The following is a 51,743-nucleotide window of genomic DNA, read 5'->3' as shown; positions in this document are numbered from 1 at the left end:
TCACGGCCCGACTAGAAATCCCGCACCGATCATGCCACCAAGGTCGATTACCAGCCCTCATGAATCACCGGGGCTAGTGCACCCCATTTGCATGGCCCCACCTGCTGCGCTACTCACCGACCTACGCGACACCGTCGTGCGCGGGAGCGGCACCCACGTTGCGGACGTGCCGGCTCGGCACGGTCTGCATCCGCTCGCCGGCGGCCTCCAAAACCACGTCTACGCCTGGGAAAGCCCCGCGGACGGGCCCATTTGCCTCAAACTCTACGTGAAGGGTAATCACCGTCGGCGAGTGGAACGGGAGTGGGCGGCCCTCACCTTGCTTGCAAAGCACGATGTCAGCGGCGTCCCCCGGCCGCTTTGGTCCGACAACGAGGACAGCATCCCCGCCATCGGCATGACGCTGCTGCCGGGGACATCGCTCCTGGAGAGCCCCGACCGCGAAGCTGCGCTGAGCGGCTTGGCGCACACCACCCAGCGCCTCCAGAGCGTGCCTTTGTCCGGCCTGCTCGCCGGCCTCGAGCGCATCGACTCCGGCGCGCACTACGTAAATCGCCTCACCAACAGCTGGCCAACACTCCTCGCCGGCCACGAGGGGGACCCGATGACCGCCGAAATGCGCGCCAGGCTGACCGCCTGGCACGACAGCGGCGACGCCGAGCTCCTCAACGACGACGGCACCGGTTCCGTGTTCTCCCGCGGCGACTCCAACCTCCTCAACTGGCTCCGCGACGGCGTCATCAGCGCCTGCGTCGACTTCGAATACAGCGGCTACGGCACGACCTTCTTCGACGCTGCCGATCTGATCGAGCACATCAGCGCCCGCGCGATCCCCGACACCAGTTGGATCGAACTCCTGCCCGAACTCGGCATCACCCCCGCCAACCGGCGCCACTTCCTCGCCGCCCAACGAACCTGCGCCCTGCGCTGGCTCGCCGTGCTGTGGAAGCAGCGGCACACCCGCGCCGACCAATTCGCCGCCCAGCACACCCGCGTGCAGCTCCTGCAGAGCCCTCACACCAGCTGGCGCGGCTGAACGCCCGCCCGGCCGAGCCCTCGGTCCTCCGCCGGCCAGGACGGCTGACGAGTGCCGTCCTACCTGATCAATCACAATGACGCCCATGCAAATCCAGGTTCTCGGTCCTGGGGATGATCGGGTCCTCCAGAAGGCGGTGTCGGCGTTTCGCGGGATCCAGGTGTCTGACCACGCCCCGTTCCTGACCAACCCGGCGACCATCGCTTTGGCCGCTATGGACGGCCCTGAGGTCATCGGATGGGCATGGGGAACCCGCCAGCGCCACGCCTGCGGCTACTCACAGGTGCAGCTCTACGAGATCGAGGTTTCGCCACAGCATCGCCGACGTGGCGTCGGGCGGGAACTCCTGGCTCGATTTCTCGACATCGTCAGATCCGAGGGACACCGCAGGATGTGGCTCTTCACAGACGAGGCGAACACAGCCGCTCAGGCGCTATATCAAGCCGCGGGCGGCGAGCCGTCCCTGCACGACGACGCCGCATTCTGGTGGCAACTCGGCAACGTCTCACCTCTGAGCCGAGTCGGCGGCTGAACGAACGGCACTTTCGTCCAATAGGTGTGGACGAAAGTGCCGTTCGTTCACCCCTTCCACGGCCCCACACCTGCTGGCGAGGACGGCTGCAGCGATCCACCTGACTGTCCACCCAGCCAACCCTCCATGAGGCCAAGCTCCCTCTGAATCGATACCGAACCGTGGGGAGAACCAGCAATGACCAGCATCAGCCGGATCGTCGGGCGCGAGATCGTCGACAGCCGCGGGAACCCCACCGTGGAGGTCGACGTCGAGTTGGCCGACGGGTCGATCGGGCGTGCGGCCGTGCCGTCGGGTGCCTCCACCGGGGCCCGCGAAGCCGTCGAGCTCCGCGACGGTGACCCGGAGCGGTTCCACGGCAAGGGCGTGCGGCGGGCGGTCGAGGCCGTCAATGGCGAGATCAGGGCTCTGGTGGTCGGGCTCGACGCCGAGGAACAGGTCGCTCTCGACGCAGCCCTGATCGAACTGGACGGTACAGCGGCGAAGTCGCGGCTGGGCGCCAATGCCGTTCTCGGCGTCTCCCTCGCCACCGCGAAGGCCGCGGCCGCCGCCCACCGGCTGCCGCTCTACCGGTACGTCGGCGGCGCCAACGCACGCCTGCTACCCGTCCCGATGATGAACATCATCAACGGCGGCGCGCACGCGGACAACCCGCTCGACTTCCAGGAGTTCATGATCGCGCCGATCAGTGCGACGAGCTTCGCCGAAGCGGTCCGGATGGGTTCGGAGGTGTTCCACACGCTGCGCCGCGACCTCATCAACGCTGGTCACAGCACTGGTGTCGGAGACGAGGGCGGCTTCGCCCCGAACCTGCGCTCGGCCGACGAAGCCCTCGAGTTCGTCATCGGAGCCATCGAACGCACGGGGTACAAGCCGGGCGAGGACATCACCCTCGTGATGGACCCGGCGACCTCCGAGTTCTACCGCGACGGCATCTACGACTACGCAGGAGAAGGGGTCCGGCGCACCGCAGCCGAGCACGTCGACTACCTCTCGACGCTCGTCGAGCGCTACCCCGTCGCCTCGATCGAGGACGCCATGGCCGAGGACGACTGGGACGGCTGGCGGCTGCTGATGACCACGTTGGGCGAGCGCTGCCAGCTCACCGGCGACGACGTCTTCTGCACGAACGAGACCCTGCTGCGCGAGGGCATCCGCGACGGCGTCGCCAACTCGATCCTCATCAAGGTCAACCAGATCGGCACCCTCACCGAGACCCTCGACACGGTGCAGACCGCCCACCAGGCCGGCTACACCGTGGTCATGTCGCACCGCTCCGGCGAGACCGAGGACACCACCATCGCCGACCTCGCCGTGGCCACCGGCTGCGGCCAGATCAAGACCGGCTCGCTCTCCCGATCCGACCGCACCGCCAAGTACAACCAGCTGATCCGCATCGAGGAGGAGCTCGGCGGCCAGGCTCGCTACGCCGGGCGGGCCGCGCTCGGCCTGCGCACGCTGGCCTGATCAGCCGCACGGCGCGCGAGCGGCACTTCCGGGCCGATTTGCCGGCTGAAAGTGCCGCTCGCGCACACCCGAGCAGCGAGGGCTGCCGGCCGTGAAGGAAGTTCGCCCGAGTTGCGGAGTACAGGCGAACGCTCCCTCGGCACGGAAGGCGGTCGATGAGACATCCCGACAGCACGTCGGACGCCGCGATCATCGCGGCGTCCATGAGCGAACCCGCGCGGTTCGCGGCGATCTTCGATCGGCACGCCCCGTCGATCCACGGCTACCTGACCGGTCGGCTCGGCCGGCAGGCGGCCGAGGACCTGGTCGGAGAAACGTTCCTCGTGGCCTTCGACCGACGGGCAAGGTTCGACGTGCGGGTACCCAGCGCCCGCCCGTGGCTGTACGGCATCGCGACCCGGCTGGTCGCCCAGCACCGCCGCGAGCACGCCCGCGACGTCCGCCTGCGACTGGTCACCAGCGGAGCCGACGGCCGAGTCCCACGACCAACGTGTCGTCGAGCGCGTCTGCGCGCAGGCCCGGACCGCCGCCTTGCAGCAAGCGCTGGAACAGCTCGCTGACGGCGACCGCGACGTCGTCCTGCTGGTAGCGGGTGAAGGACTGCCCTACGACGATGTCGCCCTCGCTCTGGACATCCCGACCGGGACCGTCGCGTCGCGGCTCAACCGCGCCCGCCGGATCCTCCGCGCGGCACTCGGATCCTCGTCTACGGAGGTGCTCAACAATGGATGACCTGCAGCTGGTCCACGACCATCGGGCCGCGGTGCCCCCGGCCTCGACCGACGAGCTCGCTCCGGCGCGGGCCCGCCTGCTCGCTGCGATCGACGCCGAGGGCCGTGCCACCGCACCGCAGCGCCGCCGCAGACCGGTCCTCGGGCTGGCCGCGGCCGCCGTCGTCGTCGCGGGCCTCGCCGGTGGCGCGATCTTCGCATCGACACCGATACCCACACCGATGCCGGGACCGGCACCACAGCCGCTCACCGCGGCCGCAGTCCTGCGCATCGCAGCCGCGCAGGTCGCGGATCAGCGGGTGGCGGAGCCGCGGCCGGACCAGTTCATCTACACGAAGGAGCTGTGGCGGGACGGACGCGTGCGCGAGTTCTGGGCGTCCGCCGACGGCACCCATGACGGACTGATGATCACTGCCGACGGCCCCTTCCCCAACCCTGGCTGCCGCGACGGCCTGCGCCGCTACCCGGCCACGCCGTCGGAACCGGCGTCGGCGGATCGGTGCACCCCGTTCCCGGCCTTCATCCCCGACCTCCCCACCGACCCCGACGCGATGCTCGCCTACCTGCACAAGAGCACCCACGGCGAGGGCGACGGACCGAACTCGATCGGCGTGGAGGCACACGATCTGGCCGCGGGTCTCATGCGGCCGGCGGCACGCGCAGCGCTCTACGAGGCGCTGGCCGAGAGCCCCGAGATCATGGTGCGCGAGGGCGTCACGGATGCGCTCGGTCGCCCAGCGATCGCGGTGGGCTGGAACGTTCCCACCTTCGGAACGCTGACGGAGTTCCTGCTCGACCCCATCACCTACGCCTACCTCGGCACGATCAACGGACCCGCCAACGGCGGCCAGGGACAGGACACCGACGCCGCAGTCGTCGTCCAGGCCGTCGTCGACGCAACCGGTCAACGGCCATGAGTCATTCGCGCACTCGCTCCGGCTGAGCACACCGATCAGCTGAGCAACCGCACACTCGGCGCTCCGGTGCCTGTCGCGACGCGCTCGCCGCAGTGTCGGCAGGGCGTCTCAGCAGGCCGGACCAGGTTCGACTGCAGGGTGTCCTCGCCCGACTCCTCGTTGAGCGAGCAGAAGTAGCCGATCTTCAACCGCACCCACGAGGGCCGGCTCAGCGGCGACGCCCGGCCTCCGCGCTCGGCATCGTGGAACGGCGCCCACCAGAAGTCCACGACCGTGCGCAGGCTGGTGCTCTGGTCCGTCTCCGTAGGGTCGAACGCGCTGATCTGCGCCGCGGTGTAGTGCTGGCCGTGCTGCTCGTCGGAGGTGCACACGGCCCGCTCGGCGCCACCTTCGAGCAGCGTCGTGCGCCTGGTCCGCTCGCAGACGAAGCAGTCCAACGCCAGCTCGATCGTCTGCTTCCAGAAGAGCAAATGACCCGGGCCTTTGACGAGGTGCGCTGTGATCTCGACGCTCCGCAGCACAGTTTCGATCCTGCCACGGACCAGCTGGACCTCGTCCTGCTGCTGCCCGGTCAGGCGCGTGCGGTGGGGCCGACGTCCGCGGTGCCCAGATCAACCGCATCCGCGGTCGCTGTGCCGGCCGTTCGTCCGGGTGCAGCCTGCTCGCTCCAGTACAGGTTCGTGTGGGCGATGACCAGGCCCGGCGGCGGTGCACCCCACTCGGAGTGATCACCGGTGGTGTGGGCGTCGCCGACGAGGGTGACGTCGTATCCGCGGGTGAGCCCACCGTGGATCGTCGAGCGGACGCACGCGTCGGCAAAGGACTTCTCGATCAGCGGCTCGCCGGGACCGGGCGCAAGCTCCGGGACGAACTTCCAACCGTCGGTGCCGCGGACGACGTGATCGTCGTTGTGCTGCACCCACCCGACCGGCACACCGGCCCCGCGCGCCCGTTCCACGAGCCGCTCCAGAGCGGCGATGACGGCGTCGCGCTCGTACGCACCGTCGAGGACGCCGATCTGGGGATCGATGAGCAGGACGGCCGAGCTGGACCGGTTGTCGAGAGTGCTCATCGCCCCATCGTGCCCGATCGCGCGCTGCGAACGGGTGCGGTCGTGTTGGCAGAGCCGGGGAACTCCGGCTGGCACACTGACCACGTGGTCGAGACCGGTGAGAACCGATACCTGGTTCGTCACGACTACGGCATGGGCGCGTTGTGGAGGGGCGAACGGACGGTCATGCTTTGCGTACCGACTCCTGGTCAATGAACCCTCCGATCGATCTGCGCGACCCGCACTACGTCCCGCTCGAGATCGGGGCCGATTAGTTCGAGGAGGCCTGGCGAGGGGCCGAACCGGACCCGGATTGGTTCCCACCAGCGCAAGGCACCGGCCTGCCGGATTCGGATTGGAGTCGCGCAGCCTCAGGGGTTCACCGCCAGTGGCATGTTGATCTCAGGCTGAATTGGCCGTTGGCGGTCGTTCCTCGTGCCTGTGATGATCGGCAGCGTTCATCAAGAGGATCCGAGGGACCTGGCCCCATGACGGTCCGGCAACCTGCGATGGCAAGGTGCCAAGGCCAGGAATGATGAGGAGCGACGCCTTGACCACCTGGTTCCGGGTACCCGTGCTGGACGGCTCGCTGGTGCGGTTGGAGCCGTTGTCACTCGACCATGCCGAGGACTTGACGGTTGCCGCCGAGGAGGACCGGGGCAACTACGGCTTCACCCTGGTCCCTCGCGCAGAAGGCGTGCGGGACTATCTGGCCGCGCAGTTCGAGCGCATCGAGCAGGGCGTGGTGCCGTTCGCGCAGATCCGCAAGCGTGATGGGCGCGCGGTGGGGTGCACGGCCTACTTGGACCCCCGGTACTGGCCCGGCCGCGAGCGTCTCGACCTGCGGGCGGTGGAGATCGGGTTCACCTGGCTGGCGGCGTCCGCACTGGGCTCGGGGATCAACACCGAGGCCAAGCTGCTGCTGCTCGATCATGCCTTCGACCACCTCCGGGTCGCGCGGGTGGACATGAAGACCGACGCCCGCAACCAGCGATCCCGGCGCGCCCTCGACGCCCTCGGGCTGACCTTCGAGGGGGTGTTGCGCAACTGGTCGATCTCCTGGGCCCCGGGCGAAGACGACCAGCTGCGGGACTCGGCCATGTACTCGGCGATCGCTTCCGAGTGGCCGGCCCTCCGGGGCCGGTTGGTCAGCAGGATCCAGGCGCAGACGCAGTCCTGACCCAGAAGGTCGGCCTGTGCAGCTCCTGCCCGATGAGGTCTAATTACGGGCATGACCGAATTCGGACGTGTGCGACCCCAGCCCAACCGAGCGGCGCTGATCGGCATAGCGGTCGGCCTGCTGCTCGCTCCGATCACCGTGCTGCCGGCCTCGGCCGGCGACGTCCAGCCCCTGCTCGCCTCCGGCCCCGGGACCGAGTGCTGCATCCAGGGGAACACGGTCGAGCCGCCCGGGAAGTAGGGTGCCCCAGGTGCTCGCCGGCCTGCACTCGATCGTTCTGGACTGCCGCCGCGCCGCGCCGCTGGCGCGCTTCTGGGCAACGGCACTGGGCTGGCTGGTCCGGGAATACGACAGCGCGGAGGTCGAACGGCTCGCCGGTCTGGGCCACACCCCCGACACCGATCCGGCGGTGGCCGTAGACGCGCCGGACGGCCGGCTCACGCTGTTCGTCGTCGAGGTGCCCGAACCGAAGTCGCTCAAGAACCGGATGCACCTCGACATCCGCGTCCGCGACGCCGCGCACTACCAGCAGCTCCTCGACCTGGGCGCGCGGCTCCACCAGGTCCTCCCCGAGTGGCACACCATGACCGACCCCGAGGGCAACGAGTTCTGCATCATGAACCCGCCATCATGAACCCGCCGGCCGTCACGTCCCAGTGGTGACCGAGAACGTCCGGATGGAGCTGGTGATCTCCGGTGCGAACTCGGCCCACTTGTCGGCCGGTGTCGCGGCGCGCGCGATCAACATCGTCGAGCCGTTCACGACCACGAGGCTCAGCTCGTGCGTCGGTGCCCCACCCGCGTCCGGGTCGTTGAAGACACTCCCGATCAGGTGCCCCGCAGTCCCGTCCGGAAGCGTCGTCGGCTGATCGACGTCCACCGTGGATCCTGGGATCTCGGCGACGCCCGCGCGCACCGCGCGCGCCGAGGTTTCCAGGCTGTCGTACGCCGTCACCACCCAGATCACGATCGACGCGGCGGGCTGCTCGCCCGGCGCTGCAGGGCTGCTGAAGGTCAGCAGACTGCTGGCGTCGGTCGTCCAGCCCGGTGGCGGCAGAATGGTGAACCGCTTGTTCACGTCGACGTAGGTGCCCGGTGCAAGGCTCCGTGTCGGCGGCGCTGTCGGTGACGGGGTCGGCGGGGCAACCGACACCGGTGCTGCGGCGACCGGCGACACCGGCGACGCCCGGCTGACGACGATGGTGACCGCGGCGATGAGCGCCGCCACCGCGACGATGGACACGGCTGCGACGAGCACGGACAGGCGCGGCCGCCGCGAGGCGGACGGCACCTCGGGTGCCCGTCCCCGTGGGTGCTGCACGACCGTCGGCTGCTCCTGAACCGGCACCCCTGGGAAGAACGCCTCGCGCGCAGCCTCGACGACCTCGCCGGCGCGCTGGTAGCGCTCCTCGGGCTTCGTGGCCATGCCGCGGGCGATCACGGCATCGATCGACGCCGGCAGCTGCGGGATGTGGTCGCTCGGCTTCGGACGCGCCGCGGTGAGGTGGGCGAACATCATCGCGGCGAACCCGTCGGCGGCGAACGGCTTTCGCGCGGTCAGCAACGTGTACAACAAGCCGGTCAACGAGTAGACGTCGATCCGGTTGTCACGCTTGTCCCCGTCGAACAGCTCGGGCGCCATGTAGTCCATCGAGCCCAGCGTGGTGCCGGTCATGGTGAGCCGGTGCCCGGTGGCCGGCGCGGCGATGCCGAAGTCCACGAGGTAGGCGAAGTCGTCGCGCTCCCCCGTGCTGCCCGCGCCGGTGCCACCGCCGACGAGCAGCACGTTGGAGGGCTTGACGTCGCGGTGTATCAACCCGTCGACATGTGCGGCGTCCAGCGCGCCGGCGACCTGGGCGACGATGTGCAGCGCCCGTGCCGGTGGCATCGGGCCGTGGCGATGGACAACCGTCTCCAGATCCGTTCCGTCGACGAGGCGCATGTCGATGTAGAGCCGGCCGTCGATCTCGCCGTAGTCGTGGATCGGGATCACGTGCGGTTCCCGCAATCGAGCGGCCAGCTCCGACTCCCGCCGGAACCGGTCCTGGAACCCGGCGTCCCCGGCGAGGTGCGGAGCCAGGAGCTTGAGCGCGACCGTGCGTCCCTTGCGCGTGTCGAACGCGCGGTACACCTCGCCCATCCCGCCCCTGCCGACCAGCGCGTCCAGCCGGTAGTGCCCGAACTCGGTCATCGGGCACCGACCGTCAGGGTGCCGAGCGTTGCACGGATCGTCGCTTCCTCGACGTGCCAGGTGTCGGCTGATCCGGTTCCGGTGGCCAGCACCCGCAGACCGTCGCGGACCACGACGACCTGGAGCATGTTGATCGGGAGCGTCGAGGTCGGGGTGCTCGCCGCCACCTGGTGGATCGAGCCCAACAGGTGCGCGGGGGTGCCGTCGGCCAGCGTCGTCGGTTCGTCGACCGTCAGCCTCGCCCCGAGGGCGCCGAGCATCGCCGCCCGAGCGGCCGCGATCTCGTCCGCCAGCTGGAGGCTCGTCGGTGCGGTGGTCACCGCGACGTCCGCGCTGTAGTAGTCGGTATCGCTGGCGATGGTGGGCGTGGGGCTGCTGTAGAACACGTCGTAGTCCGGCGACGGGGGTTCGGGGACCCATCCCGCCGGTGCAGTGATCGAGAACCGGCCTTTCGGGTCGATGTACGGGCCGGCTGCGAGCGCAACGGGCGGGGCGGCGGCGGACGTCGACGCAACCGGCGGTGCCGCAGCTCCCCCGGGGCTCGTCGCCGTAACGGCGACGCCGGTGCCGGCAGCCAGCACGATCACGGCAACGGCAACGGCGCCCGCGATCAACAGCTGGTTCGCGCCCCAGCGTTGTCGTGGTGGTGCGGAGGGCTCGGGCACCGAGGGCGCCGGGGGCTGCGCGACGATGACGGCCGTCGGGTCGTTCGGCCGGTCGAACAGGTGCGGCATCTGGACCGTCAACGAGGCGATCGTCAGTGCCCGCCGCGCACCGTCGGCAAGATCACCGGCCCGCTGGTAGCGCTCGTCCGGGTTCTTCGCCATCCCGCGCGCCAACACCTCGTCGAACGCAGGAGACACCGCGGCCACCCGCGACGGCGGCGGTGGCGTGACGTTCACGTGCGCATGCATCATCGCCGCCAACCCGTCGGCCTCGAACGGCCGACGACCGGTCAACAACTTGTACAACACACACGCCAACGAATACACGTCGACGCGCTTGTCCCGCCGATGCGCACCGTCGAACAACTCCGGCGCCATGTACGCCATCGTGCCCAACGCCGTACCCGTCACCGTCAATCGCGCACCCGACACCGGCGCCGCAATACCGAAATCCACCAAGTAGGCAAAATCATCATCGGTCAGCAACACGTTCGACGGCTTCACATCACGATGCACCAGACCATCCGCGTGCGCCGCATCCAACGCACTCGCCACCTGCGCCACGATCTGCACCGCGCGTTCCTCCGACACGGCGCCGGCGCCGGCCACCACCGTGTCCAGATCGACCCCGTCGACCAGGCGCATGTCGATGTACAGGCGGCCGTCGATGTCGCCGTAGTCGTGGATCGGAATGACGTGCGCTTCCCGCAACCGGGCCGCGACCTCCGACTCACGCCGGAATCGCGCCTGGAACTCCACATCCGACGCCACATGCGACGACAACCGCTTCACCGCGACGGTCCGCTGCTTCACCGTGTCGAACGCACGGAACACCTCACCCATCCCGCCGCGGCCCACCAAACCTTGTAGCAAGTAAGGCCCGAACTGCTCGTCCGACATGTCAGTCCCCTCGAAAGACCTGCATCGGCCGCCGAGCATGGCCGGAGGAGATTGCACGCATGCTTCACCGCGCTCTCGCGGAGCCGAGGACTGCTGCAGTCCCCGCGAGGACCGGAGTGGCGGTGACCGCTACGCGCCGGGACGCTCGTTCGACGCCACACGAACAGCGCGCAGGGCGCTCGTGCACAGGTTGGTGCCGCCGTGCACAAGTTCCACCCTGTGCACGGGGAGGCGAACCTGTGCACGAGCACCCCCGCGGCCCGACCCGGGCCGCGGGAGCCGGCCAGGGTGTGCGCAGATCACCGCAGGTCGGGCGAGCGGATCAGCAGTGTCGCCTGCACGTCGACATCGCCGACCGCTGCGTAGCCGTGCCGCACATCGGCCGGCCATTCGGCGAACCCTCCGGCGGGAACGTGCACCGGGTGGTCGAGCGGGCCGGCCACCAGCTCTCCGGCGAACACGACCACGCACTCGGTGACGCCCGGGTGGTGCGCGGGCGACGTCTGGCTCCGCCCGGCCGGCACGTGCAGCCGGAACAGTTCGTAGGTCACGCCGGGTTCGGTCCAGGCGCGCAGCGTCTCCACCAGTACCGCGGTGCCGCGCAGGAGTGGGCCCGGGGTCTGCAAAACAGACACTGGCCCGCCGGTCCCGACGACCGCGGTGATCGGCACCTGCAGCGCTGTCGAGATCCGCTGGAGCGTGTCCAGTGTCGGGTTGCGGGTGCCTGCCTCAATACCGGAGACCGTGGCCTTCCCGACGCCCGCGCGACGGGCCAGTTCCGACAGCGACAGCCCTCGCTCGCTGCGCAGCTGCCCGACGCGGGCACCGACGTCCGTCGGATCGGCGAGCGCCGTGAACGCGGTGGACGGCTGCTCCGGCATCCGGTTATCGTCCCATCGTTCCGCAAACGGAACGAGGAGGTCGGATGGAACGCGTCCTGCAGCCGGTGCTCGCCGGCATCGTCAGCCCGATCGTGGGCTTCGCCGGATCCTTCCCGGTGGTGCTCACCGGACTGACCTCCGTCGGCGCCGACCCGGGCCAGGCCGCGTCCGGACTGCTGGCGGTGAGCGTCGCGAGCGGGCTGATCACGGTGGTGCTCGCGCTGCGCTGGCGGATACCGGTGAGCATCGCGTGGTCCACGCCGGGCGCGGCTCTGCTCGTGGCCGCCGGCCCGCAGCCTGGCGGGTTCGCCGCAGCCGTGGGCGCGTTCCTGCTGTGCGGCGTGCTGATCGTCGTGGCCGGGCTGGTCACACCGCTGGGCAGGCTCGTCGGGGCCATCCCCGGCAACCTCGCCGGCGCGATGCTCGCCGGCGTGTTGCTGCCCCTGTGCCTGGCGCCGGTGCAGGCCCTCGCGCAGATCCCGCTGCTGGCTGCGCCGGTCATCGCCGTCTGGGCGCTGGTGGCGCGGTTCGCACGTCCCTGGGCGGTGCCATCGGCGCTCGTCGTCGCGCTGGCCGGGATCCTCTGGACGGGCGGCCTACCGGCCGGCGCAGGTGTGGCGCCGGCGTTCGTGTGGACCACCCCCGCGTTCGACCCGGCCACGCTCGTCGGCATCGGACTGCCCCTGTTCGTGGTCACGATGGTCTCGCAGAACGTCACGGGCATGGCTGTCCTCTCCCAATACGGGTTCCGGCCACCGTGGCGCCCCGTGCTGCTCGCGACCGGGGTCGGCACGATCGCCGCCGCCCCGGTCGGCGGACACGCGGTCAACCTCGCCGCGATCAGCGCCGCGCTGGTCGCCGGATCCGATGCCGGGCCGGCGGAGCGCCGGTGGATCGCCTCGACCGTCTCCGGTGCGGGCCTGGCGGCGCTCGGGCTGACCGCCGGCATCGTCACCGCGGTGTTCGCCGCCTCACCACCGGTGCTGGTGCAAGCGGTGGCAGGGCTCGCCCTCCTGGGCGCGCTGGCCTCGTCGATCGCCGCCGCCATCACCGAACCGGACGGGCGCGAAGCCGCCGCCGTGACCTTCGTGGTGACGGCGGCGGGGGTGAGCTTCCTCGGGCTGGGGGCGGCGTTCTGGGGGCTGCTGGCCGGAGGCGCGATGACCCTGCTGCACCGCCGCCGGGCTCGGCCGGCCGGCCCGCGCCGGATCAGCGGCGGACCGATCTCCGGGTCGCTCCCGCGAACCGCCCGGTAGAACGTCATCGGCCCTGATCATCAGCAGGAGGTGTTGTCGAGGTTCACGATCTCTGCTGCGACGGCGGCGAAGGCACGGATGGCGGCGTTCTCGAAGTCGGTGGCCCAGACCAGCGCGCTCTCGGCGGGCGGCTCGCCGTGGAGCGGCACGCCGGTGACCTCGGGGTGGTGGTAGTAGCTCAGGAACGACGCCGTGGTCGGGTGGACGAGTTGGTCACGGGCGATGCGGTGCAGGATGTCGCTGGTCGAGCTGATCTGCGCGCCTCGACGGATCGGCCTCCCGGACGGGGTCGTCGGCGGGAAGTAGGCGTCGTACATCGCCTGCGGGATATCGCCCCGCGGGATGACGGCGCAATCGGCCAGATCCTCGATGGTGGCGTACCCGCGTTCGGCGAGCGGATGGCCGGCCCGGACCAGGAGGATGCGGCCTTCCTGACTGAGCGTGGGACCGACGGTGAGACCGGGTTCGACGATGGGCTGCCGATGGCACATGAGGTGGTAGGTGCCGGTGTGCAGCCGCCCGTATGGGGCGGGGTATTCCTCGACGATGGTGAGCCGGCAGTTCGGGTGGCGTTCTTCGAACGTGCGGATGATCTGAGTGAACCACGGGCCGGCCATGGCGTAGCTCGCCACGCAGACGCGCAGCTCACCGCTGACACCCCGGGCCAGGTCGGTGGCGACCAGGACGGCACGGCGGAAATGGTCGTGGGCGGGACGGAGTTCGTCGCGCAGGCGTTCGCCCAGAGCAGTGAGCGCGACGCGGCGGGTGGAGCGTTCGAACAGTCGACCGCCGAGCCGGTCCTCGAGTGACCGGATGGTCTGGCTGATCCGTGGCTGGGAGAGGTAGAGGCGCTGGGCGGTCCGTCCGAAGTGCAGCTCCTCCGTCAGTACCAGGAAGATCTCCACCTCGCGCAGCTCCACGCAACGAGCATAGTCGTATTCATAAGACCGACTTATCACTGATGTTCATGATCGGTCGTTGATCAGCGGCCCGAGTGGCTCGAGTCTGATGCCGTCATCGACACAGCTACGGCAGGAGTGATCATGCTCATCAAGACTCATATGGGTGTCAGTGCGGACGGGTTCATCTCCTCGGTGGACGGGCGGCCGGCCCTGCTGTCCATGCCCACGTTCGTCTCAGGCGAGTCGCACGGGCATCCGGAGTTCATCGCGGACTGCGGCGCGGTTGTCATGGGCCGATCGACGTTCCTGCCGGCCGTCGGCGGTTCGTATTGGCCCTGGTCGGGTCTGGAGGTCTTCGTCCTGACCTCCCAGCCGCTGCCAGAGGCCACTCCGGCGGGTGTGGTGTCCGCGGCCGATCCGGCAGAGCTGCTCGCACTGATGCAGAAGGCGGACTTCGCCGGCAACGTGCACCTGGTGGGTGGCCAGCAGACCATCGACGCGTTCCGCCAGATCGGCGCCCTGGACCTGCTCGGGATCGTGACGTTGCCGATCCTTCTCGGCGACGGGACGCGGCTGACCCCTGCCGGGAGCGCGGCGCAGTACCTGCGCCTGGACTCCACACGCACGTTCCCCGACGGTGCTGTCGAACAGATCTACAGCATCGCCGCCCCGCTTACCTGACGCACATCGCAGAGGAGTCGACGATGACGCAACAGATCCGCCCCTACACGATCGATGTTCCTCAGCGGGAGCTGGACGATTTGCGGGACCGGCTCGGTCGCGTGCGCTGGACCGAGGAACTGCCCGACGCCGGCTGGGACTACGGCGTACCCGTCGACCATCTGCGGGAGCTCGTCACCTACTGGCGCGACGAGTACGACTGGCGTGCCTGGGAGAAGCGCCTCAACGCCCAGCCGCAGTTCGTCACCGAGATCGACGGGCAGAACATCCACTTCGTGCACGTCCGGTCGGCCAGGGAGAATGCACTGCCACTGGTTCTTCTCCACGGCTGGCCGGGCTCGATCGTGGAATACCTCGACCTCATCGAGCCGCTGCGCGCTGACCACGACCTCGTCGTCCCGTCCCTACCCGGCTTCGGGTTCTCCGGCACGACCCGAGACCGCGGCTGGACACCGGTTCGGATGGCGGCGGCGTTCCGCGTCCTGATGAAGCGGTTGGGCTACCAGCGCTACGGCGTGGTCGCTACCGACTGGGGCTCTTTCATCGCGCCGGAACTGGGCAGGGCGGCACCGGACGAGGTCGTCGGAATCCACGTCCAGCAGATTTGGTCGCACCCCTCCGACGATCCGGCGGAGCTGGCTTCCCTCACCGACGACGAACGCGCGGCGGTTGCGAAGAACCAGTGGTTCTCCGACAACGGCGGGGCGTACGGCACGGTCCAGCAACAGGTCCCGCAAACACTCGCGCACGGACTCACGGACTCGCCAACCGGTCTTCTCGCGTGGAACGGCCAGCTGTGGAAGGACGACGTCGATGTCGAATTCGCCCTGACCAACATCACGATCTACTGGCTGACCGGCACGATCGCCTCCGCGATGCGGATCTACCGGGAGTTCCACATCGCCGAACCGGTGGCCCAGGAACCGACGACGGTGCCGCTGGGACTGGCGATGTTCACGAACGACTTCAACTCGATCCGCATACTCGCCGACCGCGACCACGCCAACATCGTGTCCTGGAACGTCTACGAGGGCGACGGACACTGGGCAGCCCACCAATCCCCCGACATCTACCTCCACGACATCCGGACCTTCTTCGCCGGCCTCGTCGACTGACATCGATCTCGGGGTAAGAGCACGTGGCCGATCACGAGCAGGCACCGGTGATCAGCTCAGCTCATCGGTGGGAGCCGAGGTACGAGGCGGTTCGCAAGCTCGACCATCTGGGCGCACAGCTGTGGATCGTCGCCGAACCCCGTCAGTGACGCCGTCTCCAGGCGGTCCTGACCGTTCTCGGCGTACGTGCGCTGAGGGATCCTGACCGCGCAGGTCCGCCCGGGCTGCTCGGTGACGCGAGCGGCACGACCGCCGATGTCGACGGGGCGCCCGTCCTCGTCGGTCAGCGGGAACCAGTGGGTGTAGACCACGGTGAACGCGGGCGCCGCCACGCCCGCCTTCAGCCAAGTGCACGACCAGCCGCCGAAGCCGGGCTCACCAACGCCGTCGGCCACGGGTAGCACAGCGTCCACATCGTCGGCACGGAGCAGGCTGCAAGCCTCGATGCCGGCGAGCGCGGTCCGGCTCTGCAAGGGCACCCTGGCGTACAGGCTGCCGCGGGTCACGATGTCGAGCGCGGCGCGGACTCCGGTCTCGGCGACCGCACATACGTCCGATCCCGCTCCCGCTCCCCCTTCGGCTTCGGCGGAGATGGCGGCGCCCGTGCCATCCGGGAAGAGGATGTACCTCTCGCACGTGCCGAGGACGGCCCTGCGTGCGATGGTGAGCTGCCCGACCCGTTCCAGGTCGCCGCCGACGCCGTACGGGCGCTGGTTCTCGTTGTCGAACGACGCGGTCAGGAACACCCGCCCGCCCGCTCCGCTGATCGTGGCGTCGCACACCGCGAACGCCGAGACATCCGGATGCACGGCGACCGTGCCGTGCACCGCGAGTGCGCCGCGATCGATGAGCGAACAGGGGTCGGCGCTCTCCGGGTCCACGTACGGCGCCGCCTCCGGCGGCGCGCCGGTGCTCGATGCCGGAGCGGCACCGACGTCGCCACGGGTGCGCTCCCCCGTCGGGACGAGCAACACCGCGACGGCAACCGCGACGAGCACGGCGGCGCCTGCTCCGATCAAGCCCCATCGTCTCGATCCGCGGCCGCCGTCGGATCGAGGGAGCGCGTCGACCCGACCGTGAGGGGCGTTCATCTCCTCGCCGCTGACGAGACCGTGCAGCACCGCGTGCGCCTGCGCCGCGGTGGGACGGGCGCGGGGATCGTCCGCAGTGAGGGCACGGATGATGCCGGTGAGAGGTCCTGCCCGGACCGGGGCGGGCACCCCGCCACTCGCGATACGGGAGAGCAGGGCGAGCACGTTCTCGGAGTCATCGCCGAACGGCGGAAGTCCGTCGAGGGCGGCGAAGAGCGTCGCCCCGAGCGAGTAGACGTCGGTGTGTGGACCGGTGCCCCCGCCCCGCGCCGTCTCCGGCGCGATGTACGCCGGGGTTCCGCTCACTACTCCCGTCGCGGTCACCGTCCGGGCTGTTGTCGCGTGCGAGATGCCGAAGTCGGCGAGCTTGACGACCGTGTCGGGTCCGATCGTCGGCAACCCTGTTGCGCCGATGAGGATGTTGTCGGGCGTGACATCCCGGTGCACGACTCCTGCCTCGTGAGCCACCGCGAGCGCAACGGCGATCCGCGCCCCGATGAAGGCGACCTCTTGCGGCACCAGCGCGCCACGTTCGGCGAGCAGGCGGCGGAGGCTGCGCGAGGGCAGATACTCCATCACGAGCCAGGGCACACCGTCTTCGAGCAGTACGTTGAAGACGGTCACGATGTTCGGGTGATGCAAGGCCGCGGCGGTCCGGGCCTCGCGCATCGTACGGTCCAGCGCGTGCCCGGCCTCGACGTCAGGCACCTGCACCCGCTTGAGTGCTACGTCGCGCCCGAGCAGCTCGTCCGTCGCCCTCCACACCGATGCCGTCCCGCTGTGGCCGATCAACTCATGCAACCGGTACCGGCCGTCGAGCAGCCTCCCGATCTCGTGGCCTCGCACGCTCGTTCCCCCGATGATGCCGTGCCGACCGGGCGCGAAGACCCTGTCAAGGCCAGCCGGCCCACTTGTCGTTCCCATACGAGGGACTCACCCCCGCTCGCCCGGCCGTTCCAGCCGTGGGCAGGCGACGAACTCAATCACGGCCGCCCGGCCCGGGCGTCCCAGTTCGAGGAACATCGAAACTACGTGCGCGGGCCCGCGCACGTAGCCCGCGAGTGACGGGCGTCAGCCGACGTTCCTGTTCGGCACCCTCCTGAATAGAGCCATTACCAGCAGCGACCAGGATCACCGCATGTTCGTCATCGTCATCGACTACATCGCCGACCTGCCCGACATCGACGCAGCGCTCGAGGAGCACATCGCCTGGCTCGACAAGCACTACAGCGACGGCACATTTCTGGCCTCGGGACGGCAGGAGCCGCGGACCGGCGGGGTGATCTTCGCCCACGGCAGTCGCGCCACCGTAGAGGCAGCCGTAGCCGACGATCCGTTTGCTACGCGCGGCCTCGCCCGGCACAGAGTCATCAACTTTCGGCCATCGAGGTTCGCCGGACCACTCGCCACCGAGCCGGTTCAGCAGGCGCTCGCGTAGCCCGTGGGAATCGCGGCGGAGTCGCGCGCAGGACGGCACGTCGGCTCAGGGGACCAGCAGGAACCGGTAGGCGTCGCTGGCGAGTGCGTCGGCGAACGGGACCCCGTGCACGATCTGTTTCTGGAACCTCCGGTGGATGCTCTGCACGTCCTCCGCGGTGGTGGGGTGGAAGTTGCGCACGTCGACCTCGCGGACGAACGCCCAGTCGGACTCGTCGAGGCCGTGCGGGTAGACGTGATCGGCCCGGACGGTCGAGCTGATGGTCTTGATCAGCTGCGTCACCTCGTCCGTGCCCGGCGCGCGGCGCAGCCGCCACTGCTGCCGGACCCCTACCGGGGCGGCCACCAGCTTCTCCAGCGGAACCCCTGCTGTCGCCAGGAACTCGGGGACCGCCTTGAGCGCGGCCCATCGGCCCTCGGGGAACGAGCGCGGTTTCTGCTGCTCCACCCCGCTGCTCGGATCGAACACCCTGCGCTGCGCCTTCGGCCCGATGAACAGGTCGTACGGCGACCAGACGAAGGCGTTCGGCATCGCCGCCGGCCACGGCGCCGACGCGGTGATCGGCCGGCCGGCGAAGCGTTCCAGCGTCGACTGCCCGACGGCGACCTTCCGTGCGAGCGCCAGCAGGACCTGCAGGTACTTCTGCCCGAGGATGTGGTGGCGCGAGAGGTTCGCGCCCACCGGGCCGAACGCGGTCGGTGCCCCTGGATGGTCGACGAGGGTCACGTCCAGATCGAAGGGCATCGTCACACCGCCCCTGTCGGCGCGAGGCGCATGCTGTCGGAATACTTCGCAAGCACCTCGAAATACCCCTCGACGGTCGTCTGCGCAGTGCCCTCGTCGGCGAAGTCCATGTAGCTGTCGATGAACTTGGACCGCGTCGCGTCGGGATGGCGCTTGGTGTAGTCGATCCACATCTCGCGCAGCTTGATGAAGTCGCCGAACTCCGCGAACGCCGACCGCATCGCGTCGATGAACTTCTGCGCGTTCTGCGGCGACTTCGGGAAGTCGACGTTGAACCCCGCCGGCTTCGCTGTGACCTTCGCCAGCGCGGCGACCAGCCCGGCGAAACGATCCTCCTCCTTGACGATCCCCTGCTGGATGTCGGCCTGCTTCGCCATGACCGTCTTCAGATAGCCCTCCGACTTGCGCACCGCCGCTTTGAGCTTGTCGATCTCCTGATCGAGCTCCTTCTCCTCCTTGGCACCGTCGATCGCACCGAAGATCAGGTCGATGCCGACGGCGGCGAAGATCCCGATCCCGGTCGACGCCAACCCGGCAAGGCTCGTGCCCTCGACGACGGCCTCCGCGGCGACCTCGCTCACACCTTCCCCGACGGTCTCCTCGGTGATCTCCACCGCGTCCTCGACACCGGCCTCGACGCCCGCCTCCGCGCCGGTCTCCGCGAGTTCCTCGATCGCGGTCTCGCCCAGCTCCTCGCTCCCGGTCTCGGCACCACCCGTCACCAGGCTCTTGGTCAACTTCCCGATCTGGAAGACCGCCTTGAGCAGCTGCGCACCAGCGGCGAGCTCCGAGATCATCTCGCCCATCTGCAAGGGGACGGACCCGGCCGGCGGCGGCTCCAGCGCCTTGACCTGCACCCGGAAGTCGTTGTACTGGAGGTCGCTCATCGTCCCCGCGTTCGCGATGATCACGAGTGTGGCATTGCCGGCGATCAGGGTCTGGTACCGCTTCAGCCACTCGTTGAAGACGTCGATCTGCTTCTGAATGCTGCCCTGCAGACTCACCGCCTTCGCGTGCTCGTTGTTGACCTCGTCCCGCTTGTGGTCGTTCCCGTAGATCCAGTTGTCCCACGGCAGCATCGCCATGCCGGGCTCCTCCGTCGGTCGGCACTCCCCGGACCGCTTCCGGGCCCGACGAGCGTGCGCGGCAGGCCCCGTGGGACGCCTCCGTGATCCCGCCACTGCACTCGAACTGCTGAGCACCGTCATCGGCACCTACCCGCCGTCGACGACGACTACGCCGAATGCGCCGAATCGCTCTGGCGAATGCAGTATCGAACTACGGTTCCCATTCCGCCGAGCGGACCAGCAGGATCGGTGAGGGCCGGCATCGGATCCGAATCCGATCACCGACGAACGCGCCGGCCCCCGTCGGAGCCCGTGCTGCAGCAGCCGGCCGGGCCTGCGATCACCAACCGTCCTGGTCCGCGGTCGACCTGCCGCGGCCGGACCCGAGAAGGGCCGGACCCGAGAAGGGCCAGACCCGAGAAGGGGCAGCCGTGACCGCGCCGCCACCACCTACGCCACCGCCCGTTCCGCCACCCGATCCACTCTCCGACCCACTGCCCGCCGGGTGGACCACACCCGAGTTCTGGACGACCGTCCTCGTCCAGGTCGCGGCGCTGGGCGCGGCGACCGTGCACGTCCTGCTGCACCGCGACGTGGACCTCGACGCGGTCGACGCCGCACTGCCCGTCGTCGCCGTCCTGATCGCCGGCCTCGCGCACGCCCTCTACCTGCGGTCGCGCCGGCAGATGCATCTCACCCACCTGCTGACGACGCTCGCGCACGCCGGATCCGACGTCGAGCAGATCATCGCGCTCGCCAAGGAGCTGCGCGGGAGCGGCAGCCTCGCCACACACCACTAGGAGTTCCGATGCCTGGGAAGAACATCGTCAACAAGACCGGGAAAGACCTGTCGCTCGTGCTGACGGTCCGCAGCGGTAGCAACACCGGCCACGCGCCGAAGGCGACCGTGTCGGCCACTGTCGGCCACGGCAAGACCGCCACGGTCTCTTACGGCGACGACCACGACCCCTACCTCGACAGCATCGCCGTCGACGTGCTCGACAAGGGCGGACTGGTCGCGACGCAGGAGTTCGCGTTCCAGCGCGGCAGCACGATCGACAAGAACATCAACACCCACGACACGGTGATCGTGTCGATGGACCACAACAAGAACCTCTCCCTCGCCTTCAGCAACCCGCTGTGACCCGGCCGACCCGATTCCCGGAGAGGAGCGTCCCGTGTCCTTGCTGCCATGGGGTGACTGGATCTACGACAACGGCCACCGGCGCGACGAGGTCCGTTCGTTGCACAAGGAGGCCGTCGCGCTCGCCGCGACCGTCAAGACCGAGATCGACCAGTTCAACACCGGGTTGACGCCCGCGAAGAACCTGATCGCCGGCAACGCCGTACTGCTCGTGATCGCCAACACCGTGGTGATGAACGACCTGGAATACGACAAATTCCGCACCCAGGTCAAGGCGCTGCCACCACCCGCGCCGGGATCCGTACCCGCCGAGATCGGCTCGATGCTCAGCGAACTCGCAGCCGGCACGCTGATCCTCAAGGCCGTTCTCCAGGTCGGCCGCCTCGGCTCCCGCCTGCTGACCGGCGGCGCGCAGGCCGGTGGCGAATTCGGGGGCGACATCGGGGGCGAGGCCGTCTCGTCGCTCGGCGAGGCCGCCTCCGAGGTCGGGCTGGAATCCGGCGCGGAGACCGCGGCCGAGATCACCGGCGAGACCGTCGGCGAGGCCGTCACCGAGGCAGCGGCCGAAGCCGTCATCGAAGGCGCATCGCTCGCGGGGCTGGCCGAGACCGGCATCGGGATCTTCGCCGCCGTCGGCATCGACGTGGTCTTCGGGCTGCTCGACGGCGCGAAGGAGAAGGCCGAGCTGGACCGGGCCATCAGCAAGCTGCACAGCGCCCTCAAGAAGGCCCAGTTCTTCTACAACACCGTCCTCACGCGGCACGGCCGGCTGGACCTCGTCGTCGGGACCGAGGAGAACCGGTTCACCGGACTCGTCACCGGCCTCGCCAAGGTCACCGGCAAGCCGGCGCCGGTGCCGACCGACCTGCCGCTGGCCGTCGGCGCGGCGGGTCGCTACTCGACCGCCATGGCCGCGGCGGCCGACGCGTACGGCGACTTCCTCGCCCTCCGCGACGGGTGGGTCGACTACGTGGGCCGCCACCCCGCCGCGCGCAAGGACGACTTCGTGTCCGCCTACATCGGATTCGCCCGTCCCGGTGTCGCGCGGGAGACGATCTCGGCAGAGTGGGATGTGCTTGCCGCCTATTCGGAAGGGATGCGTGCGCGAACGTGACGTACCAGCCAGCAGCGACGGCCGTCGGTCCCGAACCCACCTGGCCGTTGGTCGGGCGCAGCAAGGAGGTGCGGGCTGCGGTCGGTGCCCTGCGCCGCGGCAGCGTCGTGCTCGTGGCGGCGACCGGCTGCGGCCGCTCACGGGTCCTGTCCGAGATCGTCAGCTCGGCTGCCCGCCGCCACCCGCGCACGCTGTCGGTCGCCGCGACCGCGGCCGCGTCCACCACCCCTTTCGGATCGCTCGGCCCGCTGCTCGGCCGGTTGGGAGCGGCGCCGGGCGTCCGCGAGGTGCAGCGCGTGGTGGAACGGGTGTCACCGGCCGCAGGCCCACCGATGCTGCTGGCGGTCGACGACGCGCACCTCCTCGACCCGGCCTCGGCCGCGCTGCTCCTGCAGCTCGCGACCGCAGGCGCAGCACGGGTCGCGGCCACGGTGCGCCGCGACGCCGCCGCACCCGACGCGGTGACCGCGCTGTGGAAGGAAGGCCACGCCGAGCGCATCGACCTCCCACCGTTCGATCACGTCGAGACGGCACAGGCGCTGGAGCGCGCGCTCGGTGGCCCGATCGCGCGGGCCAGCGTGGAGAGGTTCCACCGGCTGTCCGACGGCTACCCGCTCATCCTGCGGGAGCTGGTGATCGCCGGACACATCGACGGGAACCTCGCCCGCCGTGACGGGATGTGGTTCCTCGCCGGTGACCCGCAACCCACCGCTCGCCTGCTCGACCTCGTCCGGCATCGCTGGCCGGCCACCGATCGGCTCCGGCTCGCAGCAGAGCTGATCGCGCTCTCGGGGCCGCTCCCGATCGCGGTCGTCGAGTCGCTCATCGGTGCTTCGGCGCTCGTCGAGCTCGAAAGGTTCGGGATGGTGACCAGCGACCAGTCCGGTCAGGACGGAGCGGACGGGGCGGGGCGGCTCACCCGCGTCATCGACGGGCACGTGCTCAGAGCAGGTACCGGGCTGCTCACCCGCCACCAGCACCTGCGCACCCTGCTCTCCGCGCTCCCCCATTGCTGCGACGATCCCGATCTGGACGCCCGGATCGTCGAATGGCGCATCGACCTGCGAAGACCGGTGGAATCGCCGAGGCTGACCGCCGCCGCCCGCCGAGCCGGTGACACCGGGCGACACACCGACGCCGAAGCGCTCGCCCGCACGGCGGTCGCGCAAGGCGGCGGCGACGATGCCGTCGCCGTCCTCGCCGCCGCGCTGCTGCGCCGCGATCCGGAGGCCGCGACGACACTCATCGACGACACCCTCGCAACTGGCGCAACAGCATCCACCGGGGACGCCGAACGCCGGTTGCGCGCGTTGCGCCGCGCCGCGAGCGGCCGCCGAACGGCACCGACCCACCGGGACGGCCGCACCGATCCGCGGGAGCTCGTCGAGGCGGCCGACCGGTACGACGACGCCGACTGGGACGGGTTGGCCGCGTGGTGGCACGACCGGCTGACGACCGGCGACGACCTGGCCGGCACCCGCCGAACGGCCGCGCGGCACCGCACCAGGCCGCCCGGTGTCGTGCGCGACCTCGCCGAGCTGGCACTGGGCTGGTCCGCGCAGCTCGCCGGTGACCTGCACCAGGCCGATCTCACGCTGACGGAGCTCGGCGATCGGCTGGACCGGGTCGATCCCGGCCGCCTGGCGTCCGCGTGCCGCGCCGTGCTGACCCAGGTTCGGGCGCAGATGGGCGACCTCGTCGGTGCCATGCGAACCGCACGCCGGTTCGACACCGACCAGCCCGGAACGCACACCGCGCAGGGAACGGCGTGGTTGATCGGATCAGCGGCCGTCGAGGTGCCGCTCGCGCGCGTCTGGCTCCTCGCCGCGCGCGGCAGCATCACCCAGGCCGTCGAGACGGCGCTCGCCGCCGCCGAAGCCGTCGACGACCGGCGGGGACGGGAAGCGCTGATCCGCGCGGCCCTGCGCCTCGGCTGCCGATCGACCAGCCTTGCCGCACTGCCCGTCGGCAATGGCGGTGGAGCGTTGGCGCAGCTCACCGTCGCGCACGCCGCTGCCGTGCGCGACGACGACGTCCGCGGTCTGAGCGACGTCTCGGCGGCATACGAGACCGGCGGGTTCGCGCTGCTGGCAGCGGAGGCGTGGACGTCGGTCCAGCGCCGGTGCGCGGACCTCGGCGACAGCGACGGCAGCCGGCACGCCGCGGCGATGGCCCAGGCCGCCGCACACCGGTGCACCGGCGCCGCCACACCCATGCTGACCGCCGCCGCGCACCCCCTGCTGCACCTGCTGACGACGCGCGAGGAAGAGACGGTCAGGCTCGCAGCCGCCGGTCACAGCAACGCCGAGATCGCCGCCGAGCTGCGCCTCTCCGTCCGCACCATCGAGTCCCACCTCTACCGGGCCATGACGAAGCTCGGCGTCCACCGGCGACAGCTGCTGCTCGACGCGCCAGCACTGCGCCTCCGGGGACCCCACACGACCCGGGAGGAGCACCGGACGTCGGCCGCCGGGTGACGACCCGTGTCCGGCAGCCATGCGCTTCCCCTGCTACTGGGACGATTGCTATTGGGACGAGTCGATCCGGCGCAGGAACGCTTTGGTGCGGTTCTCCTCAGCGGAGGTGGCGAGATCATCCGGCGCACCTTGCTCGACGATGACGCCATTGTCGAACATCACGAGCCGATCCGCGGCCGAACGCGCGAACGCCATCTCGTGCGTCACGACGATCATCGTCATCCCGTCGGCGACCAGCTCCTTCATCACGGTGACGACCTCCCCCACCATCTCGGGGTCGAGGGCGCTCGTCGGTTCGTCGAACAGCATCAGGTCCGGCTTCATGGCGAGCGCGCGGGCGATCGCGACGCGCTGCTGTTGACCTCCCGACAGCGCCGACGGCCGGCTGGCCGCCTTGTCCGCCAGACCGACCCGCGCCAACAGGGCGTGCGCCTGCTCCCGCGCCTCCTCCTTCGGCACACCGAGGACCTTCACCGGGGCGACGGCCACGTTCTCCAGCGCGGTCATGTGGGGGAAGAGGTTGAACCGCTGGAAGACGAACCCGATGTTGCGTCGGCGTTCCGCGACGACCTTCGGCCGCTCCTCGACCGGCCGGCCGGGCCCGGGGCGGTAGCCGACGGACCGCCCGTGCACGAGGATCTCGCCCGCGTCGATGCGCTCGAGGTGGTTGAGACACCGCAGGAACGTCGTCTTCCCGGACCCGGACGGCCCGATGATCACCACCACCTCGCCCGCCCGGACGTCCATGGAGACCCCGTCGAGCACGCACAGGTCGCCGAAGCGTTTGACCACCCCACGTGCCGACATGACGATCGGTGCCGGTTCCATCAGCGCACCCCTTTGCCGGCGAGCAGGGTGCCGCCGAGGCGCGACCGCAGCGACGGCGGAGCGATCACCCGACCCGGATCGGCGAGCCTGCGCTCGATGAATCGTTGGATGAACGACCAGATCGTGGTGAGCGCGAGATAGCAGCAGGCCACTACGAGGAAGATCTCGAACGTCTTGAAGGTCGCCGAGTTGATCGACTGCGCCGTCAGGAACATCTCCTGGAGCCCGATGACCGACAGCAGCGACGTCGACTTCATCATCAGGTTGAACTCGTTGCCCAGCGGCGGAACGATGATGCGCAACGCCTGTGGCAGCAGGACCACCCGCATCGTCGTGGTCGGTGTCATGCCCAATGCCTGTGCTGCCTCGGTCTGGCCGGGGTCGATGGCGTCGAGCGCAGCGCGGAAGATCTCGGCCATGTACGCCGCCTCGTTGACCGCCAGCGTGAGGACGGCCGCCTGCACGACGCCGAGCAGGACGAACCCGCCGAGCTCGACGTCGCTGAACCGGTAGACACCCGCCGCGGCGAGGCCGTTGTAGACGATCACCAGCTGCACCAGCAGCGGGGTACCGCGGATCAGCCAGACGTAGCAGCGACCGACCCAGCGCAGCGCACCGAAGCGGCTGCGCTGGGCCAGCGCGATCACGAACCCCAGCAGCACGCCGAGCAGCTGCGCGACGACCGAGATGTAGACGGTGCGCCACAGCCCTTCGAGGAACACGGCCGACGGCGACAGCAGGTACTGCCAGAAGAACGCCCAGTCGAAGCCCGCAGCCACGTCAACCCGCCACGGCGATGTCATCGCCGGTCAGGTTCCACTTCGCGAGGATCGCCGCGTACGTGCCGTCCTTCCGGATCGTCGCCAACGCCGTCGCGATCGCGTCGTGCAGCGCGGTCCCACCGCCCTTGAGCGTCGCGACGCCCACCTTGATGCGGTTGAACGGCTCGCCGACCAGCTGGAACGTGCCGGGCTGCTGGGTCTGCACGTACGCGGCGGTCTCAAGGGTCGTGCCGTAGCTGTCCACCAGGCCGAGCCGCAGCTGCTGCAGGGCGTCACTGTCCTTCGTGAACTGCCGGATGTCGATCGGCGGCTTGCCGGCCGCCGCGCACTTCGTGGACTGGTCGGTGAGGTACCCCACGACGGTGGTGCCGGTCTGGCCAGCGGCCCGCTTACCGCACAGGTCCTCGGCGCCGGCGATGGAGGTGTTCCCGTTCGCCACCATCAGGGTGTTCGACGCGTACATGTACGGGACGAAGTCGACGACCGCCTCGCGCTCCGGCTTGATGTAGAGCTGGCTGATGATGGCGTCGCACTGCCGGGCCTGCAGTGCCGGGATGATGCCGTTGAAGCTGGTGTTGGCCCATTTCGGCCGGACCCCGAGCTGGGCGGCCAGTGCGTCACCGAGCTCGATCTCGGCCCCGACCGCTTTCTGGGACGCGTCGAAGAACGTCAACGGCGGCGCGCTGATGTCGGAGCAGTAAGTGATCTCGCCGTCCTTCACCAGTGCGCCCGCGGGCACCGCGACCGCGCCGGGCACCTGCGCCGGCGCCGGGCCGGGCGTCCCGCCGCATCCGGAGATCACCCCCACCGCTACAGCCAGTGAACAGACCAGCGTCGCTACCGCTCGTCGGGACGGGAAGTACGACCTGGCCATGTAGTGCTCCTTCGCATCCGATGTCGTTGCGCGGAGAGGTAAGTCAATGCCATAGTCGATGCTGTTGACTACAGCGGATGACGGTAAGACCGGTCGTCTCCGCGAGTCAAGAAGGCTCCTGTAACGGCGGGGTTACGGGCCGGAGGCGCTATCACCGCGGGAGGTCCGACGACCGTGCGAACAGATCGTCAGCTCAGTGCCGCAGGCGGCGCGTGGGCCGTCGCCACGCCACATGCGGCGGCGAGCGATGCCGCCGCCGACGTCCTGCGCTCAGGTGGCAATGCCGTCGACGCCGCGCTCGCCGCCGCGGCGATGCTGACGGTGGTGTACCCGAACCAGTGCGCCGTCGGCGGCGACCTGCTGGCGCTGGTGGGCGGCGCAGGGGACGGCGCAGTGGGCGGGGTCCACTTCGTCAACGCCAGCGGCCGCGCGCCCCGCGCGATCGATGCGGGATCGCTGGCCGCACACCACGACGTCATGCCCGTCACCGGGGCGCTCCCGGTGACGGTGCCCGGCGTCGTCGCCGGCTGGGGCACGCTCGCCGAGGACTGGGGCACCCGCCCGCTCGCCGCGGCGCTCGCCCCGGCCGAGGCCGCGGCCCGCGAGGGCGTGGCGGTCGCCCCCGGCCTCGCCAGGGACCTCGCGCGGGAGCAGCGCGGCCTGGCCCGTGATCCCGGGCTGCGCGCATTGCTCGTGCCGGACGGGGCGGTGCTCACCGAGGGGCAGACGCTGCGGCAGCGCGCGCTCGCCGACACGCTCGCGTTGATCGGCGAGCACGGGCCGGCCGCGATGTACAGCGGGGAGATAGGGGCGAGCCTGGTGCGGCTGCTCGCCCAGCAGGGCTCGTCCATGACGGAAGCGGACTTCGCCGGGCACTCCGTGGAGGTGTCCGCGGCCAGCAGCGCCGAGTACGACGGGGCCGAATACCTCTCGAGCGCCGGCAACTCCCAGGGCCTGTACTTCCTGATGGCGCTGCGGGCCCTCGACGTCGTGCGCGCCGCCCGCGGACCGCTCGACCCGCTCGGCCGCGACGCCGGCATCGTGGCATCCGTGCTCAACCAGGTCGCCGTGGATCGCGACCGCTACTGCGCCGATCCGGAGTGGACCCCGGCCCCCGTCGACCTGCTGCTGTCCGACGCGTACGCGCAGCGCATCGCCGAACACGCCACATCGGGCGCGGCCAACCAACCGGTGGAACAACCCGCAGCCCGGGGCGACACCGTCGCGGTCGTCGCCGCGGACTCCTCCGGAACCTGGGTCTCGCTGATCCAGAGCGTCTTCCACTGCTTCGGCGCCATGCTGCTCGATCCCGCGACCGGCATCCTGCTGCACAACCGAGGCGCTTCCTTCACCCTCGACCCGACGGCACCCAACGCGCTGGTCGGCGGCAAACGGCCACTGCACACACTCATGCCGGTGCTGGTCCGCGAAGCGGGCGAACTCACCGGAGCGCACGGCGCGATGGGCGGGCGGGCCCAACCCCAGGTGCACACCCACATGGCCCTGCAGTTGGCCGCCGGTGCCTCCCTCGGCCACGCCACCTCCGCCCCCCGCTGGGTGCTCGGCTCGATGGAGGCCGGGGTCGCCGCCGGCGCCGGTACGATCACGGCCGAGCGGGACGTGCCCGACGCAGCAGTCGACGCGATCGAGCGGGCCGGCTTCGGCGTCGGGAAGATCGATGTGAGCGACGACGGCGTCGGGCACGGCCAACTGGTGCGACGCGCGAACGGCGGCCGAGCAGGACTGGTCGCCGCAACCGATCCGCGCGCCGACGGTTCAGCCGTCGCCGGCTGACCCGAGGAAGGGCAGCGCCGAAAAGGGCAGCGCCGTAAAAAGGGCAGCGCCGGAGGAAGGGCAATGGAGTCTTGAGCACGAGCCACAGTCGATTGCCCCGAGGAACCCTGAGCCAGGAAATCATCGTCGCGGCGGCCTTCCGCGTCGCGGACACCCACGGCATGGACCGGCTGACGTTCCAGACGCTCGGCCGTGAACTCTCGGCGCACCCGACCGCGATCTACCGCCACTTCCGCAGCAAGGACGAGCTGCTGCTCGCCCTCATCGACGCCCTGCACCAGGAGGCGCTCGCGCACACCCCGCCGCCCACCGACGACTGGGCGCACGACCTCATGCAGATCGCGATCCACACCCACGCGGCCTTCCTCCGCCACCCGAACGTCGGGGCGATCGTCGCCGCCCGCACGGCCCGCCGGGAGAACGAGTTCCGCTCCGTCGAACGCAAGCTCGACTGCATGCGCCGCGCGGGCCTCACCGACAGCGACGCCGCCCGCTACTACCGGGTCTTCGCCGACCTCGTCCTGTCCTACAGCGCCATGGACGCCAGCCTCGCTGCGCTGTCCACCGACGTTCGCGAGGCCGACCTGCGCGCGTGGAAGACCGACTACCTCTCCTTGCCGCCCGACCGGTACCCGAACATCGCGCGCGTCGCCCGGCAGTTCGTCACCCTGGACGACCCCCAGAACTTCATCACCGCTGTGCAGACCGTCATCGACGCCGTGCGGATTCGAGCCGAGGGCCACCGGTCATAGCCTCCCGATTCGTGCAGGGCGTCTGGAGCTTGACCCTGTAGGCAGGTACAGGGACGACGATGTCGGGATGCGAACCAGCGAACTGGCCGGCCGGGTCGGTGTGAACAGCGAGACGCTGCGGTACTACGAGCGCCGCGGTCTGCTGGACGAGCCGCCCCGCTCCTCGGGCGGCTACCGGGACTACCCGGACTCGGCGGTGGAGCTGCTGCGGTTCGTCAAACGCGCCCAGGGACTGGGCTTCACCCTCGACGAGGTCGAGGAGCTGCTGCACCTGGACACGGGAGGCCCGGACGACTGCGACGCCGCCCGGGCGCTGGCCGAATCACGCAAGGCCGACCTGGAAGCCCGGATCGCGGACCTGCAGCGGATGCGGGACTCCCTGGCCGAGCTGATTGCCACGTGTGACCTACCGCGGTCGGGCCGCCGCTGCCCGCTGCTGGCCACGATCGCGACCCCCCAGCCCCGCCGGTCATCTCGGCGGCGTCGATGAGCGTCACGCTGGAAGTCCTGTACGTGCGCGGCTGCCCGAACCTGGCTCCGCTGATGGCGCACCTGCGGGCGGCCACCGACCTGCCGTTCACCACTCGGGAGATCACCGACGCCGCGGACGCGGCAGCCGCCGGCATGTGCGGCTCGCCGACCCTGCTGATCAACGGCAGGGACTCCTTCACCTCGCCGAGCCCTCAGCCCAGCGACTGCGGAATGTCGTGCCGGATCTACCGGGACGAGCACGGGCGGACGGTCCCGGCCCCGTCGGTGGCACGCCTGCGCGATGCAGTCGCCAGTGCAGTCGCCAGCGCCGTCGCCGGCACGGCAGCATCATCGCGCGATATGGCGTGTTGTGATCCGCCGCGACCCGATGGTCGACACAGCGCGACGCCGATGGGAGGCCGGCGACGACCGAGGGGCATCCGACGTCCTCGACGAAGCGCTCGACCTCTGGACCGGGCGGGCGATGGCCGGCACGGCCGGGCGACTGGACCACCACCCAGCGGTGATCGGTTTGAACCGCAGGCGCGTGGCGGCATGTCTGAGGCTCGCCGAGATCGCGATGGCGCAAGGACGCAGCCAGTTCGCGGCGGATCGTCTGCGCGTGGTCGCGCATGACGAGCCGCTCGACGAGATGGTGCACAGCGAGCTCATGCGGGCCCTGATCGAGGCGGGACGACGGGCGGACGCGCTCATCGTGTTCATCGACCTGCGTCGACGATTGGTGGAGCAGCTCGGGATCGAGCCCGGTCCGTACCCGCAGCGCATGCATCGAGAGATCCTCAGGCCGGGTGCTCGCCTCGGGTCCGTGCCGACATCGCAGTCGACGTCACAACCGACATCGCATCAACGCGGTGTGTTGGCACCTGGTGTTCGGGGCGCGACGTGACGGACCACGGACCCAGCCGATGCTGCCCCGGCGTCCGAGCGGCGGCACATCCATCACTGCGTCCGCGTTGAATCCGAGCGCTCGGTCCTGGGTCCCGGCCCAGGTCAGGCCCGCCACCTCGTGGAATGCATCGGGCGGGTCCGACGCAGCGCCGCCCGTTCGATCGAGGTAGGGATGGTGCGGGACGCACACGTTGCCAGCGAGCGGCGGCATCGGTTCGACACCGCCTCTGGACCTTGCACCGCGAACTGATCGACGCGCTGCGTGGCGCTGCGCGTCGTCGGGTACCCCCGAGCGATGCGAGCCGATCCCGTCCGCACCGACGCGCGCCCGTTCGTCGTCGGCATCCTCGCCGACCCCAACCTGCCCACCACGATCGCGGCGGCACTCGCCCGCGAGCTACCCCATGCGTTGACCGCGCACATCGACGGCGACCGCCGCTGGACCGTGGACACGTTGCACGAGCCGTTCGAGGTCGTGACCAGCCACGACCGACTGATCGACAAGGCCAGGGCACGTGTCCACGGCACGAACTGGGACATCGCGCTGTGCATCACCGACATCCCGATCCGCACCGGCAACGGTGTCGTCGTCGCCGACGTCAGCCACCGGGACCGGGTCGCGCTGATCTCGTTGCCGGCGCTGGGCGGGTGGCGGCTGCGGCGCCGCGCCGCTGACGTCGCTGTCGCGATCGTCGGCGAGTTCGTCGATGAACCCGGTGCGCGTGGCGCCCGATCAGCAGGTGCCACCCGCCTCGGCCGCCGGACCGCCGACGGGGACGGCGACGTGGACGTGGACGTGGACGTGGAATTGGTCCTCGATCACGGAGCCGCCCCGCTGCGCCTGCTCGCCGGAACCGTACGGGCGAACCGGCCGTGGCAGCTCGCCGCCGGCCTCTCCACCGCCCTCGCGGGAGCCGCGGCCGGCAGCGCGTTCGGCATCCTCTACACCGCCATCTGGCGGATGGCGGTCGTGCTCGAACCGTGGCGGCTGACCGCGGCCTCGCTGGCAGCCCTCGCGGTCTTCGCGACCTGGCTCGTCGCAGGGCACGGCTTGTGGGAGCGGGTGCCCGACGACCGGCGACTCAGCGCGCTGCTCAACGCCGCGACGCTGCTCACCGTCAGCATCGGCGTGGTGCTGTTCTCCCTCGTGCTGTTCGTCCTCAACGCGGCCGCGGCGGCGTTGCTGATCCCACCGCCGTACTTCGCCGAGGTGGCAGGGCAGCCGGTCGAACTGGCCGACTACGTGCGGGTGGCGCTCCTGAGCACCGTCATGGGCACGGTCGCCGGCGCCGTCGGATCGGGCCTCGAGAACGACGCGGCGGTCCGCGAAGCCGCGTACAGCACCCGGCGCAAGCAACGATGGGCGGACATGGGCGGCTGAGGCGCTCCGCCGGATCGCTGATCGCTGCGTCCTCAATCGAGGTACAGGCGGTAGCCCTGGGCAACTGCCCGGAAGCCGGGTGACTCGTAGAAGGCATGTGCAGCTTCGCGGCTGGCCCGGGACAGCAGCTGCACTTTGTAACAATGCGTCCGTCGGGCCAAATCGAGTGCCGCCACGTCCTCCTCGAACGCGGGGGGGGATCGTGATCATCACACCGGCACCGCAGTCAGCGGGGCCAGGGCTGGATCGGCAGGGTGCTGCTGCCGATCCTGCCCGCCTTGCTCACCGACCCGACCGCGGTCGCCGCGGCCCGCGGGTTCATCGCACTGCCGTCGCGGCCCACCTCTCCCACCGCTGCGCGGCGACCCATGTGGCGATCGGGTGCATCCGCACCCGCAGCACGCGCTCGACCTCGTCGTGATCCGGCGCGAACAGGTCGGGATCCGCCGCCTGCGCCGCCCACCGGTAGATGCCCGCGACGCCGGCCGCCGCTGCCTCGCCGAGCACGTCCCGCAGCCCCGACTCGAACCGTTCGACCTCCAGCGGCAGGTAGGTCACCTGCCGTCCCGTCGCTGCGCCGAACGTGGCGGCCAGCTCGGCGCCGGAGAACGCCTCGGGCCCGCCCAGCCGGACCACCGCCCCCTCGATCCCCGGGCGGTGCAGAGCGGCGACGGTGGCCGCGGCGAGATCGTCGTGCGAGATCCACGCGACGCTGCGATCGGGCGGCAACGGGTAGGCCAGCACACCGTCCTCGACGACCGCCCGCCCGGTCACCGGGTTGGCGAGGTTGTCGAGGTAGACGGTCGGCCGCAGCACCACGACCGGGAGGCCGCTGCAGCGGACCGCGTCCTCGGCGGCGCGCCGGGTCTCGTACGCCGCGAAGGGGGTGACGTCCCGCGGGACGGGGGTGTTGGTGTTGAGCACGAGCCTCGTCACGGCCGCGGCCTTCGCCGCGTCGACGATGTTCCGGACGTGCGTCAGGACCGTCTCCCGGTCGAAGACCAGCGGGAGCACCGCGGACACGTGCGTGATCCCGGCGAAGGCCGCGGTGAGGGTCGACGGGTCGGCGAGGTCGCCGGGCACGAGGTGCGCCCCGGCCCTCCGCCCGAAGCCGCGGACGTGCTCACCGTCGGCGAGCAGGCGGCGGACCACAGCCGCGCCTTGGGCGCCGTTCGCGCCGATGACGAGGTGACGTCGGGCCTCTGACATGGGATTTCCTTCCGGGGTTTCAGCGGGCACCGGCGACGGAGCCGGTGTGGGGGAAGAAGGCGACAGCCGCCGACGCCGCGGCGAGGGCGGCCGCAACGGCGAACGCGGCCGGGTGGCCCACGCCGCCGAGCACCGCGAGGCCGAGCACGGCGCCGAACTGCTGGCTGGTGGTGACCAACCCGGACGCGACACCGAGGCCGTCGGGACCGGCGTGCGCGGTCGCCGCGACGTTCGTCGTGACCGCGACCAGGGGCAACCCGACCCCGATCACGAGGGTCGGGCACAGGACGTCGGGGAAGAAGGAGCTGCCGGCCGAGAGCGGCACCAGCCCGGCGAGTCCACCCGCCAGCAGCACGCAGCCGACGACCATGACCGGGCGCACGCCGAACCGGGCGATCATCCTGCCGGTGTTCGCGGCGACCGCGACGACGGTGATCGAAAGCGGCAGCAGGCCGAGCCCACCGGCCATGGGCGGAAAGCCGAGCACGTCCTGCATGTACAGGCTGACCAGGAAGAACATCGGGAACAGGACGAACTGCGACAGCGCGGCCAGCAGGTTGGCAGCGCGGACCGCCGGCTGCCGCACCGCCGCGGCCGGCACGATCGGCTCCGGCGCCCACCGTTGCACCAGCACGAACACCGTGAGCAGGCCGGCCGCCGATGCGGCGGCGAGCAGCGTGCGCGGTGCGGTCCAGCCGTCGATCCCGGCGCTGACCAGCGCGTACGCGAGCAGGCCGAGCCCGGCTGTGACGGTCAGCGCGCCGGCGACGTCGAGCGTGGTTCCCGGTCGCGGCCGGCGCGGCTGCGGGCCGAGGACACAGAGGGCCAGCAGCGCCAATGCCGCCCCGGCGACGACGTTCAGGCCGAACGTGGAACGCCACCCGAGGACGTCGGTCAGCACGCCGCCGAGCACCGTGCCGGCGGCGCCGCCCGCGCCCGCCATCGCGGCGAACACGCCGAGCGCCCGGTGCCGTTCGGGGCCGTCCGGGAAGTGCGCCAGCAGCGCCGCGAACGCCGCCGCGGCCGCGAACGCGGCACCGACGCCCTGCGTGGCGCGCGCGGCGATCAGGAGCCAGGCGTCAGCGGCGAGCGCTCCGGCCACCGACCCGACGACCAGCACGCCGAGCCCGACGACGAGCAGCGTGCGTCGAGGGAGCAGATCGGCGGCTCGGCCGCTGATCAGCAGGAGGCCACCGAACGCCACCAGGTACGCGTTCGCGACCCACGACAGCTCGGCCGCCGCGATGCCCAGCTCCCGTCCGATCGACGGCGCCGCGACGTTGATGATCGCGGTGTCGAGTATGAGCAGGAACTGGATGCCGGCCAGCAGGAACAGCGTCCGCCCATGGTCTTTCCGCACCACCACAGCGTCTGCCGCCCTGCTGGGCGCTCTCAATCACCAGGTGACCGGAGGTTGTCAGCATCCGTCCAGCATCAGTCCGGCACGGGTGCGGTCGGTGCGCGCCGGTACTCGCCCGGCGTCGTCCCGAAGTGCTTGCGGAACGCCGTGTGGAAACCGACAGCGCTCTGGTAGCCGACCTTCGCCGGGACGGAGCCCTGCGCGATGTCGGATTCTGTGAGGAGCCGTGCGGCCTCGCGCATCCGCCACGCTGTGAGGTGGCCGGCCGGTCCCTCGCCGACCAGCTCGCGGAAGCTCGCCGTGAACGCGGAGCGCGACATGCCGACCTCCTTGGCGAGGGTGTCGACCGTCCACGGTTCCGCGTAGCGGGTGGAGATGATCAGCAGGGCGGCGCTGATGGCGGGGTGTTTGAGCGCGACGAGGACGTCCGGGCGGTCCATGAGGTCCTGCAGCAGCGGGCGCAGCGCCAGCACGAACGCCATCTCGAAGGTGCGCAGGGTGACCAGCTCGGCGCCGGCCCCGGCGCCGGCCCGGTGGGTGGTGAGGAGGCCGACGACGTCGCGGAGCAGCGGGTCGGCCTCGATCTGCGCCCGGGTCAGGACCATGATCCACGGCAGTGCGCGGTAGAGCGACGTCGCCGCGCTCGCGTCGTAGTGGAGGCCGGCGCACAGGATGCGGCTGGTCAGCCCTTCGGTGCCGATGTCGAGCCGGTCGGTCGCGCCGGGTGGGCGCTCGGTGAGGAGGGCGCGCAGCGGGGTGCCGCGGCGGTCGGGGCGGTCGGACATGCGGTGGGCGATGCCGGTCGGGAAGAGGGCGAGATCGCCCTCTTCGAGCCGGATCGGCGAGGTGCCCTCGGTGCTGATCCAGCACCATCCTTCGGCGATGTGGTGCAGGACGGCGCAGCGGTGCTCGGTGTCGCCCTCGACGGACCACGGCCCTTGCATCCGCCACCAGCTGTGGAAGACGCCGGTGAGCCGGATCGGCCGGAGCAGCTCACCGAGCAGGTCCTGCCCAGGGTCCACCGGCACACGCCGAACCTACCCGTCGTCGAGGCGGTGGGCGGAGCCCGGTTCGGCAGAACTCAGGTGGTGAGGACGCCGCTGACGTACGACATGGTGCCCATGCGGAGCTCGTCGTCGCCGAACGGTCATCGGTCCCTTCGATGCATCGAGAGACCGGTGACCGGGGTGTCCGCAGTCGGGTCCCCTTCGAACTCGGCGGTGATCTCGCAGCCGTAGAGAGCGCTGGGCTGGTTCCACCGATAGGTCAGGGTGTGGAAGCTGTCGAAGTGCACGCGAGGAGCCCCGACGCCGACGCCGAACACGGCGTCCAGATCACCGCGGGTGAGGGCTGACCCGTTCAGCTGCATGTCGAGCCGGGCGAACCGGCCCTCGCGCTGGATCACCCGCATCTCGCGCAGACCGGCTGGTGGCGGTTCGATGCAGAATCCGCCGAACCGCGGGACCAATCTCATCTCGACCAGGTCGAGCTCGCCGGCCACCGCCTCCGCGTTCGTGCTCCGGACGGTGCATATGCGGCCGCTCCACCGCACGAGCAGCTCGAGCAGACCCGGCTGGCCGAGACGGACCCCGGCGACGTCGAACCAGTCCGCATAACGCACGTTGACGCCGACATCGCACGACCATCCACCGCCCAGCGCGGCAACCGCGTCCCGCGCACCAGCCAGGAATGCGTTGAACCGCGGAGTGTGCCTCCGCGCGAGCACACTGTTGTCCAGCCATTGGTGCCTGTGCTCAGCCGGATCATCGTGGATCCCGACCACTCTCGGGAACCACAGATCCGTAGCCGTGGTGATGCTGATGTACACCGGGCCGGTTCGGTCGTGGCTGATCGGGCCGTCGATGGACACGGCCGGAACACGCGGTGCATGTTGCAGGTCCGGTCGCAGTTCGAGTAACTCACCGCCCAGGTCCTGGGTCCAGCGCTGCTCGATCCCCGCTGCGCCGAACACACTCACCCGCGCCGACACGGTGAGATGACCGAAGAGGTCAACGCCCGACATCAGCTTCCGCCGATCAACCCGGAACACCTCGGTATGTCCCGCCAGCTCGATCACGGTATCGGCGAAGGCCTCCATGTCGCTCCAGTTCCACCAGCACGCCGGCGGGAACTCGGCGTACCAGGACGCGACGTTGCCCTTGAACGTTCCCCACCGGTTGGTTGCCATCCCATACCTCATTCAGTGGTTTCGCAGTCAGCTCAGAACTCGCCCTTGACCACGTTGGTATCGACCGTCACCTCCTGCCCGTTCTTCGCAACGAAACGGAGCCGGGCGAAGATCTCGTCGCCGGCGCCCTCGTACCAACCGTTGTCCTCGTTCAACATGCTCGGCTCAACGACGAGCCGGGACACGATGTCGATCCCACCGATCCCGGTCCTCGCGAAGATCGACCCGACCCCACCGTTGGTGTCGAAGAAGTACGGCCCGCCGCGCAGGTTGTCGTACGAGGGGTCGTCCCCGAAGACCCGCAGGGTCGCGCGGGGGCCCTCGGCCACGTATCTCCGCGCCTCTTCCGGTGACATCGAAACGAACCCGTTGATGATGAGCTCGTAACGACCGGAGTTGTCGTTGCGATACTTTTCGATCTGCAAATTCGCCTTCATCTTCAGCGGCGCAGCAGCCTGCGCGGGCGCGACAGCGACTCCGGCGCTCAGGCCGACGGCGAGTATCGCAGCAGCCGCTGCACGGAGGCAGTTCTGTACGGTCGACATGGCGCTGTCCGATCATCTCCGCCGGCAGGTTCCGGCGCACGAAATCAAGATTCGCCGACAATCGGCGGCGGCGCCCTTCCGATGCCATGAGGTTTTGCTGCGCTCGTGAGCAGCCTTCAGTGGCGCGCTCGTGCTGGACGGCCACACGCCCCCCGACCGATCCATTGCGGACGCCGGAGGCCATGCCATCGATCAGGACGGTGATGCGGACGGGCAAATCTGGCGAGGGCTTGCACCACTCCAAGAGCTACGCCACCGGAGCCGAATGCCACGCCGCTGGCCAGAGCGGCCACGACATCGGGGTCTGGGATCAGTGGACCTGCCTACCGATCGTCAATCCCGACATCTGGAAGCTCTACGTCGACGACAAGTGCGTCATCTGCCGGTCGTCGGAGGGACGGCCCGAGGACTGACTGTGAGATTGACGAGGGCCGGGTGGTGTTCAGCCGTCACTGGTCCGGCCTTCGCGGAACGGTTCGGTGCTCGCCCACGTCGACAGGCCCTGTCGGGCGATCTCGTACGTTGCGGGCACGGCGCCGGCCAGCACGCAGATCACGATCAGCGCAACGGCCAGCCGGCGGGCCCTGCGACGGCGCACGCTGATCATGTCCGACCCGCCCGGACCCGGCCGATCCACCGCGTGACCGCTCCCAGGCGCAGCACCCAGAGCACGGCCACGACGCTGAGGAACGCGATCGCGAACGCGTCGCTCCCGATGAACACGAGGTGCACCGCGACGAGCAGGAGCACCGGTAGGACGAGCATGTGCAGCCGCTTCCAGTCGCGGCCGAGCATCCGCATGGACCAGCGGTTGGAGGTGAGCGCGAGCGGGATGAGCAGCAACGTGGCCATCGTGCCGGCCGCGAGACCTGCGGAGCCGGCGATCCCCGCCTGCCAACCGCGCTCGTCGAGCACGGCGGCGAGCACCAGGTCGGTCGCCGCGATCGCGAAGGTCCAGAGCCCGTAGTCGCGGCGCAGGACGATGTGCCACCGCCATCCGCTGAGGGTCGCGATCGGGGTGATCGCGTACGAGGCGAGCAGCGTGCCGAGCGCGGCCTTGCCGAGGACGTCCGGGGCCCTTCGGTGCAGCTCCGCGGGCGCGCCGGGCGCGCCGAGGGCGACATCGAGGAGCAACGGTGCCGCGAGCAGCACGACGGCGGCCGGGAGCAGGCGGGCGATGAGGAGTGCCGCAGGGGTCAGGGCGTCCGCGCGAGCGGTGCCGGTGGTCATGCACCCAAGGTGCGCCGCTCCGGTGAGATCGATGTCCGGTCCGGGTGAGAGCCGGGTGAGAAGGTGAACCCGATCGCCGCCCCACCGCCGGCGCGATTCCCGGCGAACGTCGAGCCGCCGTGCGCGGACGCGACGTCGTCGACGATGGCCAGCCCGAGCCCGGAACCCGGCCGGGACCGCGCCTGGTCGGCTCGGTAGAACCGGTCGAAGACCCGGTCGCGGTCCTCGTCGGCGATGCCGGGGCCGCGGTCGAGCACGGTGATCCGTCCCGCGCGGACGACGATCCCGATCGGTGAACCGCTCGGGTCGAACTTCGCCGCATTGTCGACGAGGTTGCTGAGGGCCCGATCCAGCGCGCCGACCCGCCCGTCGATCACGACCTGCTCGGCGTCGACGGTGATCGTGCGGCCGGTGCGGGTCCGCGCCCGGGCCGCGACGGCTTCGGCCAGCTCGGCGAGGGCGACGGGACGAACCGGTTCGGCGCTGTGCCGCTCGCCCGAGAGCCCGATGAGCTCGTCGACCAACGCGCTGAGCTCCCGGGTCTCGACGTCGAGATCGTCCAGCAGCGCTTCCTGCGCTTCGGGGGTGAGCTCGGCGAATCGGCGCAGCACCGTCACGTTGGTGCGCATGCTGGTCAGCGGGGTCCGCAGTTCGTGGCCGGCGTCCTCGATGAGCCGGCGCTGATCGGCTCGGGCACGGGCGAGCTCGTCGAGCATGGTGCTGATGGCGGCACCGAGCCGGCCGACCTCGTCGCGTCCGGCGGGTGGCACGGGGGTGTCGAGTCGACGGCTGGCGGCGACGCGTTCCGCGGTGGCGGTCAGCTCGTGCAACCGGCGGGTGACCCGGTTCGCGATCAACCAACCCGCGAGCGCGGCCAACCCGAACAGCACGACCCCGACCACGGCCATCAGCTCGGTGAGATGACCGAGGAGCCGCACCGCCTCGGTCGTGCGCTGCGCGATCTGCACCGCCCCCCGGCCGTCGCCGAGTGCCACGGCGACCACCTGGTAGCTCTCCCCGTCGGATTCGACGACGTGCTCGGCCTGCTCGCCGGGCTGACCCGCGCCGGCCACGGCGACGTCGGAGGGATCGACCGGGAGCAGCGGGCGGCCCCGGTCCCGCACCTCGATCGTCCCGGCCGGTCCCAGCACCTGCGTGATGACCAGCCGGGACGTCATCACCCGGTACTCGACCGCGCCGTGGTCGGGCGGCGCGCCGAACGCCTCGGGGCCCAGCTCGGCGTGCCGGGCCCGGTCGGCGACGGCGTCGACCAGCGCGCGGAAGGACTGCTCGGCGTCGACGGTGAGCACGCTGCGGAACGCGACGTAGCTCAGCCCGAGCGCAGCCGCGATGGCCAGGCCCGCGACGGCGACGCAGGCCGCGGCGAACGTGGCGCGCAGAGACATCGGGCGCCGGGTCATCGGGCGCAGAGACATCGGGCGCCGGGTCATCGGGCGCAGGGACATCGGGCGCCGGGTCATCGCGCACGGATCGTGTAGCCCACACCGCGAACCGTTCGGATCAGCCCCTCGCCGAGCTTGCGGCGCAGGTATCCGATGTAGACCGCGAGGTTCTTCGAATCGGGACCGAAGTCGTAACCCCAGATCCGGTCGTAGATCGTGCTGTGCTCGAGCACGACCCCGACGTTTCGCACGAGCAGCTCCAGCAGGTCGAACTCCGTCTTCGACAGTTCCACCTCCACCTGCCCGCTCCAGGCGCGCCGCGCAGACGGGTCGAGGCGCAGCTCACCGACCGTCAGCGGGGTGCCAGCCGCGCCCGGCTCGGCCCTGCGCAACAGCGCCCGCAGCCTCGCGAGCAGCTCGTCGACCTCGAAGGGCTTGACGAGGTAGTCATCGGCGCCGGCGTCGAGACCGGCCACCCGGTCCCCGGTGGCGTGGCGGGCGGTCAGCATCAGGATCGGCGTCCGATCGCCCTGGCCACGCAGCACCCGGCACACCCCGAGACCGTCGACGCCGGGCATCATCACGTCGAGCACGATGACGGCCACGCCCGCCCTGCGCTGCGGGTCGAGCGCCTCCACCCCGTCGACCGCGTGGACGACGTCGTACCCGCCGAGCTCCAGGGCGCGGGCCAACGCATCACGAATCGCCCGGTCGTCGTCGACGAGAAGCACCTTCGTCCGCACCCCGATCATGATGGCCCGACCGGGTAAGAGTCCGGCAAGCCGACGACCGCGATCCGGTAGCCCGACCCGACCTGACCTGACCTGACCTCCTGCCGGGACGGCTCGTGCGACGTGCTCGTCACCGGACCGGCCACCATCCCGGTGCCGTCCCGGACCGGATCCCGCAGCCTGCAGGTGGTGGTGCGCGTCGGCGACCAGCTCGGCATGGGCTGCGAGCTTTGCCCGGGCCGGCGAATGGCTGACCGCGGTGGAGCGTGAGGACGGCGGCGCCGTCACCCTCCCCGTGCTGCTGGCGCCGATCAGCCGGAACTCGTTCGTTCCCAGCTACTCCGCAGGCTATTTCCCGTACTTCTGCATGGTCGACGGCGACGGCACCGTGCAGGCGCGCGGCGTCGTGCACATCGACCTGCCCGAGTGGCGGGCCGTGGTCGCCCGGTGGATACCGCCGCCGGCACCCGGCTCTGGGCTCATTGGTCGGGCTGTGGGCGGGTGAGTTCGGCGTTGATGCGGCGAGCGTCCTCGAGCTGATCTTCCAGGATGACGATTCGGCACGCCGCGTCCAATGCGGTGCCTTCGTCGGCGAGTGCTCTGACCCGCGCGGCCAGCCGCAGCTGATATCGGGAGTAGCGCCGGTGTCCTCCCGCAGAGCGCTGTGGGACGAGGAACTTCACCTCGTCCAGACTGCGCAGGAACCCGGGAGTGGTGTCGAGCATCTCCGCGGCCCGGCCCATCGTGTAAGCCGGGTAGTGCTCGTCGTCGAACCTGTCAGCTGCAGGTTGCATGTCTGGGGCCATTGCACCTCCACAGATGCGGGATGGACGAGGGGCCCCGACGCACATCGCGCCGGGGCCCCAGGGTTAGCACTTCACACCATCCACCGACATCGAGTCGGCTTCCTCGTCCCGCAGAACCGGAATACCAGCTCCTGCGAGAACCGCATCTGCGTAGAAACCGAAAATCACCATCCGTTCCAACGAGGCGGTGCACCCACCCGGCTCACGAAGCCGCGGCGGGCCTGACAGTGCGCAGCTGCCCTCCTTCGATTCTGCGGACGTGCTCGTATAGCGGACCTGCTGGTACTGCTCGCGGGTAGTTGCGTGATCTCCCGCGCCTCTGGACCTTTGCTTCGTTGCGACGAGGAGAAGATTACACGCACCCGACGCCGAATGTCTACCTTGGGTGGGTGAGATTTTGTGGTTGTCCGACCAGCGGTCTGATCAGGACGAGCGGACCGGACTGAACCCGAGCCGCTGCGCCGACTTCACCGCCTGCCAGAGCGCCACCGGTGCTCCCCGACACCGACGCTGGTGTCAGGGCGGCTCGCCCTGTAGCACCGGGTGCGCGCACAGAACCCTTCCGGTTGGAATCTCCTCGGGCGGGGAACAATGCCGGAGTGACTGCCCTGGTGTCGCCGAACGACACGCCCGGTTCGCAGTTGACCGAGCGGTACCTGCTCGGTGACCTGCTGGGCGCAGGTGGCGCGGCGACCGTCTACCGCGCCACGCATCGCCGTTCCGGCCAACCGGTAGCGATCAAGATGTTCACCACGCCGCCAGAGCCCGACCGGCCGGTGCGGCGCGGCGAAGATGCGGCCCTGGAACAGCTACGACATCCCGGCCTGGTCGAGATCCACGAAACAGGCACCGACACCGCCGGGCACCGCTACCTGGTCATGCAGCTCATCGACGGCGAAGACCTGACACGAAGGATCGAACGCGGCCCAATGCCCGTGCACGACGTGACCACGATCGGAACCGCATTGGCCGACACGCTGGCCCACGTGCACGAACAGGGCGTCGTGCACCGCGACATCAAACCGGGCAACATCCTGCTCGACCACCACCTCCGGCCGTACCTGACCGACTTCGGGGTATCCCGATTGATCGACGCCACCAGGGTCACCGCCACCGGCGCCGCGGTCGGCACCCCCGCATACATGGCACCCGAACAGGTCCGTGGACGCAAGGTCGGCCCACCCGCCGACGTCTACGCACTCGGGCTGGTGCTGCTGGAAGCGATCACCGGTCAGCGCGAATACCCCGGCACGGTCGTGGAATCCGCCGTCGCTCGGCTGCACCGCAGACCGATCATCCCAAGTCCCCTGCCCACACCCCTGCGCACACTGCTGGCGGCGATGACCGCCGACCAGCCGCAGGACCGGCCTTCCGCGGGCACCGTTGCCCGACGGCTCGCAACCGACAGCAACATGCCGCTGCACACCTCAGCCGCTGTGACGACGACAGCGGAGGATCACGCGCACCCGCCGCGCCGCTCCCCGAACCGACAGGCCATCAAGATCGCCGCACTCGTTGCCGCAGCGGGCCTGGCCACAGCCCTCCTCGGCGGTGGAGCACAACCCGACGCCGCCGGCGACTCAGCCCTCAACGACGTTCGCCCGCCCGCCACTGCGACACCCCCGACGCCATCACCGCCGTCCCCGCTCCCCGACCCGCAGACATCGACCGACCAGCAACTGCCAGCCGGCTCCGCGCCTGACCAGCACCAGGCATCACCCCCGGACCCACAACCGAACATCGGACACAACAGCAGCACCGACGACACGGTCGAACAACCCGTGTCCGACGTCCGCGAGCGCATCGACCCCGTGGACCCGCCTGACGTGCCCTCACAAGAGCACGGCAACCAGACCGGAACCGCTGCCGACGACGGCACCTCCGAACGGCCGAGCAACAAAGGGAAATCCGAAGAGAAGACGGCAAAACCTGCCAAGAACAAGAACAGCAAGGCCGGACAAAAATAGAGGCGGCCAGAACTGCCGTACCACGTCGGATCACAGGTCGGCGCCGGCTTCCAGCGCGACCGATGGGCAACCGCTTCCCCTTCCCGCCCGGCCGGGACCTGTCGCTACCGACGTCGATGAGGTCGCGCTCGGCTCATGCCTTCTCCCTCGCCGTGTCACCGCGCAGCGCCGTGTCACCGCGCAGCGCCGTGTCACTGCGCAGCGGGGCGCCTCGTACGTAACCCACCACCCCGAGGGCCACGACGATCAGCAGCGTGCCCACCGTGAACAGCTCGAAGTTCAGCTGCGTGACGCCCCACACGTCCACGAAGGAGTAGTCGATACAGGCGAGGGCCTCGACGGTGCCGGGGAACACCGCGACCCAGGAGCCGAAGGCGACTAGGAACAGCACCAAGCCGGCAAGAGCGACGAACACGCCCTGTCCTCCTGATACCCGGAACGGGCGATGGACCTGCCCGTGCGCCAGCCGCAGGCGGATCACCGCGGGCACGATGATCACGTAGCTGATCAGCAGCGTCGAGATGGCGACGGTCAGCACCACGGTGAAGATCGACGCCGCGGTGCCGTCGACCAGGTTCATGGCCGCGAGCAGGAAGACGGTGGAGACGATGCCGGAGAGCACGTTCATCCGGACCGGGGTCCCGAGCCGAGCGCTGAACGAACCGAGGTAGCCGCCGAAGAAGGCGCCGTCCGCCGCGGCCACGGCCTGCATCCGGTCCGTCGCGATCATCCATGCACTCCCCTGCGTCAGCAGGGCGAAGACGAAGGCGAGGGCAGTAATGGTGATCAGCGGTTCGGCCGCGCCTCCCCAGACGTCGTACGCGGCCCGGATGGTCGACATGACCCCGGCGTCGGCGAGTTGCTCGGGAGGCGTCACCAGCACGATCGTCAGCACCGGGACGACGTAGGCCAGCAGCGTGATGACCGTGCCCCGGGCGATGGCCACCGGAGTGTCGCGGCGAGCGTCGTGCATCTCGTCGGATGCCGCGGTGGGCGCCTCGAACCCGACGTAGGCGAACAGGGCGACCGGCACGATGCCGAGGAAGCCGGCGAGCGTGGGCGCGAACGTCACGGCGCCGATGTTGATGCCGCCGTTGCCGATGACGTGGACGAGCGCTGTGGCGGACATGCTGACCAGGACGAGCAGCTTCGCCACCGCACCGGCGTTGATCACCCGCTTCCCGTGCCCGAGACTGACGATCGCCAAGGTGATCGCGCTCCACACGAAGACCAGCTTGAAGGCGTGGTCGCCGACGCTTCCCGGCTCGGTGGGCACGACGTAGTGCGACCAGGCCTCGGCGGCGATGAAGGCGAGCGAGCCGCCCAGCCAGATCGGGTTGGTGACCCAGTACAGGACGACCGCCACCGCTCCCCATGCCCGGCCGAAGGCCAGCTTCACCCAGTGGTACGGCCCGCCCTCCGCCGGGAAGGCCGCCGACGTCTCGGCGAAGACGAGGGCGTAGGGCACGAGGAAAGCGACCGCGAGGAACGTGGCCCAGACGACGCCCTCACCACCACCGGCGGCCAGCAGCCCGATGGTGTCGATGCTGATCACCGCGGCGACGATGAAGAAGACGATGTCGGCGCGGCCGAGGGTCTTGCGCAGCCGGGTCTGCTGCAGTGCGGCCAACGCGGTCCGATCCTGCTGGACTCCTGGTTCGACGGTGGACATGTCACGACCTCCGGAAACGGGTCGGGGATCAGGCCGGCGTTGCGCCCGGCGTCGTGACGCCGGTGAGCCGGTGGTGCTCATGATCGTTCATCCGGCCCGGCGCTCGCGCGGTCCACTGCGGTCCAGGCCAGCGCGGTCGCCCCGTCGAGCATCGCCCGGTCGGCGAGGTCCCCGACGCAGTGGGCCGCGAACTCGCGCTGATGGTTGGTCGCGGGAAGCGACCCGATGCCGATGTAGGGGTGGATCGCCGGGACCACCTGCGAGACGTTGCCCATGTCGGTCGAGGCGCGGTTCATCCGGGCCGCGAGGCCGCCCTCGGCGAACGTGCGGCCGAGGGCGACGGCGTTGGCCCGGTACGCGGCCAGGGCGTGCTCGTCGGCCCGGAACTCCGCGTACGGCTTGCTCTCGGGCTCGATCGCCAGCTCGCACCCCGTCGCCACAGCGCCGGCCTCGAAGCAGCGCCACACCCGCGGCTCGACCTCGGCCAGCTCGGCCAGGGTCTCCGCACGGACGTACCAGCGCCCGGCGGTGTGCTCGGGGACCGCGTTCGGGGCTTCGCCGCCGCGCGTGACGATGCCGTGCACCCGAACCCCTGCAGGCAGGTGCTGACGGAGCAGCCCGATCGCCACCTGCGCAACGGTGAAGGCGTCGGCGGCATTGACCCCTGCCTCCGGGTACGCCGCGGCGTGCGCGGCGCGCCCGCGGTAGGACACGTGCGAGTGCGAGACGGCGAACGGTCGCGCCTCGGCGACGTCAACCGGCGCGGGGTGCACCATCATGGCCAGGTCGACGCCGGCGAACGCGCCGCGTTCGAGCAGCTCGATCTTGCCGCCGCCGCCCTCCTCGGCCGGCGTCCCGTACACCTCGACGGTGACCCCGATCTCGTCGGCGATCGCGGCGATGCCGAGAGCGGCCCCGACCGAGCCGGCCGCGATGAGGTTGTGCCCGCAGGCGTGGCCGAGACCGGGCAGCGCGTCGTACTCCGCGCAGAGGGCGATCCGCGTGGGGCCCGTGCCGAAGCTGGCGTGGAACGCCGTCTCCAGTCCCAGGTACTGCGGGGTGACCGCGAACCCGGCCCGGTCGAGCAGCTCGGGCACGGTCGCGGCCGCCCGGTGCTCCTCCCACCCGATCTCCGGGTCGGCGTGCAACCGGCGGGCGAGGTCGACGAGCTGCTCCGCGTGTCGGTGCACGCGCGTCCGCGCGGCCTCCTTGAGGGCGTTCATGCCCGCGGGTCTCCCGGCACGCCGTACGACGGCGCCGCCGCGGGATCGAGCCCTCGCCGCACGTAGTCGTCGCGCTGCGGCAGCCAGACGTCGAGCAGCCGACCGAGCTCGGCGACGGGGTCGTCGTGCCAGTCGACGCGCAGGTCGGTCACCCGCCACTCGACGTCGGCGACCACGGCGAGCCCGGCGGAGTGCACCGGACCCGCCTCGCCGCCTGCGGCCAGACCCGCACGGAGGGCGGCGAGCAGCCGGGTCTCCAGCTCGCCCTCGCTCCGGACGAACGCTGACACCAGCGCCGCCACGACCGACTCCGAGGCGAGCATGTTGCCCGCCGCGACGACGCCGTCGCCCTGGGCGGCGGCGTGGATCCCGAGCGTCTGCGCGCCGTGGAACACCGCCGTGCGACCCGCGCCGTCCAGGACCGTCAGCTGCCGGTACTCCCGGTCGACCGTGCCGGCGACGATCTTGCCGAGGGCGGCCTCGGCGTCGTCGAGGCCGGCCAGCCGGTCGAGCAGCAGCGTGCCGAGCCGCGGGTCGGTGATGTTCTGCGAGGAGACGGCGCCGACGCCGGGCCGCAGGTGCACGGTGCGGGCGGCCACCGCCGGGCTCGACGAGCAGACCGCCGCACCGAACCGCCCCGCACCGTCGCCGGCGATGATCGAGATCGTCATCGCTCGTCCTCGGGGATGACCGCGATGGCGTCGACCTCGACCAGCCACTCCGGCCGGGCCAACGCCGAGACGACCAGGCCGGTGGAGATCGGGTGGACGCCCTTGGTCCAGCGGCCGATCGTGCGGTAGACGGCCTCGCGGTAGCGCGGGTCGACCAGGTAGACGGTCAGCTTGACCAGGTGCTCCATCCGGCTGCCCGCCTCGCGGAGCAGCATGTCGATGTTGGCCATCGCCTGCTCGGCCTGGGCGGCGGCGTCACCGATCCCGACCGACTCGCTGGTGTCGAGGTCCTGGCCGATCTGGCCGCGCACGTACACCGTGCCGCGGGCGACGACGGCCTGGCACAGGTCGTTGTCGAGGTCCTGCTCCGGGTAGGTGTCGCGGGTGTTGAACGGACGGATGCGGGTGTGGGTGGGCATCAGGCTGCTCCGATCTCGGTGACGGCGGGCTCGTGGGCGAGGTAGCCGCGCTGGATCGTGATGTGCTCGGCCAGGTAGGCGGCGTCGTGCCAGACGCCCCAGATGAAGCTCGATCCGCGGCGCGACTGCCAGGGCAGTCCCAGGAAGTAGATCCCGGGCTCGGCCGACACGCCGCGGTCGTGCTTCGGCTTCCCGTGCTCGTCGAGGGCGGCGGCCGGCAACCAGCTGTAATCGGAGACGAAGCCGGTGGCCCAGACGATCGAGGTGACCCCGGCACCCGCGAGGTCGAGTTCGAGCAGCGGGTCGAGCACGCTGCCCGGATCCGGCCCGAAGGCGCGGGCCTCCGGTTCCTCGGGGAGATCGAGGCCGTTGCGCGCGACGTAGGCGTCGGCTTCGTCCAGCATCGACAGGTAGTTGGCGTCGCCGTTCTCGATGTTCACGCGGAGGTCCGGCGCGAAGCGCACGGTGCCGTTGTCGAACGAGACGGTCCGGCCGACGAGGGTGATGCCGCCTGCCGCGAGGGCGCGGAAGTCGACGGTGTGACCGCCGTGCGCTCCGCTGACCGCGATCGTGACGTGCTCCGCGCCCCGGGGCGGCGTGGGCATCTCCCACTTGTTGAGGACCCCCAGCCACCAGCAGAAATCGCGTCCCCGGTACCGCCGCGGGGGCCGGTCGTGCGGGCCGACCGAGAGGTGGACCTGGCGTCCCGATCTCTGCAGCTCGTCCGCGATCTGCACCCCCGACGACCCCGCTCCGACCACCAGGACGGCGCCGTCGGGGAGCTGGCGCGGGTTGCGGTAGGCGCTGGAGTGGATCTGGAGCAGGTTCGCGACCCCGGGAACGACCGCGGGCACGACCGGCTTCTGGAACGCTCCGGTCGCAGCCACGACGTGACGGGCGTCGATGGTCCCGTCCGACGTGTCCACGCGGAAACCGGGCCGGCCGATCTTCTTCCGCACGCTCTGCACGTCCACCCCGCACCGGATCGGTGCGTCGATCTTCTCCGCGTAGGCGACGAAGTAGTCCGCGACCTGATCCTTCGACGCGAAACCGTCGGGGTGCACGTCCCGGAACGACAGCCCCGGAAAACGGTCGTGCCAGGCCGGGCCGTTCGCCACGAGGGAGTCCCAACGTCCCGTGCGCCAGCGCTCCGCGATCCGGTCGCGCTCCACCACCAGGTGCTGGATCCCGCGCGCGCCCAGGTGCTCGCTCATGGCCACACCGGCCTGGCCCGCGCCGACGACGAGGACGTCGATCTCGCGAGCGGGAGCCGGTTGAGACATGGTCTTCCTCCTGGTGGTCGCAGTCCCGGAAAGGGGACGACGGCCAGTGTGGAAGACAGCCTTGCAGCGATCCAACACATGTTTCCGCTGCACGGCATCTGCAGAACAGATGCTGGGTCAGCGGCCCTCGGAACGCTGTCCCTCGGAATACAGGGCCCGGCAGGTGTGGAGGAACGCCTGGGCGCGGCGGGTCGGGCGGGTGCCCCGCATCCAGCACAGGACGATGTTCAGGGGCGGGACCTCGTCGCGGAGCGTGAGAGGCACGGCCCGGCCGCCGCCGTAGGTCCCGTCGTGCGCGGGGCGCTGGTTCAGCACCGCGTAGCCGTGCCCGTTGGCGACGAGCGCACGGACGGTCTCGAAACCGGCGCTGCGGTGCCGGATCACCGGCTCCACGCCGGCGGCGCGCAGCACACCGAGCAGGTAGTCGGCGCTGTGCGGCAGATCGAGGAGGATCATCGGCTCGTCGGCCAGCTCGGCCAGTGCCACCTCCCGGTCCGGCCGCTCGGCGAACCGGTGACCGGCCGGAACCAGCGCATACGGCCGCGTCGCGTCGAGCACCGTGTGCTCGATGTCGTCGTCGAGGTCGTAGCCGTACAGCAGGGCGATTTCGCAGTCGCCGGCCCGCAGCGCGGTCTTGAGGGCGGCGTGCTCCCCTTCGCGCACGGCCGCCCGGACAGCGGGATGGCGCTTCTCGAACTCCGCCAGCAGCCGCGGCAGCCGGAACGGCGCCAGCGTGATGAAGCAGCCGAGCGTCAGGTTGCCGACCACCTCCGTGCCCGCCTGCCTGGCCGACTCGACGAGCTCGACGCTGTGGGCGAGGAACTCGCGGACCTGCTGGTGGAACGCGCGGCCGGCGGGGGTGAGCGTCAGGCCGCGGGCGTGGTGCCGCAGCAGCAGCTGCACGCCGAGCTCCTTCTCCAACAACGCGACGGCCGTGGAGACGGCCGACTGGGACACCATGAGGTCGCGGGCCGCCAGGGTCATGCTGCCGCGTTCGGCCGCGGCGGCGAAGTAGCGCAGCTGGACGAGCGTGAACCCGGGGTCGCTCATCAACCGGTCCCCTCTCCGGCCGCGGGCAGGGCGCTGCGACGGCGCGTCTGCTCCTTGGGACGTGGCACGTCCACGATTCTTCCTGCACTGCTCGCGACGTCCGTGCTGGGTGCGCCGGGCGACGCGGGACCGCGTTCCACGACGACCCGGCCGTGGTCGTGCTCTCCGGGTTCCCGAAGGAGCTCCAGGCCGGGTGAGTCGACACTTTCGGCACGGTGAGTCGACACCTCCAGCACGGCGAGTCGACACTTCTGGAACGGTGAGTCGACACCTCCGGCACGGTGAGTCCCACGTTTCGGCGGGCGAGTCCCACGTTCAGCAGGCGAGTCGCGCGTTGGGTGGTGGTCGTGGGTTCTCGACGTGGTTCGTCGGGTGGGTTCGTGGCGGATGGTCTCGCGGCTGTGGTGGTCCTGTCGGGCTTGGTAGTCGCGTTTTTTAAGGGCGCCCTCGCCGGGCGGGCAAGTCTCCGGGATGGGTTGGGTCGTGCCATCCCGTCGACCTCTTTGGGGATACCACACGGCCGCCCGTGGGCGGAGCTTCGCGTGTTCTGTTGCGGTTTTGTTGAGGGCCGCCCACGGGCGGCCGTGTGGTGGGGGTTTGCCAGGTCGACGGGATGGCACTCTCAGGCCCACCTGTGGGTGGCGGGCACGCCTTTGGTGCGACCGCGCAGACCTCGTGGTGTCCGCGCAGAGGTTGTGCGGTCTGCGACGACACACCTGGGTCTGCGCGGTGTGAAAATCGTCTTTGGACGGCACCACAGGACAGAGGACCACCGACCAATCGCAGGCTGATCGTCGGGACTGGAGTGCAGGTCGGGGACGGCAGGCGACGCAACCAGGAAATACGCTCTTCACCCAACCCGGCCACCTCAGAAACAGGGGAAGAAGTCGGGAATGGAGTGGCTATGGATCTTTGCTGCGTCTAAAATAGAGGCATGTCCGAGAACCTGCGGGTCGCCCTCGACGGGGTGGCACAACTGCAGGCAGACACCCTGGTCGGGACGTTCGAAGAACGCTGCGCCGCGACCCGTGAATTAGAGGTTCTCGGGCGCCGTCTGGACTTCGCGAGGGTTTGTGCGATCAGCGCTTTTGTTCGTGAGGGTGGCTTTCACGCGCGGGGTTACAGGTCGCCGACCAACGCGATCCGGGATCTGTGGAACATCGACCGCAACGATGCCAAGCGGTATGTGACCGCTGCTGAGCACGTCTGTCCTCGGATCGCCCTGGACGGTCAGGTGTTGCCGGCCCGCCTGCCAGCCACGGCGGCGGTGTTCGAGGCCGGGGTGATGAGCCTGCGGCATGTCGAGAAGATCGTCCAGGTCCTCGGCTCGAAGGAAGCGGGGCGGTTGACGCCGGAGGACTGTGCGTATGTCGAAGCGCAGCTTGCTGAACAGGCGGCGGTGTTCGACCCGCAAGGTCTCTTCACTCTGGGGATGCGGGTGGTTCGGTCGTTCGACCAGGACGGACCCGAACCCGACGATGGCCCGGAGTCCGAGGTCAACGAGTTGACGATCACTCGTCATCCCGACCGACCCGGTGGGGGCGTGTCACGCGAACGGTGTAAGCCGCGGGTGGACCAAGATCGACCGCTGTGATCGACATGGCGGTCGGGAAGG

At 70.2% G+C, this 51,743-nt stretch carries 55 protein-coding genes and 1 riboswitch; of the genes, 26 read left to right on the top strand and 29 right to left on the bottom strand.

Translation table 11 applies throughout. The annotated features are described in order from the left end of the window. Positions 1-166 precede the first annotated feature (166 nt). From LL648_RS38415 to LL648_RS38390, 6 genes are all read left to right on the top strand, one after another. Positions 167-1,036: an aminoglycoside phosphotransferase family protein gene (locus LL648_RS38415; RefSeq protein WP_232667878.1), complete on the top strand. Its 870-nt coding sequence runs from the start codon at positions 167-169 to the stop codon at positions 1,034-1,036. An 85-nt stretch (positions 1,037-1,121) separates the two neighbouring features. After that, positions 1,122-1,568, top strand: a complete 447-nt coding sequence (locus LL648_RS38410) for a GNAT family N-acetyltransferase (RefSeq protein WP_232667877.1) — start codon at positions 1,122-1,124, stop codon at positions 1,566-1,568. A gap of 177 nt (positions 1,569-1,745) precedes the next feature. Further along, on the top strand, positions 1,746-3,035 hold the full coding sequence (eno, locus tag LL648_RS38405; RefSeq protein ID WP_232667876.1) for a phosphopyruvate hydratase: 1,290 nt from the start codon (positions 1,746-1,748) through the stop codon (positions 3,033-3,035). A 155-nt stretch (positions 3,036-3,190) separates the two neighbouring features. Continuing rightward, positions 3,191-3,595 carry an RNA polymerase sigma factor gene (locus LL648_RS38400; protein WP_232667875.1) on the top strand — a complete coding sequence of 135 codons (405 nt, stop codon included), beginning with the start codon at positions 3,191-3,193 and terminating at the stop codon, positions 3,593-3,595. Next, positions 3,567-3,767 carry an RNA polymerase sigma factor gene (locus LL648_RS38395; protein WP_232667874.1) on the top strand — a complete coding sequence of 67 codons (201 nt, stop codon included), beginning with the start codon at positions 3,567-3,569 and terminating at the stop codon, positions 3,765-3,767. The genes LL648_RS38400 and LL648_RS38395 overlap by 29 nt, the downstream gene beginning before the upstream one ends. Further along, positions 3,760-4,683, top strand: coding sequence for a CU044_5270 family protein (locus LL648_RS38390; RefSeq protein ID WP_232667873.1), 924 nt, complete (start codon positions 3,760-3,762; stop codon positions 4,681-4,683). Before LL648_RS38395 ends, LL648_RS38390 begins: the two co-directional genes overlap by 8 nt. 35 nt (positions 4,684-4,718) lie before the next feature. Here LL648_RS38390 and LL648_RS38385 read toward each other — a convergent pair whose 3' ends face one another. Further along, entirely contained in the window at positions 4,719-5,204 is a 486-nt protein-coding gene (locus LL648_RS38385; RefSeq protein WP_232667872.1) for a hypothetical protein, read from the bottom strand. Between the two features lie 50 nt (positions 5,205-5,254). Continuing rightward, positions 5,255-5,755 carry an isochorismatase family protein gene (locus LL648_RS38380; RefSeq protein ID WP_232667871.1) on the bottom strand — a complete coding sequence of 167 codons (501 nt, stop codon included), beginning with the start codon at positions 5,753-5,755 and terminating at the stop codon, positions 5,255-5,257. A gap of 434 nt (positions 5,756-6,189) precedes the next feature. Further along, a riboswitch (SAM riboswitch) is annotated at positions 6,190-6,276 on the top strand. An 8-nt stretch (positions 6,277-6,284) separates the two neighbouring features. Here LL648_RS38380 and LL648_RS38375 point away from each other — a divergent pair. The 3 genes from LL648_RS38375 to LL648_RS38365 are packed head-to-tail and all read left to right on the top strand — an operon-like array spanning position 6,285 to position 7,548. Next, complete coding sequence (locus LL648_RS38375; RefSeq protein WP_232667870.1) at positions 6,285-6,914, top strand: GNAT family N-acetyltransferase; 630 nt, start codon at positions 6,285-6,287, stop codon at positions 6,912-6,914. A 51-nt stretch (positions 6,915-6,965) separates the two neighbouring features. After that, a complete protein-coding gene (locus LL648_RS38370; protein ID WP_232667869.1) occupies positions 6,966-7,154 on the top strand; it encodes a hypothetical protein in 189 nt (62 codons plus the stop codon). 10 nt (positions 7,155-7,164) lie between these two features. Next, a complete protein-coding gene (locus tag LL648_RS38365; RefSeq protein ID WP_232667868.1) occupies positions 7,165-7,548 on the top strand; it encodes a VOC family protein in 384 nt (127 codons plus the stop codon). A gap of 12 nt (positions 7,549-7,560) precedes the next feature. Here LL648_RS38365 and LL648_RS38360 read toward each other — a convergent pair whose 3' ends face one another. The 3 genes from LL648_RS38360 to LL648_RS38350 form a co-directional block, all read right to left on the bottom strand. Next, positions 7,561-9,105, bottom strand: a complete 1,545-nt coding sequence (locus LL648_RS38360) for a serine/threonine-protein kinase (protein ID WP_232667867.1) — start codon at positions 9,103-9,105, stop codon at positions 7,561-7,563. Next, positions 9,102-10,670, bottom strand: coding sequence for a serine/threonine-protein kinase (locus tag LL648_RS38355; protein ID WP_232667866.1), 1,569 nt, complete (start codon positions 10,668-10,670; stop codon positions 9,102-9,104). The genes LL648_RS38360 and LL648_RS38355 overlap by 4 nt, the downstream gene beginning before the upstream one ends. Positions 10,671-10,969: 299 nt before the next feature. Then, entirely contained in the window at positions 10,970-11,551 is a 582-nt protein-coding gene (locus LL648_RS38350) for a helix-turn-helix domain-containing protein (protein ID WP_232667865.1), read from the bottom strand. A 44-nt stretch (positions 11,552-11,595) separates the two neighbouring features. Between LL648_RS38350 and LL648_RS38345 the strand changes: the two genes are divergently transcribed. Beyond that, complete coding sequence (locus LL648_RS38345; protein ID WP_232667864.1) at positions 11,596-12,807, top strand: benzoate/H(+) symporter BenE family transporter; 1,212 nt, start codon at positions 11,596-11,598, stop codon at positions 12,805-12,807. A 20-nt stretch (positions 12,808-12,827) separates the two neighbouring features. Here LL648_RS38345 and LL648_RS38340 read toward each other — a convergent pair whose 3' ends face one another. Continuing rightward, the gene (locus tag LL648_RS38340) at positions 12,828-13,727 is read right to left on the bottom strand and encodes a LysR family transcriptional regulator (RefSeq protein ID WP_232667862.1); all 900 of its coding nucleotides are present in this window, start codon (positions 13,725-13,727) and stop codon (positions 12,828-12,830) included. 123 nt (positions 13,728-13,850) lie between these two features. On the opposite strand from LL648_RS38340, the gene LL648_RS38335 reads away from it, so the two are divergent. Continuing rightward, a complete protein-coding gene (locus LL648_RS38335) occupies positions 13,851-14,390 on the top strand; it encodes a dihydrofolate reductase family protein (protein ID WP_232667861.1) in 540 nt (179 codons plus the stop codon). Positions 14,391-14,413: 23 nt separating this feature from the next. Further along, on the top strand, positions 14,414-15,505 hold the full coding sequence (locus LL648_RS38330; protein ID WP_232667859.1) for an epoxide hydrolase family protein: 1,092 nt from the start codon (positions 14,414-14,416) through the stop codon (positions 15,503-15,505). 56 nt (positions 15,506-15,561) lie between these two features. On the opposite strand, the gene LL648_RS38325 is transcribed toward LL648_RS38330, so the two are convergent. Beyond that, positions 15,562-17,442 (bottom strand): serine/threonine-protein kinase, encoded by a 1,881-nt coding sequence (locus tag LL648_RS38325; RefSeq protein ID WP_232667857.1) that lies wholly within the window; start codon positions 17,440-17,442, stop codon positions 15,562-15,564. A 292-nt stretch (positions 17,443-17,734) separates the two neighbouring features. On the opposite strand from LL648_RS38325, the gene LL648_RS38320 reads away from it, so the two are divergent. Beyond that, on the top strand, positions 17,735-18,034 hold the full coding sequence (locus tag LL648_RS38320; protein ID WP_232667855.1) for a YciI family protein: 300 nt from the start codon (positions 17,735-17,737) through the stop codon (positions 18,032-18,034). A gap of 45 nt (positions 18,035-18,079) precedes the next feature. Here LL648_RS38320 and LL648_RS38315 read toward each other — a convergent pair whose 3' ends face one another. Together LL648_RS38315 and LL648_RS38310 are read right to left on the bottom strand one after the other, a co-directional pair. Beyond that, positions 18,080-18,778 (bottom strand): hypothetical protein, encoded by a 699-nt coding sequence (locus LL648_RS38315; protein WP_232667853.1) that lies wholly within the window; start codon positions 18,776-18,778, stop codon positions 18,080-18,082. 2 nt (positions 18,779-18,780) lie between these two features. Then, a complete protein-coding gene (locus tag LL648_RS38310; protein WP_232667851.1) occupies positions 18,781-19,863 on the bottom strand; it encodes a hypothetical protein in 1,083 nt (360 codons plus the stop codon). Between the two features lie 413 nt (positions 19,864-20,276). On the opposite strand from LL648_RS38310, the gene LL648_RS38305 reads away from it, so the two are divergent. Genes LL648_RS38305 through LL648_RS45580 form a run of 4 tightly spaced genes read left to right on the top strand, consistent with a single transcriptional unit; the run spans position 20,277 to position 24,580 of the window. Next, positions 20,277-20,645 (top strand): hypothetical protein, encoded by a 369-nt coding sequence (locus LL648_RS38305; protein ID WP_232667849.1) that lies wholly within the window; start codon positions 20,277-20,279, stop codon positions 20,643-20,645. Positions 20,646-20,653: 8 nt separating this feature from the next. Continuing rightward, on the top strand, positions 20,654-20,989 hold the full coding sequence (locus LL648_RS38300) for a hypothetical protein (RefSeq protein WP_232667847.1): 336 nt from the start codon (positions 20,654-20,656) through the stop codon (positions 20,987-20,989). A 34-nt stretch (positions 20,990-21,023) separates the two neighbouring features. Then, the gene (locus LL648_RS38295) at positions 21,024-22,103 is read left to right on the top strand and encodes a hypothetical protein (RefSeq protein ID WP_232667846.1); all 1,080 of its coding nucleotides are present in this window, start codon (positions 21,024-21,026) and stop codon (positions 22,101-22,103) included. Continuing rightward, a complete protein-coding gene (locus LL648_RS45580; protein ID WP_232667844.1) occupies positions 22,100-24,580 on the top strand; it encodes a helix-turn-helix transcriptional regulator in 2,481 nt (826 codons plus the stop codon). Before LL648_RS38295 ends, LL648_RS45580 begins: the two co-directional genes overlap by 4 nt. A 48-nt stretch (positions 24,581-24,628) precedes the next feature. Here LL648_RS45580 and LL648_RS38285 read toward each other — a convergent pair whose 3' ends face one another. From LL648_RS38285 to LL648_RS38275, 3 genes are read right to left on the bottom strand one after another with little or no spacing between them, the layout of a single operon-like run. Then, positions 24,629-25,408, bottom strand: a complete 780-nt coding sequence (locus LL648_RS38285; protein ID WP_232667842.1) for an amino acid ABC transporter ATP-binding protein — start codon at positions 25,406-25,408, stop codon at positions 24,629-24,631. Further along, a complete protein-coding gene (locus LL648_RS38280) occupies positions 25,408-26,211 on the bottom strand; it encodes an amino acid ABC transporter permease (protein ID WP_232667840.1) in 804 nt (267 codons plus the stop codon). Before LL648_RS38280 ends, LL648_RS38285 begins: the two co-directional genes overlap by 1 nt. Next, a complete protein-coding gene (locus LL648_RS38275) occupies positions 26,189-27,064 on the bottom strand; it encodes an ABC transporter substrate-binding protein (protein ID WP_232667838.1) in 876 nt (291 codons plus the stop codon). The genes LL648_RS38280 and LL648_RS38275 overlap by 23 nt, the downstream gene beginning before the upstream one ends. 174 nt (positions 27,065-27,238) lie before the next feature. On the opposite strand from LL648_RS38275, the gene LL648_RS38270 reads away from it, so the two are divergent. The 5 genes from LL648_RS38270 (at position 27,239) to LL648_RS38250 (ending at position 32,371) form a co-directional block, all read left to right on the top strand. Next, a complete protein-coding gene (locus tag LL648_RS38270; protein ID WP_232667837.1) occupies positions 27,239-28,858 on the top strand; it encodes a gamma-glutamyltransferase in 1,620 nt (539 codons plus the stop codon). Between the two features lie 92 nt (positions 28,859-28,950). After that, entirely contained in the window at positions 28,951-29,610 is a 660-nt protein-coding gene (locus tag LL648_RS38265) for a TetR/AcrR family transcriptional regulator (protein WP_232667835.1), read from the top strand. Between the two features lie 67 nt (positions 29,611-29,677). Then, positions 29,678-30,100: a MerR family transcriptional regulator gene (locus tag LL648_RS38260; RefSeq protein WP_232667833.1), complete on the top strand. Its 423-nt coding sequence runs from the start codon at positions 29,678-29,680 to the stop codon at positions 30,098-30,100. Between the two features lie 282 nt (positions 30,101-30,382). Beyond that, on the top strand, positions 30,383-30,988 hold the full coding sequence (locus tag LL648_RS38255) for an AfsR/SARP family transcriptional regulator (protein WP_308190447.1): 606 nt from the start codon (positions 30,383-30,385) through the stop codon (positions 30,986-30,988). A gap of 297 nt (positions 30,989-31,285) precedes the next feature. Continuing rightward, complete coding sequence (locus tag LL648_RS38250) at positions 31,286-32,371, top strand: hypothetical protein (RefSeq protein ID WP_232667831.1); 1,086 nt, start codon at positions 31,286-31,288, stop codon at positions 32,369-32,371. Between the two features lie 318 nt (positions 32,372-32,689). On the opposite strand, the gene LL648_RS38245 is transcribed toward LL648_RS38250, so the two are convergent. From LL648_RS38245 to LL648_RS38225, 5 genes are all read right to left on the bottom strand, one after another. Further along, positions 32,690-33,580 (bottom strand): SDR family oxidoreductase, encoded by an 891-nt coding sequence (locus tag LL648_RS38245; RefSeq protein WP_232667830.1) that lies wholly within the window; start codon positions 33,578-33,580, stop codon positions 32,690-32,692. A gap of 19 nt (positions 33,581-33,599) precedes the next feature. Further along, positions 33,600-34,940, bottom strand: coding sequence for an MFS transporter (locus tag LL648_RS38240; protein ID WP_232667828.1), 1,341 nt, complete (start codon positions 34,938-34,940; stop codon positions 33,600-33,602). Between the two features lie 74 nt (positions 34,941-35,014). Beyond that, positions 35,015-35,968 carry an AraC family transcriptional regulator gene (locus LL648_RS38235; RefSeq protein ID WP_232667827.1) on the bottom strand — a complete coding sequence of 318 codons (954 nt, stop codon included), beginning with the start codon at positions 35,966-35,968 and terminating at the stop codon, positions 35,015-35,017. A gap of 119 nt (positions 35,969-36,087) precedes the next feature. After that, complete coding sequence (locus tag LL648_RS38230; RefSeq protein ID WP_232667826.1) at positions 36,088-37,038, bottom strand: hypothetical protein; 951 nt, start codon at positions 37,036-37,038, stop codon at positions 36,088-36,090. Positions 37,039-37,160: 122 nt separating this feature from the next. Continuing rightward, the gene (locus LL648_RS38225; RefSeq protein WP_232667825.1) at positions 37,161-37,673 is read right to left on the bottom strand and encodes a hypothetical protein; all 513 of its coding nucleotides are present in this window, start codon (positions 37,671-37,673) and stop codon (positions 37,161-37,163) included. 182 nt (positions 37,674-37,855) lie between these two features. On the opposite strand from LL648_RS38225, the gene LL648_RS38220 reads away from it, so the two are divergent. Next, positions 37,856-38,086 carry a hypothetical protein gene (locus LL648_RS38220; protein WP_232667824.1) on the top strand — a complete coding sequence of 77 codons (231 nt, stop codon included), beginning with the start codon at positions 37,856-37,858 and terminating at the stop codon, positions 38,084-38,086. 29 nt (positions 38,087-38,115) lie between these two features. Here LL648_RS38220 and LL648_RS38215 read toward each other — a convergent pair whose 3' ends face one another. The 5 genes from LL648_RS38215 to LL648_RS38195 all read right to left on the bottom strand — a co-directional run bounded on the left by LL648_RS38215 (position 38,116) and on the right by LL648_RS38195 (position 41,255). Next, on the bottom strand, positions 38,116-38,280 hold the full coding sequence (locus LL648_RS38215) for a hypothetical protein (RefSeq protein ID WP_232667823.1): 165 nt from the start codon (positions 38,278-38,280) through the stop codon (positions 38,116-38,118). Then, on the bottom strand, positions 38,277-38,903 hold the full coding sequence (locus LL648_RS38210) for a ferric reductase-like transmembrane domain-containing protein (RefSeq protein WP_232667822.1): 627 nt from the start codon (positions 38,901-38,903) through the stop codon (positions 38,277-38,279). The genes LL648_RS38215 and LL648_RS38210 overlap by 4 nt, the downstream gene beginning before the upstream one ends. Further along, positions 38,900-40,309 (bottom strand): HAMP domain-containing sensor histidine kinase, encoded by a 1,410-nt coding sequence (locus LL648_RS38205; RefSeq protein WP_232667821.1) that lies wholly within the window; start codon positions 40,307-40,309, stop codon positions 38,900-38,902. Before LL648_RS38205 ends, LL648_RS38210 begins: the two co-directional genes overlap by 4 nt. 71 nt (positions 40,310-40,380) lie before the next feature. Next, complete coding sequence (locus LL648_RS38200; protein ID WP_255687365.1) at positions 40,381-41,058, bottom strand: response regulator transcription factor; 678 nt, start codon at positions 41,056-41,058, stop codon at positions 40,381-40,383. Further along, complete coding sequence (locus LL648_RS38195) at positions 41,055-41,255, bottom strand: hypothetical protein (RefSeq protein WP_232667819.1); 201 nt, start codon at positions 41,253-41,255, stop codon at positions 41,055-41,057. The genes LL648_RS38200 and LL648_RS38195 overlap by 4 nt, the downstream gene beginning before the upstream one ends. Before the next feature lie 41 nt (positions 41,256-41,296). On the opposite strand from LL648_RS38195, the gene LL648_RS38190 reads away from it, so the two are divergent. Beyond that, the gene (locus tag LL648_RS38190) at positions 41,297-41,542 is read left to right on the top strand and encodes a hypothetical protein (RefSeq protein WP_232667817.1); all 246 of its coding nucleotides are present in this window, start codon (positions 41,297-41,299) and stop codon (positions 41,540-41,542) included. Here the strand turns inward: LL648_RS38190 and LL648_RS38185 are convergent. Then, positions 41,517-41,843 (bottom strand): helix-turn-helix domain-containing protein, encoded by a 327-nt coding sequence (locus LL648_RS38185; RefSeq protein ID WP_232667816.1) that lies wholly within the window; start codon positions 41,841-41,843, stop codon positions 41,517-41,519. The two genes, LL648_RS38190 and LL648_RS38185, sit on opposite strands and share 26 nt — an antisense overlap. Before the next feature lie 599 nt (positions 41,844-42,442). Between LL648_RS38185 and LL648_RS38180 the strand changes: the two genes are divergently transcribed. Then, positions 42,443-43,810, top strand: coding sequence for a serine/threonine-protein kinase (locus LL648_RS38180; RefSeq protein ID WP_232667814.1), 1,368 nt, complete (start codon positions 42,443-42,445; stop codon positions 43,808-43,810). A 133-nt stretch (positions 43,811-43,943) separates the two neighbouring features. Here the strand turns inward: LL648_RS38180 and LL648_RS38175 are convergent, their stop codons facing one another. From LL648_RS38175 to LL648_RS38150, 6 genes are all read right to left on the bottom strand, one after another. Beyond that, entirely contained in the window at positions 43,944-45,482 is a 1,539-nt protein-coding gene (locus LL648_RS38175; protein WP_232667812.1) for an APC family permease, read from the bottom strand. Positions 45,483-45,559: 77 nt separating this feature from the next. Then, entirely contained in the window at positions 45,560-46,705 is a 1,146-nt protein-coding gene (locus LL648_RS38170; RefSeq protein WP_232667811.1) for a M20 family metallopeptidase, read from the bottom strand. After that, positions 46,702-47,376 carry a DUF1028 domain-containing protein gene (locus tag LL648_RS38165; RefSeq protein ID WP_232667809.1) on the bottom strand — a complete coding sequence of 225 codons (675 nt, stop codon included), beginning with the start codon at positions 47,374-47,376 and terminating at the stop codon, positions 46,702-46,704. The genes LL648_RS38170 and LL648_RS38165 overlap by 4 nt, the downstream gene beginning before the upstream one ends. After that, positions 47,373-47,795, bottom strand: coding sequence for a RidA family protein (locus LL648_RS38160; protein WP_232667807.1), 423 nt, complete (start codon positions 47,793-47,795; stop codon positions 47,373-47,375). Before LL648_RS38160 ends, LL648_RS38165 begins: the two co-directional genes overlap by 4 nt. Further along, positions 47,795-49,078 (bottom strand): flavin-containing monooxygenase, encoded by a 1,284-nt coding sequence (locus LL648_RS38155; protein ID WP_232667805.1) that lies wholly within the window; start codon positions 49,076-49,078, stop codon positions 47,795-47,797. The genes LL648_RS38160 and LL648_RS38155 overlap by 1 nt, the downstream gene beginning before the upstream one ends. 117 nt (positions 49,079-49,195) lie before the next feature. Beyond that, positions 49,196-50,128 (bottom strand): LysR family transcriptional regulator, encoded by a 933-nt coding sequence (locus tag LL648_RS38150; RefSeq protein WP_232667804.1) that lies wholly within the window; start codon positions 50,126-50,128, stop codon positions 49,196-49,198. Between the two features lie 934 nt (positions 50,129-51,062). On the opposite strand from LL648_RS38150, the gene LL648_RS38145 reads away from it, so the two are divergent. Further along, positions 51,063-51,722: a DUF222 domain-containing protein gene (locus tag LL648_RS38145; protein ID WP_232667802.1), complete on the top strand. Its 660-nt coding sequence runs from the start codon at positions 51,063-51,065 to the stop codon at positions 51,720-51,722. Positions 51,723-51,743: the final 21 nt, after the last annotated feature.

Source organism: Pseudonocardia sp. TRM90224, assembly GCF_021245725.1.
Taxonomy (GTDB): Bacteria; Actinomycetota; Actinomycetes; order Mycobacteriales; family Pseudonocardiaceae; genus Pseudonocardia.
Note: the sequence above shows the minus strand (reverse complement) of the source record. Positions and strands in the feature narration are given on the sequence as shown.

Bases quoted from the DNA above. Each gene is read 5' to 3' on its own strand.
- LL648_RS38255 (WP_308190447.1), top strand. From the start codon at position 30,383: ATGCAGTCGCCAGTGCAGTCGCCAGCGCCGTCGCCGGCACGGCAGCAT.
- LL648_RS38285 (WP_232667842.1), bottom strand. From the start codon at position 25,408: ATGGAACCGGCACCGATCGTCATGTCGGCACGTGGGGTGGTCAAACGC.
- LL648_RS38360 (WP_232667867.1), bottom strand. From the start codon at position 9,105: ATGACCGAGTTCGGGCACTACCGGCTGGACGCGCTGGTCGGCAGGGGC.
- LL648_RS38315 (WP_232667853.1), bottom strand. From the start codon at position 18,778: ATGCCCTTCGATCTGGACGTGACCCTCGTCGACCATCCAGGGGCACCG.
- LL648_RS38275 (WP_232667838.1), bottom strand. From the start codon at position 27,064: ATGGCCAGGTCGTACTTCCCGTCCCGACGAGCGGTAGCGACGCTGGTC.
- LL648_RS38345 (WP_232667864.1), top strand. From the start codon at position 11,596: ATGGAACGCGTCCTGCAGCCGGTGCTCGCCGGCATCGTCAGCCCGATC.
- LL648_RS38220 (WP_232667824.1), top strand. From the start codon at position 37,856: ATGCCATCGATCAGGACGGTGATGCGGACGGGCAAATCTGGCGAGGGC.
- LL648_RS38155 (WP_232667805.1), bottom strand. From the start codon at position 49,078: ATGTCTCAACCGGCTCCCGCTCGCGAGATCGACGTCCTCGTCGTCGGC.
- LL648_RS38260 (WP_232667833.1), top strand. From the start codon at position 29,678: ATGCGAACCAGCGAACTGGCCGGCCGGGTCGGTGTGAACAGCGAGACG.
- LL648_RS38330 (WP_232667859.1), top strand. From the start codon at position 14,414: ATGACGCAACAGATCCGCCCCTACACGATCGATGTTCCTCAGCGGGAG.
- LL648_RS38410 (WP_232667877.1), top strand. From the start codon at position 1,122: ATGCAAATCCAGGTTCTCGGTCCTGGGGATGATCGGGTCCTCCAGAAG.
- LL648_RS38350 (WP_232667865.1), bottom strand. From the start codon at position 11,551: ATGCCGGAGCAGCCGTCCACCGCGTTCACGGCGCTCGCCGATCCGACG.
- LL648_RS38205 (WP_232667821.1), bottom strand. From the start codon at position 40,309: ATGTCTCTGCGCGCCACGTTCGCCGCGGCCTGCGTCGCCGTCGCGGGC.
- LL648_RS38390 (WP_232667873.1), top strand. From the start codon at position 3,760: ATGGATGACCTGCAGCTGGTCCACGACCATCGGGCCGCGGTGCCCCCG.
- LL648_RS38245 (WP_232667830.1), bottom strand. From the start codon at position 33,580: ATGTCAGAGGCCCGACGTCACCTCGTCATCGGCGCGAACGGCGCCCAA.
- LL648_RS38300 (WP_232667847.1), top strand. From the start codon at position 20,654: ATGCCTGGGAAGAACATCGTCAACAAGACCGGGAAAGACCTGTCGCTC.
- LL648_RS38400 (WP_232667875.1), top strand. From the start codon at position 3,191: ATGAGACATCCCGACAGCACGTCGGACGCCGCGATCATCGCGGCGTCC.
- LL648_RS38150 (WP_232667804.1), bottom strand. From the start codon at position 50,128: ATGAGCGACCCCGGGTTCACGCTCGTCCAGCTGCGCTACTTCGCCGCC.
- LL648_RS38195 (WP_232667819.1), bottom strand. From the start codon at position 41,255: ATGCCGAGCTGGTCGCCGACGCGCACCACCACCTGCAGGCTGCGGGAT.
- LL648_RS38145 (WP_232667802.1), top strand. From the start codon at position 51,063: ATGTCCGAGAACCTGCGGGTCGCCCTCGACGGGGTGGCACAACTGCAG.
- eno (WP_232667876.1), top strand. From the start codon at position 1,746: ATGACCAGCATCAGCCGGATCGTCGGGCGCGAGATCGTCGACAGCCGC.
- LL648_RS38250 (WP_232667831.1), top strand. From the start codon at position 31,286: ATGCGAGCCGATCCCGTCCGCACCGACGCGCGCCCGTTCGTCGTCGGC.
- LL648_RS38160 (WP_232667807.1), bottom strand. From the start codon at position 47,795: ATGCCCACCCACACCCGCATCCGTCCGTTCAACACCCGCGACACCTAC.
- LL648_RS38170 (WP_232667811.1), bottom strand. From the start codon at position 46,705: ATGAACGCCCTCAAGGAGGCCGCGCGGACGCGCGTGCACCGACACGCG.
- LL648_RS38355 (WP_232667866.1), bottom strand. From the start codon at position 10,670: ATGTCGGACGAGCAGTTCGGGCCTTACTTGCTACAAGGTTTGGTGGGC.
- LL648_RS38380 (WP_232667871.1), bottom strand. From the start codon at position 5,755: ATGAGCACTCTCGACAACCGGTCCAGCTCGGCCGTCCTGCTCATCGAT.
- LL648_RS38215 (WP_232667823.1), bottom strand. From the start codon at position 38,280: ATGATCAGCGTGCGCCGTCGCAGGGCCCGCCGGCTGGCCGTTGCGCTG.
- LL648_RS38225 (WP_232667825.1), bottom strand. From the start codon at position 37,673: ATGTCGACCGTACAGAACTGCCTCCGTGCAGCGGCTGCTGCGATACTC.
- LL648_RS38185 (WP_232667816.1), bottom strand. From the start codon at position 41,843: ATGGCCCCAGACATGCAACCTGCAGCTGACAGGTTCGACGACGAGCAC.
- LL648_RS38165 (WP_232667809.1), bottom strand. From the start codon at position 47,376: ATGACGATCTCGATCATCGCCGGCGACGGTGCGGGGCGGTTCGGTGCG.
- LL648_RS38210 (WP_232667822.1), bottom strand. From the start codon at position 38,903: ATGACCACCGGCACCGCTCGCGCGGACGCCCTGACCCCTGCGGCACTC.
- LL648_RS38200 (WP_255687365.1), bottom strand. From the start codon at position 41,058: ATGATCGGGGTGCGGACGAAGGTGCTTCTCGTCGACGACGACCGGGCG.
- LL648_RS38175 (WP_232667812.1), bottom strand. From the start codon at position 45,482: ATGTCCACCGTCGAACCAGGAGTCCAGCAGGATCGGACCGCGTTGGCC.
- LL648_RS38335 (WP_232667861.1), top strand. From the start codon at position 13,851: ATGCTCATCAAGACTCATATGGGTGTCAGTGCGGACGGGTTCATCTCC.
- LL648_RS38230 (WP_232667826.1), bottom strand. From the start codon at position 37,038: ATGGAGGCCTTCGCCGATACCGTGATCGAGCTGGCGGGACATACCGAG.
- LL648_RS38310 (WP_232667851.1), bottom strand. From the start codon at position 19,863: ATGGCGATGCTGCCGTGGGACAACTGGATCTACGGGAACGACCACAAG.
- LL648_RS38370 (WP_232667869.1), top strand. From the start codon at position 6,966: ATGACCGAATTCGGACGTGTGCGACCCCAGCCCAACCGAGCGGCGCTG.
- LL648_RS38280 (WP_232667840.1), bottom strand. From the start codon at position 26,211: ATGACATCGCCGTGGCGGGTTGACGTGGCTGCGGGCTTCGACTGGGCG.
- LL648_RS38320 (WP_232667855.1), top strand. From the start codon at position 17,735: ATGTTCGTCATCGTCATCGACTACATCGCCGACCTGCCCGACATCGAC.